We start from the raw sequence: 57,671 nt of genomic DNA on the forward strand, positions 1-57,671 counted from the left end.
ACGATCGCCGCCGCGGCGATCCCGATCCATTGCCATTGCGTCGCGCGGGGCAGGACGGTCGCGGGGGGCAGGGATTCGGGAACATCATGCATATGCATCGGCAGGCCTCGACGAACAGGCTGGAGCCGATATGGACCTTCGCTTACAGCCGGCTTACGGATGCTGCGCTGCGGGAGATGACGTGCGGATTTTGCTGGTCGAGGACGACGCCGCACTGGCGGAAGCACTCGTCGCGGCACTGCTGCGCCGCGGCTTCGCGATCGACCATGCGCGCAATGCCGACGAGGCGGAGGCGTATCTGTCGGCGCTGCGCCACGCGATCGTCCTGCTGGACCTGGGCCTGCCCGACGACGACGGCCTTGCAGTGCTCGGCCGGCTGCGGCGCGCGGGCAACGCCTGCCCGGTCATCGTCCTCACCGCCCGCGGCACGGTCGATGCCCGCATCGCCGGGTTGCATGCGGGTGCCGACGACTATCTGGTCAAGCCGTTCGACGTCGACGAGCTGCACGCGCGCATCCTCGCCGTGCTGCGGCGACAGGCCGGCTATATCGGCCGGTCGATGCGGTGCGGTGCGCTGGCGTTCGACAGCGAGACGCGGGTCGCCCATGTCGGCGACGATCGCCTGACGCTCTCCGCACGCGAAACCGAGCTGCTCGAACTGCTGCTCCGTCGCGCGGGCAACGTCGTCGCCAAGCGGCTGGTCGAGGACCAGCTGTTCGGCGTCGACGGCGAGCTGGGTTCGAACGCGGTCGAGGTCTATGTCCACCGACTGCGCAAGCGGCTGGACGACGGCGGCAGCGGGGTGCGGATCGAAACGGTCCGCGGGGTGGGTTACCTGTTGAGGGCGGCGTGAGACTGCGCGCGCCGCGCTCGCTCGCCGGCCAGTTCGCGCTGCTGCACGTCGGCGTCGCGCTGGTCGCCGCGGTCGTGCTGGCGTTCGGCACCGGGGCGCTGCTCCACCACGCCGCGCGTCACTACCAGCGCGAGGTGCTGCGCCGGCAGGCGCGCGGTGTCGCCGTCGCGATGCGAACGCGTCCGGCGGCGGAGGCGCTGGGCGAGGTGGACATCCTCGCGGGCGGGCTGACCCTCAGCGTCGTCGACCGCCGACGGCGGGTGGAAGCCCAGCGCGGCCCGCAGCGGCCGGAGATCCTCGCCACCATCCCGCTGGTGCGCGTCGGGCGGCTGTACCGGCGCGGGCCGCTCGCCGCGGTCAGCCTGCCGGTCGGCGACCGCTGGATCGTGGTGGCGCAGGACGATGCCGCGCCGGAGGTGGTGACCGACGACATCGTCCGCGCGTTCCTGAAGCGGTTCGCGCTGCTGCTGCTGCCGGTCGCGATGCTGGCGCCGCTCGCCGGCGCGTGGCTGACCCGGCGGCTGACGCGGCGGATGAGCCGCGCGTCGGGCATCGCGGCGGCGATCGGGCCCGACACGCTCGACCGGCGATTGCCGCGCGGCACGCTGCCGATGGAGGTCGAGCCGCTGGCGGTCGCGACCAACGCCGCGCTCGACCGGCTCGAACAGGCGTTCGCGCGACAGGCGGCGTTCGCCGCCGACGTCGCGCACGAATTGCGTACCCCGCTCGCGGTGATCCGCGTGCGTGCCGACACGGTCGGGGACGCGGCGTTGCGCGACACGCTCGTGGCGCAGGTGGACCGCGCGGCGCGGGTGATCGGCCAGCTGATGGAACTGGCTGGGCTGGAGCGTCCGTTCGCCGACGCGGGCGAGGCGGTCGACCTGTCGGCGCTGGCGCGCGGCGTCGTCGCCCAGCGGGCGCCGGCTATCCTCGAGGGCGGCCGTACGATCATGCTCGACGACCGGCACCCGCATTCGATCGCGGCGCATCCCGGCGCGCTTCTGCTCGCGCTCGACAACCTCGTCGACAATGCGATGCGCCATACCCCACCGGGCACGACCATCGTGGTGACGGCGGGGCCCGGCCCGCGGATCGCGGTGTGCGACGACGGCCCCGTCGTGCCGGCTGCGCAGTTCGAACATATGGCCACCCGCTTCTGGCGGCGGCCCGACACGATCGTCGAGGGGTCGGGGCTCGGCCTGTCGATCGTCACCCGTGTCGTCGAGGCGCATCATGGCCGTCTGGACGTCGCGCCCGGCCCCGGGGGGCGCGGCGTGCAGGTCGTCATGACGTTCGTCGACGCGGCACCGGGCGTTCCGCAGCATTGATCCGCACCGGCGGGGCGGCGTCGCACGATCGAAAGACGAGCCGCAACATACACATGACAATGGATTTATCAGACCTGGCGCAGGACCGGAAACAGACGGTCCGCCATCCTTCGCCTCGGCCACGATACCTGACAGACGGATGAATTAATCGTCACGTTTGCGGCAGGGACTTGCCTCGACTCAGGCCGGCATGCACTCGGCGTCGGGCAGGGGGTGTTACAGTGTATCATGAGGTGCCGCCGATGCGTTCCCTGTCGTTCCTGAGCTTCAGCCTCCTGGCCTTCGCCGTGGCGACCGCCGCCCGCGCGCAGGAGGCACCGGTCGCGGCCGACGCGGCGACCCCGACGCCGACACCGCCTGCGACCAACGGCAACGACATCGTCGTCACCGGCAAGCGCCTCGACGATGCGCGGGCGCACATCCAGCCGAGCCTCGGCGCGACCAGCTACGACATGACGAGCGCCACGATCCAGGCGCTGCCCGGCGGCGAGAACCAGCAGCTCAACCAGATCCTGCTCCAGCTGCCCGGCGTCGTGCAGGACGGCTTCGGCCAGTTCCACGTCCGCGACGACCACAACGGGCTGCAATACCGGATCAACGGCACCGTCCTTCCCGAAGGGCTCGCGGTGTTCGGCCAGACGCTGTCGCCGCGGCTGGTGAGCCGGATCGACCTTCTGACCGGGGCGCTCCCCGCACAATATGGCCTGCGCAGCGCGGGGATCATCGACATCACGACCAAAAGCGGCCTGTTCCAGGACGGCGGCACGGTGTCGCTCTACGGCGGCAGCCACGACACGATCGAGCCGAGCTTCACCTATGGTGGCTCGAGCGGGCGAAGCAATTACTTCGTGTCGGGCGACTATCGCCACGATTCGCTCGGCATCGAAAGCGTCGACGGCCGGTCCGACCCGGTCCACGACGACACCGACCAGTATCAGGGCTTCGCCTATGTCGATCACATCCTGAACGACAGCAACCGCATCTCGTTCGTCGGCGGCTATTCGAACCAGTGGTTCCAGATCCCGAACCCCGTCGGGTTGCAGCCGGACGGCAGCTGGTCGGTCGGCGGCCAGACCGCCTTCCCCAGCGAGGCGCTCGACCAGCGCCAGCTCGAACGCACCGGTTTCGGGCAGCTGAGCATCCTCCACGACGACGAGCCCCTGACGATCCAGGCGTCGCTCTTCGCGCGCTATTCGTCGCTGCGCTATCGGCCCGACGTGCTCGGCGAGCTGCTGTTCAACGGCCAGGCGCAGGCGGCGTTCAAGCAGGACTTCACGATCGGCGGGCAGGCCGACGGCGTCTATCACCTCGGCGACGCGCACACGCTGCGCGGCGGCATGCTGCTGACGCGCGACCGCAGCGACAGCGATACGTCGACCAGCGTCTTTCCGGTCGATGCAAGCGGCGCGCAGGCGGGCGAGCCGCTGTCGATCGCCGATCGCGACGCCAAAACGGCGTTCACGGCGAGCGTGTACCTTCAGGACGAATGGACGCTCGCCCCGACGCTGACGCTGAACTACGGCGCGCGCTTCGATCGTTATGCCGGCTACCGGACCGAAAACCAGCTGTCGCCGCGCGCCAACCTCGTCTGGCAGCCCGACGCACGCTTCACCGGCCACATCGGCTATGCCCGCTATTTCGTGCCGCCGCCGTTCGAGAACGTCGCGGTGACCAGCGTCGCCTCGCTCGTCGGGACCAGCGCCTATCCCGCCGTCACCACCGACACGACGCCTTTCGCGGAGCGCCAGCATTATTTCGACGCGGGCTTCCAGATGAAGCCGGGTGCGCATCTGACATGGGGCATCGACGCTTATTACCGCATCTCGAAGAACCTGATCGACGAGGGCCAGTTCGGTGCGCCGATCATCCTGACGCCGTTCAACTATGCGCAGGGCCGGATCGGCGGGATCGAGGCGAACGCGAGCTACACCCGCGGGCCATGGACCGCCTATGCCAATTTCGCCGCGGCGAAGGCCAAGGGCCGCGACATCGTGTCGAGCCAGTTCAGTTTCGCCGCCGACGACCTCGCCACCATCGCGACCCGCTACATCTACCTCGACCACGACCAGAGTTTCACCGGTTCGGGCGGACTGTCCTATGCACCGCGATCGGGCGTGCTGGCCGGAACCAGCCTCGGCGGCACGATGCTGTACGGGTCGGGCCTGCGTACCGACGGTGCGATCCCGAACGGTGCCAAGCTGTCGCCCTATGCCGAGGTCAACCTGACCGCGAGCCACCATTTCGCCGCATCGGGCGTCGACCTGCGGCTCGACGTCATCAACCTCGCCGACCATCGCTACGAAATCCGCGACGGCAACGGCGTCGGCGTCGGCGCGCCGCAATACGGGCCGCGCCGCGGCGTCTTCGTCGGTATCGCCAAGGCGTTCGGGTGACGGAAAAAACGCGCGGGCATCGATTGACGCTGCCCGCGTCCCGCGCAATGATCGGTGTGTGAGGCGAGCAAGGCGCTTGCCTCGCGCATCGGAAAGGGACGCCGCGGCATCGTGCCGACGGCATCAATCCGGGGGGATGAGAGCCTTGCACAGACGGGATTTCCTGGCCGCGACCGGCCTGGCGCTCGGAGGCGGCGTGCTGCCGACCTTCCTCGGCCGCGCGATCGCGGCGGAAGAATTGCAATCGACGATCGACGTCGCGCTGAAGAAGCGGCTGGCGGACGCGGCGCTGAACGCGGCCAAATCGGCGGGTGCGACCTATTGCGACGTCCGGGTCGGGCGCTACCTGCGCCAGTTCGTCATCACGCGCGAGGCGAACGTCCAGAACGTCGTCAACACCGAATCGCTGGGCACCGGCATCCGCGTGATCGCGGACGGCGCCTGGGGCTTTGCCGCCACGAACGAGATGACGCCCGACGCGGTCGCGAAGGCCGCGCAGCTCGCCACCGCGATCGCAAAGGCGAATGCGAGGACGCAGACCGCGCCGGTGCAGCTCGCACCGACGCCGGGGTTGGGCGAGGTGTCGTGGAAGACGCCGATCGTCAAGAACGCCATGGCGGTGCCGATCAAGGACAAGGTCGACCTGTTGCTCGGCGTCAACGCCGCCGCGCAGGGGGCTGGCGCGAACTTCGTCAATTCGATGCTGTTCCTCGTCAACGAACAGAAGTATTTTGCCAGCACCGACGGGTCGTACATCGACCAGGACGTGCATCGCATCTGGGCGCCGATGAGCGTCACCGCGATCGACAAGGCGACGGGCAAATTCCGCACCCGCGGCGGCCTGTCGGCGCCGATGGGCATGGGCTTCGAATATCTCGACGGCAACGCCAAGGACCGGTTCGTCTCGCCCAACGGCGTCGTCAACTACGGCATGTCGTACGACATGAAGGAAGACGCGATCGCCGCCGCGAAACAGGCACAGGCGAAGCTGAAGGCGCCGTCGGTCAAGCCGGGCAAATACGACCTCGTGCTCGACCCCTCGCACACGTGGCTGACGATCCACGAGAGCGTCGGCCATCCGCTCGAACTCGACCGCGTGCTGGGATACGAGGCGAACTACGCCGGCACCAGCTTCGCGACGATGGACAAGCTGAAGGCGCATTTCCAGTACGGCAGCCCCAACGTCAACATCGTCGCCGACAAGGTGCAGCCGGGCAGCCTCGGCGCGGTCGGCTATGACGACGAAGGCGTCAAGACCAAGAAGTGGGACCTGATCCGCGACGGCAAGCTGGTCGATTACCAGGCGATCCGCGACCAGGCGCATATCCTCGGCAAGACCGCGTCGGACGGCTGCTGCTATGCCGACAATTGGGCGAGCGTGCAGTTCCAGCGGATGGCCAACGTCAGCCTCGAACCCGGCAAGAAGAAGCAGAGCGTCGCGGACATGATCGCCGGGGTGGAGAACGGCATCTACATCATCGGCGACGGCAGCTTCTCGATCGACCAGCAGCGCTACAATGCGCAGTTCGGCGGCGAACTGTTCTACGAGATCAAGAACGGCAAGATCACGCAGCAGATCGAGGACGTCGCCTACCAGATCCGGACGCCCGAATTCTGGAACGCCTGCGTTGGCGTCTGCGACGCGAGCGACTACCGGATGGGCGGCAGCTTCTTCGACGGCAAGGGCCAGCCGCCGCAGGTGTCGACGGTCAGCCACGGATCGTCGACCGCGCGCTTCAACGGCATCAACGTCATCAACACCGCCCGGTCGCTCGGCTGAGCAGGAGACACACGTCATGGGAATCTTCACCGAAGAACAGGCGCGCGCGATCCTGAACAAGTGCGTCGCGCTGTCTAAGGCGGACGAATGCACCGCGCAGCTGTCGGGATCGATCGACGGCAACATCCGCTTCGCGCTGAACAACATCTCGACCAGCGGCATCGTGTCGAACACCGACCTCGAAGTGCAGGTGGCGTTCGGCAAGCGCGTCGGCACCGCGACGATCAACGCGTTCGACGACGCCTCGCTCGAGCGGGTCGTGCGCCGTGCCGAGGATCTTGCGCGGCTCGCGCCGGAAAATCCGGAGTTCGTGCCCGCGGTCGGCAAGCAGGTCTACAAGGCGACGCCGACGTTCAGCCAGTCGACCGCCGACATCACGCCGGACTATCGGGCGAGGGTGGCCGGCGATTCGATCGCCGCGTGCAAGGCGCAGAAGCTGATCGCGGCCGGGTTCCTGCAGGACGGCCAGAGCTTCGTCGCCTTCGCCAACTCGCGCGGCAATTTCGGTTACCAGCGCGCGTCGGGCGTCGATTACACCTGCACCGTGCGCAGCGAGGACGGGCGCGGATCGGGCTGGGTCGGCCGCAACGTGCAGGACGTCGCGACCTTCGCGCCGGCGACCGACATCCGTACCGCCGCGCGCAAGGCGGCGGGATCGGTCGACGCGCGCGCGCTGGAACCGGGCAAGTATACCGTGATCCTCGAACCCGCCGCAGCGGCGGGGCTGATCGGCTTCATGTTCAACTTCTTCGGCGCGCGCGAGGCGGACGAGGGGCGCAGCTTCCTGTCGAAGAAGGGCGGCGGCAACAAGATCGGCGAGCAGGTGTTCGACCCGCGCGTCAACTTCTACGCCGATCCGAACCACCCCGATGCGCCGGCGATGCCATGGGACGGCAACGGCCTGCCGCGAACGCGGCTCCAGATCGTGCGCGATGGCAAGATCGCCAACCTCGACTATTCCCGCTACTGGGCGCAGAAGCAGGGCAAGCCGGCGACGGCCGAGCCCGGCAACATCATCATGGAGGGCGGCACCAAATCGACCGCCGACCTGGTCCGCGGTACGCAGAAAGGCATTCTGGTCACGCGCACATGGTACATCCGGATGGTCGATCCACAAACGGTGCTGTTGACCGGACTGACCCGCGACGGCACGTTCTACATCGAGAACGGCGAGATCAAATATCCGCTCAAGAACTTCCGGTTCAACGAGAGCCCGGTCATCATGCTCAACAACATCGACGAGCTGGGCAAGCCGGTACGGGTCAAGGCGGACGAGGGTGACACGATCATGATGCTGCCGCCGATGCGGCTGCGCGACTTCACCTTCACCTCGCTGTCGGACGCGGTGTAATTGTCGGTATTCACCCTCACCCTGCGTCGCCTCCGGCGGCTTTTCCCTCTCCCGATGGGAGCGGGAGGGAGCGGCGCAGCCGCGGCAGGGTGAGGGTGACCCGGCAGGAGTTCCTGCGGGCGGGCATCGCGACGCTCGCCGCCGCCCTCGTCCCCGCGGCCGCGGCTGCGGCGGGCGCCTATGACTTCTGGTTCACGCGGCTGCGCTACGACAGCGGCGACTGGGACGTCGACCAGCGCATGCCGTCCAACCTGCTGACCTCGCTCGTCGATTACACCAACCTGCGGATCGACCCCAAGGAGCGCGTCGTCGCGCTCGCCGATCCGAAGATGCTGACCGCGCCGTTCTGCTACCTGGCGGGGCACCGGCTGGTCGAATTCTCGGCCGCCGAACGCCGCAATTTCGAACGCTACGTGCGCAACGGCGGCTTCGTCTGGGTCGACGATTGCAACCACGACATCGACGGGCTGTTCGCGCAGAGCTTCGAGCGGCAGATGCGCGCGATCTTCGGGCCGCGCGCGCTCGCCAAGCTGCCGCCGCGGCATCCCATCTTCACCAGCTTCTTCAAGTTCGACGGTCCGCCCAACACGGGGTTCGAACTGAACGGCTGGGGCGACGACCTCGTCCACGACTATCTGAAGGGCATCACGATCGATGGCCGGCTCGGCCTCCTCTACAGCAACAAGGATTACGGGTGCGAATGGGACTACGATTGGCGCAACAAGCGCTTTCTGGCGCAGGACAACACCAAATTCGGGGTCAATATCGTGATGTATGCGCTCAATGCCTGACGGGCCGGCCGTGACCGAAGGCGAGATCGAGCGCCGTATCGCCGGCCTCGCCGACCTGCGCGCCGCGATCGGGCAGGCGATCGTCGGGCAGGAGGCGGTGGTCGAGCAATTGCTGATCGGCCTGATCGCCGGCGGCCATTGCCTGCTGGAAGGGGTGCCGGGCCTCGGCAAGACGCTGCTCGTCCGGTCGCTGGGCGAGGCCCTGCACCTCGACTTCCGCCGCGTCCAGTTCACGCCCGACCTGATGCCGAGCGATATCCTCGGCACCGAATTGCTCGAGGAGGATCACGGCACCGGCAAGCGCCATTTCCGCTTCCAGCAGGGGCCGGTGTTCACCAACCTGCTCCTCGCCGACGAGCTGAACCGCACGCCCCCCAAGACGCAGGCGGCGTTGCTGGAGGCGATGCAGGAACGGACCGTCAGCTACGGCGGCACCACCTACACGCTGCCGCGGCCGTTCTTCGTGCTCGCGACGCAGAATCCGATCGAACAGGCCGGCACCTATCCGCTGCCCGAGGCGCAGCTCGACCGGTTCCTGTTGCACGTCCGCCTCGATTATCCGACCGAGGCGGAGGAGCGCGACATCCTCGCCGCGACCACGGGCAGCGGGTTCGCACAGGTTCCGCGCGTGATGGCGGGGGAGGACGTGGTGGCGCTGCAAGGGCTGGTCCGCGACGTCCATCTGAGCCCGGACCTGCTAGACTGGATCACCCGGCTGGTGCGCGCCACCCGGCCCGGCGGGACGATGCCCGAGGCGCTGCGCAATTACGTCCGCTGGGGCGCAGGTCCGCGCGCCGGCCAGTCGCTCGTCCTTGCGGCCAAGGCGCGCGCGCTGCTGCATGGCCGGCTGGCGGCGACGCGCGACGACGTTGCCGCGCTCGCCGCGCCGGTGCTGCGCCATCGCCTGATCCTGGCGTTCGCCGCGGAGGCGGAGGGGATCGCGCCCGATGCGATCGTCGCGCGGCTGCTGGCGGCGGTGCGCGGGCCCGGTGCCTGACGACCTGCTGCCGGCCGACGTCCGCCACCGGCTGAAGGGCCTCGGCATCGTCGCGCGCCGGGCGATCGGCGAACGCGGGCTCGGCCTGCATGCCAGCCGGTCGCGCGGCAGCGGCCTCGAATTCGCGCAATACCGGCCCTACGAGCCGGGCGACGAGCCGCGCCAGATCGACTGGAAGCTGTACGGCCGGTCGGATCGCTTCTTCGTCCGCGAAGCCGAACGCGAAAGCCCGATCGCGATCTGGATCCTGCTCGACGCCAGCGCGTCGATGGCGCAGGCGGATACGCCCGGCTCCAGCCGGTTCGACGCGGCGAAGGGACTGGCGACGGCGCTTGCGGAGATCGCGCTGGCGCAGGGTGACCGGTTCGGGCTGGCGACGCTGGCGGAGCGCGGGCTCGACCTGGTGCCTGCCGCCGGTGGCGCCCGCCAGCGCGACCGATTGCGGCTCGCGCTGCGCGCCGCAACCGCGGGCGGGCGATTTCCGGGTGAGGCGGCGCTCGCGCCCTTGTGGGATCGCATCGCGACCCGCGATTTCGTCGTCATTCTGTCCGACTGGTTCGACCCGGCGACGCTCGACCTCGCGCGCAGGCTCGCCGCCGCGGGGCGCGAGGTGGTGGCGTTGCAGATCCTGACCGTGAGCGAGCGCGACTTCGACCTGTCCGGCGGCTACCGGTTCCGCGATCCCGAAACCGGCGAGGAACTGCTCGGCGATGCCGGCGCGTTGCGTGGCGAGTTTCTCGCCCGGTTCGGCGAAGCGCAGGCGGCGCTAAAGGCCGCATTCGCCGCGGCGGGGATCGCGCACGCGACGCTGGTCCTCGACGAACCGCTCGACACCCCGCTCCAGGCGCTCTTCGGGCGGCGCCGGCGATGACGCTGCTGTTTCCGCTCGGGCTCGCGGCGCTGGCCAGCCTGCTGCTGCCGCTGCTGATCCACCTCGCCCGCCGCACCGAACAGCGCCCGACCGACTTCGCCGCGTTGCGCTGGTTGCGGCAGAAGCCACGCCCCCGCCACCGGCCGCGGTTCGACGAACTGCCGTTGCTGGCGATCCGCCTCCTGCTGCTCGCGGCGATCGCCCTCGTGCTGGCGCAACCGGTGCGGATGGCTGTGGGCGAGACGCAGGCCGTGGTCGCGGTGCTGCCCGGCGCGCGCATACCGGCCGATACCGGTGCGCGGCGCATCTGGCTCGCGCCCGGATTCCCGCCGATCTCCGCCCGTGTCCCGGACGGGCCGCTGCCGACCGGGAGCCTGATCCGTCAGCTCGACGCCGAATTGCCGCCGCGCGCGACCCTCACGATCGTCGTCCCGCGCATTCTCGACGGCGCCGACGCCGAGCGCCCGCGGGTGTCGCGACCCGTCGTCTGGCGGATCGCGGGCGAGGGGCGGGCACCGGGGCGGCCGATCCCGCCGCCGCTCCCTCGGGTGCAGGGCGATCCCGCCGCGCCGGGGATGCGGTACGTCGTCGCGGCGCTGCGCGCGGCGGGCGGTTCGCGCCCGTCGACGGGCGGTCCGGTGATCCGGCTCGCGCCCGGGCCGCTCCCCGCGGCGCTGGTTCGCGAGGTCGAGGCAGGACGCACGGTGCTCGTCGCCGCGACCGCCACGGTCCCCGCCGCGCCGACATCGGTCGTCTGGCGCGATGACGAGGGCGCGCCGCTGGTCGAGGCGCAGTCGCTGGGGCGCGGGCGGCTGCTGCGGTTCGTCCGGCCGCTGACGCCGCGGGCGATGCCGCAACTGCTCGAACCGGGGTTTCCCGACCGTCTGCTCGCACTGTTCGCGGCACCCGCGGAACCGACCCGCGCACTGGCCGACGCCTATCGCCCGCAGCCCGGCGCCGCCGCACCTGCGCCGCCCGCCCGCCCGGTCTGGCCGTGGCTGGCCGTGGCGGTGGCGATCGTGTTCCTCGTCGAGCGCTGGCTGGCGACGCGTCCGACGCGCGTCGGCGCCCGATGAGCCGCGACGCCCGCGTCGCGCGCTGGACCCGCCCGAGCCGGCTGCGCGTGTGGCGCGAGGACATCGCGCTGGGGGGACCGCTGGCGCTGGTGCCGGCGGCGGTTGCCGGGCGCGTCGGCGGGGCCGTCGCCGCGGTCGGCGTGCTGCTCGTGGGGCTCGCCATCGTCTTGGGTGTCGCGCGCTGGCGGGCGCGGCGGTTCGATCGAAGCTGGCTGATCGCGGCGCTGGATGCAGCGCGCGGCGACCTGGAGGACAGCAGCGACCTGCTGTTCGCCGACCCCGCGACGCTCGGCCCGTTGCAGGCGCTCCAGCGCCGCCGCATCGTCGATCGCGCGGAGGCGGGGCCGATCCCCGTGCTGTCACCGCCGCGCGACCGGCGGCTGCTGGCGGCGGTCGCGGGGGTGGCGGTGCTGGCCGGCGCCGCCATCCTGCTGTGGCCGCGGGCGCAGGGCGTCGCGCTCGCGCCGGCGCAGGAGGGACTGGCGGCGGCACCCGGCGTACCGCGGCTGACCGCGCAGGCGCTGGAGATCATGCCGCCGGCCTATACCGGCCTGCCCCCGCGCGTGTCGCGGGTGCTCGATGCCCGCGTGCCGCAGGGATCGCGGCTGCGCTGGACGTTGCGCTTCGACCCCGCGCCTCGCCGGGCGATGCTCGCCACCGTCGGGCGGGCGGGGATCGCCTTGGGTCGCGAGGGCGAGGACTGGCACGCCGGTTATGCCGCCACGCAGCCGCTCCTGTATCGGGTGACGGCGGCGGGGGCGGAGCGCGCCGGCGTGCCGCCGTTGCACCGGATCGACCTCGCACCCGATCGGCCGCCGCAGGTCCGGCTGGTGGCGCCGGTCGCGCCGCTGACGCTGCTGACGCCGGGCCAGCGGTCGGCCGCGGTCGCCTTCGTCGCCACCGACGATTACGGGGTTCGCGCCACCGCGACGTTGCGCGTAATCGTCGCGCAGGGCGAGGGCGAGAACGTCCGCTTTTCCGAACGGCTGCTGACGCTGTCCGGCAGCGGTCCGCCGCGCGCGCGGCACTTCGCCGCCCGGCTCGATTTCGCGTCGCTCGGCTTTACCGAACCCGGCGACGTGGTGGCGCAGCTGATCGTCGCCGACATGCGCGAGCCCGCGGCCCAGTCGGTGCGCGGCCCCAGCGCGATCCTGCGGCGCCCGCCCGCGGCCGCCGCGCAGGGCGGCGGGCTGGAGGCGATGACCCGCCGCGTCATGCCCGCCTATTTCCGCAGCCAGCGCCAGATCGTCATCGATGCCGAGGCGCTGCTCGCGGAACGGCCGCGCCCCGCCGCGGACCGGTTCCTGTCGCGTTCCGATGCGATCGGCGCCGACCAGCGCCTGCTGCGCATGCGCTATGGCCAGTTCATGGGCGAAGAGGCGGGCGGCGGCGCGACCAGCGCGATGCCGACCAACGACGAAGAGGAGGGTACCACGCCCGCGGCTCCGACGGCCCCCACCACCGACGCGCACGATCACCCGCCCGCTCCGCCGCCGACGTTCGGCGCCGCGGAGGACGTCACCGCCGAATATGGCCACACCCATGACGAATCGGAGGCCGCGACGCTGCTCGATCCGTCGACCCGCGCGACGCTGCGCCAGGCGCTGGATGCGATGTTCCAGTCGGAGCGCGAGCTGCGGCAGGGCGATCCGGCGCGGGCCTTGCCCTTCGCCTACAAGGCGCTGCGCTTCATCAAGCAGGTCCAGCAGGCGACGCGTATCTTCCTGGCGCGGACGGGCTCGGACCTGCCTGCGGTCGACATGCAGCGGCGCCTGACCGGCGCGCGCGGTGCGATGGGATCGCGCACGCTCGTCGCCGCGGCGGCGGACCCGGTCGATCCGACCCCTGCGGCGATCTGGCGCGCGCTCGATACGCCGCGGCACGGCGCCGCGCTCGATGCCCTGTCGCGCTGGCTGACCGTCCATGCCGCGCGGGTGCCCGATCCGCTCGCGCTGGCCGCCGCGATCGATACCTTGCGTCGCCGCCCGGGTTGTGCGGCCTGCCGCGAGACGGTGCGCGGCGCGCTTTGGCAGGCGCTGCCGCGTCCGGTCGCCGGCCTGCGCCGTCGCGACGGCGGCGATGCGATCGGGCGGCGCTATCTGGACGCGCTGCCATGACGCCCGAACGGATCGTCGCGCTGCTGCTCGGGCTCGCCGTGCTGCTCGGCTGGCTGCGTCTGGTCCGCGGCGGGGTGCTGGGGCAGGCGCCGTGGCGCGCCGCGGCGCTGCTGCTCCTGCAACCGATCGTCGCGACTTTGCTTTACGCGACGCTGTTCGGCGGATCGGTGCAGCGCGGGCATCCGGCACTGGTCGTCGCGACCGGGGGCACCGGGCGGCTCGTCACCGCTGCGCCGGACGAGACGCTGGTCGCGCTGCCCGAGGCGCGAGGGGTCGCCGGCGCGACGCCGGTCCCGGACCTCGCCACCGCATTGCGGCGGTGGCCGGCGGTGTCCCGCCTGCGGATCGTCGGCGACGGACTGCCGGCGCGCGATCGCCCGGCGGCACGCATGCGCACGGTGGCTTATGATCCGCCGTCGCCGCCCACGGGGATCATCGACATCGTGCCGCCGAAGTTGCTCGCGCCCGGCGATACGTTCGCCGTCGCCATGCGCGTCGGCGGGGGCGGGCGGGTCGCGCTGGTCGATCCGGCGGGGCGCCCGGTCGATGCGGGGGCGCCCGACCGCGACGGCCGGCTCGTGCTGCACGGCGTCGCGCGCGATGCGGGCACCGTGCTGTTCGGGCTGCGCATCGGCGATGCCGACGTCGCCGCGGTCCCGGTCGTGACCGCCGCCGCCGCGCCGGCGCGGGTGCTGATCCTTGCCGCCGCGCCGGGTCCCGAGGTCAAATTCCTGCGGCGCTGGGCGAGCGATGCCGGCCTCGCGCCGGCGACGCGGCTGGCGGTGGGTGGCGGGCTGACGCTGGGCGACCCGGACTCGACGATCACCCCCGCGACCCTCGCCCGAACCGACCTCGCCATTCTGGACGACCGGAGCTGGGCGGGCTTGGGCGGCGCGGCGCGCGCCGCGATCGCCGCAGCGGTGCGCGGGGGCATGGGACTGGTCGTGCGGCTCACCGGCCCGGTGCCGCGCGGGTGGCAGGTGCTCGGCCTGCCAGTATCCGGCAGCCGTGACGCTCCGTTACGCCTCGCTCCCGCGGCACCGACCGACGCCATGCTGGCGGCGCGGCGGGGGCCGGGCAGTCGCGACGCCCCCGTCTCCAGCGCGGCGCCGCTGGGCGAGACGCCGGTGCTGACGCGGATCGATGCCCCGCTGGACGCCGGGATACCGTTGCTGCGCGATGCGCGGGGCACGCCCTTCGCGGCCTGGCGTGGCGTGGGTCGCGGCCGCGTGGCGGCGACCACGATTCTCGACAGCTTCGCGCTGGCGACCAGCGGCAATGGCGACGCTTATGCTTTCCTATGGAGCACGATCGCCTCCACCGTCGGGCGCGGTGCCGCGGCGGGGGCGGCGCCGCCGGCGCGGGTCGATCCGCTGGCGTTCGTCGGCGACCGGGTCACGGTCTGCGGCGTCCGCGACGGCGCCCGTATCGTCGCACCCGATGGGGGTGTGGTGGCACTGGTCCGCGATCCGGTCGCCGGCGACTGTGCGGGCTATTGGCCGCGGGCGGCGGGCTGGCATCGCATCGCCGGGCAGGGGGGAGCCGCCTTCTACGTGCAGCCCGCGGCCGCGCTGGCATCGCTGCGCCGCGCGCGCGACCAGGCCGCGACCGTGCTGCTGGTGAGCGAGCGGGCGCCGGTCGCCGCCGCGCCCCTTCCCGGCGAACCGCAGCCGGGCTGGCGCTGGCTCGTGCCGTTCCTGCTCGCGGCTGGGCTGACGTGGTGGCTGGAGCGGTCGAGGCTGGGCGTGTCGCGCCGCCGATGAGTTGCCGGACGGGCGATCGCGACACAATTCAACACGTTCCGGATTGATCGTGCCGATCCGTTCTGGGAAGGCGGGGGAACGCGTTGATCTGCGTACCGATTCCGTTCTGGAGATAATGCCGATGAGCAGCATCGTTGTCCGCACGCTGTCCGAACGGGTGTTCGAGATCGTGCGCGAACAGATCGTCATCGGACGGCTGGGGACCGACGCACCGATCCGTCAGGATGCGCTCGCCGCCGAACTGGGGGTCAGCAAGATCCCCCTGCGCGAGGCGCTCGCCCGGCTGGAACAGGAAGGCTTGCTGGTCAGCCAGGCCAACCGCGGCTATTTCGTCCAGCCGATGTCCGCCGCGCAGGCGGAGGAAATCTACGCGCTGCGGCTGCTCATCGAACCGGCCGCCGCGGCGCATGGGGCGATCGTCGCCGACGACGCCGCCCGCGCCGCGACGCTGTCGGCGTTCGAACGGCTCGATACCGCGACGCAGGGCGACCTTGCCACGGTGGCGGTCCACAACCGGCATTTCCACACCGCGCTGGTCCGTGCCGGCGGGCGCCTGCTGACCACGCAGCTCGTCGAACGGCTGTCGATCCTGTCGGAACGCTACGCCGTCGCGCATCTCCAGCCGGCGGGTCGCGAATCGCGTGCGCACCGCGAGCACCGCGGTCTGCTCGATGCGTGGATGGCGCGCGACGCGGCAGCGCTGGAAAGGCTGCTGGCGCAGCATATCGGCGCGACGCTCGACGACCTGAAGCAGCAGTTCGCCGCGGACCACGGCTGATGCCGTCGGGCAGGGCGATCAGACTAACATATTGAAGATGCGGGCGTAACGACTGGAACGGCGGGCGCCGTGCACGGGTTGGGTGGTTTCTCGAAGGGACACCATCATGACGCAACCCGATGACGACGCGCCGGCGGCCACGGCCAAGCGGGGCGATTCCGCCGCCGCCGTGACGGCGGGGCTGGTCGACGGCCACGGTTCGTCCGCGGTGGGACGATCGGTCACGATCAACCGCTCGCCGGCCGATCTCTACCGCTATTTCCGAGACTTCGCGAACCTGCCGAGCTTCATGGAGAACATCGCCTCGATCGTCGTGACGGATGACGTGCGCTCGCATTGGGTGGTGAAGGCGCCCGCGGGCGCCACCGTCGAATGGGACGCCCGGGTGACCGAGGACGAGCCCGATCGCCTGATCGCGTGGACGACGGAGCCCGGCGCGGACGTGCCCAATTCCGGCCGGATCGAATTCCGTCCCGCCGGGGATCGCGGCACCGTCGTGACCGCCACGATCGCCTACGATCCCCCCGCCGGCATCGTCGGCAAGGTGATCGCCAAGCTGTTCCAGCGCGAGCCCGCGATCCAGGCGCGCCGCGACCTGCGCCGCTTCAAACAGCTGATGGAAACCGGCGAGGTCGCCACACCGGCGATGAATCCCAAGCAATTCGAGGAGATGGGGCTGTGAAAGCACTCGCCTGGCACGGCAAGCACGACGTACGCATCGACAACGTCCCCGATCCCGAGATCGTCAATCCGCGCGACTGCATCATCAAGGTGACGTCGACCGCGATCTGCGGTTCCGACCTGCACCTGTACGACGGCTACATCCCGACGATGCAGAAGGGCGACATCCTGGGCCATGAATTCATGGGCGAGGTGATCGAGGTGGGTGCGAAATCGACGCTCAAGAAGGGGCAGCGCGTGGTCGTGCCGTTCACGATCGCGTGCGGCAGCTGCTATCATTGCGGCAAGCATCAATATTCCGCCTGTCCCAACGGCCTGCCCGCCGACAATCAGGACATCGCGCAGGAATTGTACGGTCACGAGATGTCGGGCCTGTTCGGCTACAGCCATATGACCGGCGGCTATGCCGGCGGCCAGGCCGAATATGTCCGAGTGCCGTTCAGCGACGTCGGGCCGATCGTGATCCCCGACGGCGTTCCCGACGACAAGGTGCTGTTCCTGTCCGACATCCTGCCGACCGGCTGGCAGGCGGCGGAATATGCCCAGATCGAGCCCGGCGACACGGTGGCGGTCTGGGGCTGCGGCCCGGTCGGGCTGTTCGCGGTGCAGTCGGCGTTCCTGATGGGGGCCGAGCGGGTGATCGCGATCGATCATTTCCCGCACCGGCTGGAGCTCGCGAAGCGCTTCGGCGCGGAGACGATCAACTTCGAGGAAAGCGCGACTTACGAAGCGCTGATGGAGATGACCGGTGGCATCGGTCCCGACGCGGTGATCGATGCGGTCGGGCTGGAGGCGCACGGCCTGTTCGTCGACAACGTCATCGACCAGATCAAGGCGTCGACCTTCCTCGGCACCGATCGGCCGCATTCGATCCGCCAGGCGATCATCGCCTGTCGCAAGGGCGGCCGCGTGTCGATGCCGGCGGTCTACGGCGGCTTCGTCGACAAGTTTCCGCTCGGCGCCTTCATGGAAAAGGGGCTGACGCTGAAGACCGGCCAGACCCACGTCCAGCATTACATGCCCGCGCTGCTCAACGCGATCATGGAGGACAAGATCGACACCGAATTCCTCATCTCGCACCGCATGCCGCTCGAACAGGCGCCCAAGGGGTATGAGATGTTCAAGAACAACCAGAACGAAGTGACCAAGGTCGTGCTGAAACCCGGCATGACCACGGCCGCCTGACCCCTTTTCGGAAGAGACATCATGGCTGACAAATTCGCGATCATCACCGGCGCCTCGACCGGTATCGGCTTCGAACTCGCAACGCTCGCGGCGAAGAACGGCTACGACATCCTCGTCGTCGCCGACGAAGCGCTCATCAATGCCGCCGCGAACGACTTCGAGCAATTCGGGACGCACGTGACCGCTGTGGAGGCGGACCTGTCGACGATCGACGGCGTCGACGCGCTGCTCGCGGCGGCGGGTGGACGCCAGATCGACCTCCTCTGCGCCAACGCCGGTCACGGGCTGGGGCACGCCTTCCTCGACCAGGACGTGCAGGCGTGGCGCGGCGTCGTCGACACCAACATCACCGGCACCGCCTATCTGCTCCAGAAGGTGCTGAAGCCGATGGTGGCGCGCAACGCGGGCCGGGTGCTGGTGACCGGATCGATCGCCGGCTACATCCCCGGCAGCTTCCAGGCGGTCTACAACGGCACCAAGGCGTTCGTGGACAGCTTCGTCGCGGCGCTCCAGAACGAGATCAAGAAGGCCGACGGCGTGACGCTGACCAACCTGATGCCGGGGCCGGTCGACACCGAATTCTTCGCGCGCGGCGACATGCTCGACACCGAGGTCGGCAGCAACCCCAACAAGAGCGACCCGGCCGACGTCGCCAGGGACGGCTGGGATGCGGTCATGGCCGGCAAGGCGTCGGTCGTCTCGGGCTGGAAGAACAAAATCCAGTCTGCGGTCGCGAACATCACGCCCAACGCGGTGCTCGCCGAACAGCATCGCAAGATGGCGGAACCGGGCACGGCCAAGTCCTGATCGGGCGTGCGCGGTGGCGGGGGCCGATCCCGCGCCACCGCGTCGTTCGACGAAAGCGCCTTGACCCCCGGCGGCGAGCGACGATATGCGCTGTCCCGCCGGCGGCGCCATCGTCGCGGCGTCATGCGGGTATAGCACAATGGTAGTGCAGCAGCCTTCCAAGCTGAATACACGGGTTCGATTCCCGTTACCCGCTCCATTCTCCCTTCCGGCTTGATCCGCGCGCGACGGCGCCGCGGCATGGTTCACGACTTGCTTACCGTTGCCGGACTAGGGGTCGGGGATGTATCACGACACAAGGCTCGCCGTGCCGACCGGCGTCGAACGGCGGCCGCCATCGGCCGTCAGCGCCGGCGTGGGCCTCGCCGGACTCGCGGGACTGGGTCTGTGGATCGTCGCCGCGGTCTCGCTGGGCATGGATGGTCCCTATGCCGCGCTCGTCGGGCTGTTGGCGTGCGGGGTGCCGATGGTGGGCTGGTCGCTTATGGTCGACGCGGTGCATCGGAACCCGGGCACCGGGATCGACTGGCACGCCCCGCGGCCCGCCGCCCAAACGCGCGACACCAGCCTCACGAAGCTCGCGGGCCTGTATGCGACATGGTGCGGCATCGCCTGCGTATACGGGATCGGGCGGTTCTACTGGGACGGCAATTTCGCCTTCGCCATGTGGTGCTTCGGCTGGGCGATGCCGGTCGTGGCCATCGTCGCGGTGCCCTATGTGCTGTGGCTCGACCGCTATCTGGTCGCGCCGCGAGACGGCGCGTGGCACGTCGGCGCGTGGCTGACCGGGCAGGAGGGCGTCGACCCCGCCGTGCTCCAGAGCCATGCGCGCAGCTGGGCGGTGAAGGCGTTCTTCCTCGCGTTCATGCTCGCCGTCGTGCCGGGCAACTTCGCCGGGTTCGTCCGCACCGACCTCGCGACGCTGCGCGATCCGGTGGGGCTGGTGCAATGGCTGATCGCGCTGATGTTCGTGATCGACGTCGCCTTCGCGACGGTCGGCTATGTGCTGACGCTGCGGCCGCTTGACGCGCACATCCGCAGCGCCAATCCGTTCGCCGCGGCCTGGACCGCCGCGCTGATGTGCTATCCGCCGTTCATCCTGATGGAGGCGGGCGGGCCGCTCGACTATCATCCCGGGACGCAGGACTGGACCGCGTGGTTTGCCGGCCACCCGTGGCTGCTCGGCCTGTGGGGGGCGATGCTGGTCGGGCTGACCGCGATCTACGCCAGCGCGACCGTGGCATTCGGGCTGCGCTTTTCGAACCTGACGAACCGCGGCATCCTGACCCACGGCCCCTATGCCTGGTCGCGGCATCCCGCCTATCTGTCCAAGAACCTGTTCTGGTGGCTGTCGACGCTGCCGGTTCTGACGACGGGCAATATCGTCGATGCGGTGCGCGCGACCGCCTTGATGGCAGTGGTCAGCGGCATTTATTACTGGCGGGCAGGGACGGAGGAGCGGCACCTCGCGCTCGATCCCGCCTATCGCGCCTACAGCGACTGGATGGCCCGCCGCGGCGCGATCCCGCGTCTGCTGCGCTGGATGGTCGCGTCCTAGTCCGTCAGGCTGCGGGCCGGTCGCGCCGCCACAGCGCATCGATCCGCGCCTGATTGCCGCCGGTTTCGCGCAGGCGCAGGTCGAGCAGCTCGACCTTGCGCCCCTTGAGCCACTGGCCCCTGGTTTGCCAGACAATGTCGTAGATCGCCTGCCGCGTCGTCGGCTGGTCGTCGGTGAAATAGGTGTAGCGGATCAGCACGGGCAGCCGGCCGGTCCGTTCGTCGGCGCCGCCGTCGGTCGCCTTGCGCAGCGCGGCGTCGAATGCGTCCGCGTCGATCGTCTGCGTCACCGAATCCTGCGGCGATACGCCGAGCGCGGTGGGGAAGGTCACGCGGATGTCGCCGAGCGGATGGGCTTCCTCGCGCGCCAGCACGATCGACCGCCGATCCTTCGCCGGGGTGCCGCGCAGCACGAAGCGCGTCCGGTCGCGGCTCGCGCTCGCCTGTTCGACCTGCCGTGCGGCGACCGCCTCGCGACGGTCCTGCCAGTTGCTGTAGAGCGTCAGCGCGGCGATGACGACGCCGGCGACCGCGACCACTTCGGCGAGCGTGATCCACCGCCGGCGCGTCTGCGCCTGATCGGACGTCTCGTTGCCGCTCATCGCCCGCCCGCCTCGAGCAGCCGGTCGGGCGCGGCAAGTTCCCAGCTGCGCGCGATCCGATCCTCGACCAGCGCCCAGTCGGGGTCGCCCGCGAGCGATACGCCGACCCACCCCGACGGCCCGAGATAGGCCGGCCGGCTATAGGTGTCCGGTGCCGCCTCGATCAGCATCGCCTGTTCGTCGGCGCCGCTGGTCCGCACGCAGACGACCGACAGGCCGTCGCCGTGATGGTCCTCGCGCACCTGCGCGAACTGGCGGTCCGCGACGAAGAAGGTCGGCTGGCCATGGCTCGGCCGCTCCTCCACCTCGGGCAGCAACAGGGCGATGGCGCGAACGCGTGCGAGGGCGTCGGAGGGGGCGGTATCGGTCATCGGCTGACGAACTCCTTGAGGATCCGGGGGTACAGGCGATGCTCCGCCGCCAGTACCCGGGCGGCCAGCGTATCGGGCGTGTCGTCGGGCAGCACCGGCACCTCGGCCTGCCCGAGCAGCGCACCCGCATCCAGCTCCTCGGTCACGACGTGCACCGAGCAGCCCGCCACCCGGTCCCCGGCGTGAATCGCGCGCGCATGCGTGTCGAGCCCCTTGTACAGCGGGAGCAGCGAGGGGTGGATGTTGACGATTTGGTCCCGCCAGCGTGCGACGAAATCGTCGGACAGCAGCCGCATGTAACCGGCGAGCGCGATCACCGTGCACCCCGCCGCGCGCAGTGCCGCATCGACCTCCGCCTCATAGGCCGCCTTGCCGATCCCCTTCGGCGACAGCGCGAAGGTCGCGATGCCGCGGTCCCGCGCCCAGGCGAGGCCGGGTGCATCGGGCCGGTCGGATGCGACGAGCGCCACCGGGATACCCGCCTCGACCAGTGCCATCATGTTCGATCCGCGCCCGGAGATCAGGATGCCGACCGTCTTCATGCCGCGGTATCCGCCTGCACCTCAGCCATGGTCGTGCGTCGCGGTCCAGTTGGCGCGCGCGCTCCACGTCTCGGTCGAGCCGCGCGCCGTGCAGCCGCGCGTGCCCGCCTCGACCCGGCCGATGGTATGAACGGTTTCGCCCGCCGCGGTCAGCGCCGCGGCGACGCCATCGGCCTCGTGCTCCGCGACGACCAGCGCCATGCCGATGCCGCAGTTGAACGTCCGCGCCATCTCCTCGGGCTCGATCGCCCCCTGCGCCTGCAGGAACGCCATCAGACGCGACTGTTCCCAGGCATCGGCATCCACCGTCGCATGCGCGCCGTCGGGCAGCACGCGCGGGATGTTTTCGAGCAGTCCGCCGCCGGTGATGTGCGCCAGCCCCTTGATCCGCCGCTCGCGCAGCAACGGCAGCAGGCTGGCGACGTAGATCCGCGTCGGTGCCATCAGAATGTCGATCAGCAGCCGGTCCGCGTCGAACAGCGCCGGGCGGTCGAGCCTCCACCCTCGGTCCGCGGCGAGGCGCCGGACCAGCGAGAAACCGTTGGAATGCACGCCCGACGACGCGAGGCCGAGGATCACGTCGCCCGCCGCGATGTCGCGGCCGGTCACCACGCGGTCGCGCTCAACCGCCCCGACGCAGAAGCCGGCGAGGTCGTAGTCGCCATCGGCATACATGCCCGGCATCTCCGCCGTCTCGCCGCCGATCAGCGCGCAGCCCGCCTGCCGGCACCCCTCCGCGATCGAGGCGACGACGCGCTCGGCGACGGCCGCGTCGAGCTTGGCGGTCGCGTAATAATCCAGGAAGAACAACGGCTCGGCGCCCTGTACGACCAAGTCGTTGGCGCACATCGCGACCAGGTCGACACCGACGCCGTCGTGCCGGTCCCAGTCGATCGCGAGCTTCAGCTTGGTGCCGACGCCATCGTTCGCCGCGACCAGCAGGGGATCGACGAACCCGGCCGCCTTCAGGTCGAACATGCCGCCGAAGCCCCCGAGTTCGGCATCCGCACCCGGCCGCCGCGTCGCCCGCGCCAGCGGCCCGATCGCGCGGACCAGCGCGTTGCCCGCGGCGATCGACACGCCGGCATCGGCATAGGTGTAGGACTGGTCGGCGGGGGTGGGCGCATTGCTCATGCGGCCAGCCTGCTACGGTTTGCGGAGGGGACTGGCAATGGGGTCCACGACGACCTCGCGACGCCGCGACGCGGGTGCGTGCACACATCCCGCTTGGCTTCGCCCGCCCTCTTCGTCAAAAGGCGCGGTCTATGCGCATCCGTTCCCTCATCCCGACGCTCGGCGGCGCGATCCTGTTGGTCGCCGCCGGCGCCTATGCGCAGATCGAGGGCGGCCGCGGCGCGGCGCCCGTCGACAGCTCGGGCGATTTCGAGGTGAGCGGCGTCGCGGTCGACGTCGCGGCAAAGACGGCCGACGCCGCCCGGCTCGGCGGCTGGCGGCTGGCGCAGCGCAAGGCCTGGGTGCAGCTGTCGCGCCGGCTGGGGGCGGGCGGGGCGCTCGTCTCGGACGGTACGCTCGACCAGATGGTGTCGGGGATCGTCGTCGAGAACGAACAGATCGGCCCGTCGCGCTACATCGCGCGGCTCGGCGTGCTGTTCGACCGTGGACGCGCCGCATCGGTTCTGGGGATCAGCGCCTATTCCGACCGGTCGCGCCCGATGCTGCTCGTGCCGCTTCAGATTTCCGCAGGCGTCGGCACGGTCTTCGAACAGCGCAACGACTGGCAGGAGGCGTGGGCCCGCTTCCGCACCGGCAACAGCGCGATCGATTACGTGCGCCCGTCGGGAACCGGCGCCGATTCGCTCCTGCTCAACGCCGGCCAGATCGGCCGGCCGGGGCGTGGCTGGTGGCGGACGATCATCGACCAATATGGTGCGTCCGACATCCTGATCCCGGTGGTGCGGCTGTATCGCAGCTATCCCGGCGGTCCGGTGATCGGCGTGTTCCAGGCGCGCCACGGCCCCGACAACGCGCTGATCGGCAGCTTCACGTTGCGCGTCGGCAGCGCCGCGGGCCTGCCGCGCCTGCTCGATACCGGCGTGGTGCGGATGGACGGACTGTTCCAGCAGGCGTTGCGCGGCGGGGCGCTGGGCCTCGATCCGACGCTGTCGCCGCCGCCCGAGCCCGAACCGGTGATCGATCCCGACGCGATCGACGACGCGGCGAGCGGCGAGACGCTGGCCGAGATCGTCGGCGATACCGGCGTCGCGGGCACGGGCATCGCGATCACGCTGCAATACGACACGCCCGGCGCCACCGCGGTCGCCAATACCGAGGGGCTGGTCCGCGGCATCGCCGGGGTGCGCGCCGCGAGCACCACCAGCCTGGCGCTCGGCGGCCTGTCGCTGATGCGCGTCACCTATGACGGCGATCCGGAAGCGCTGCGCAAGGCATTGGAGTTGCGTGGCTATCAGGTGACGGGATCGGGCCAGACGCTGCGCATCCGGCGCGCGCCGCAATTGCTGCCGACCAATCTGCCGGCCGACGCCAATCCGCCGGGCTGACGCATGACCAATCAGCTCGCACTGCCGCTCGGGTGGCCGGCGGACCCGAAGGACGATGCCTTCCTCGTGACCAATTCCAACCTGCGCGCCGCGCAGGCGCTGGAGCATTGGGCGACGTGGCCGGTGATGGCCGCGGTGCTGACCGGGCCGCGCAAATCGGGGCGCAGCCTGCTCGCGCGGATCTTTGCGGCGAAGAGCCACGGCAGCATCATCGACGATGCCGAGACGGTGCCGGAGGTGCAGATCTTCCACGCCTGGAACCAGGCGCAGGCGGAGCGGCGCCCGCTGGTGATCGTCGCCGACGCGGTGCCGCCGATCTGGGGCGTGCGCCTGCCCGACTTGCGCTCGCGCCTTGCCGCCAGCCCGCATGCGGCGATCGGGGCGCCCGACGACGAACTGATCGCGGTGTTGCTCGATCACCTGTTCCAGCGACGCGGCCTCGACGCGCGGCCCGACCTGATCGCCTGGCTCAGCACGCGGATCGAACGCAGCCACATCGTCGTCCAGCGCGTCGTCGATGCCCTCGACCAAGAGGTGCTGGAAAGCCGCAAGCGCCTGTCGATCCCGCTCGCGCGCACCGTTTTGACCGCGGCAGGGATCGTCACGCAACCGCAACCGTTGCTGCCTATGACCTGATTATGACACGCCCAGCCCATCTTTCGCATTTGTCGGCGGCCGACGACGATCCCTTCGTTCCGGAGGTCAACGACCGCTATTTCAACCGCGAACTGTCGTGGCTGGCGTTCAACCGGCGGGTGCTGGAGGAAGCGTGCAATGCCGCGCATCCCTTGCTCGAGCGGCTGCGGTTCCTGTCGATCTCGGGCAGCAACCTCGACGAATTCTTCATGGTGCGCGTCGCCGGGCTGAAGGGCCAGCAGATGAAGGACGTCGACCGGCGTTCGTCCGACGGGCTGACGCCGGGGCAGCAGCTGGCCGCGATCACCGCGGAAGCCGACGCGCTGATGGCGAGGCAGCAGGCGGTGTGGGGCGACCTGCGCACCCTGCTCGACGAGGCGGGGCTGCACGTCCTGCGCCGCGACGAGGTGGATGCCGAAGCCGCGGTGTGGCTCGAAACGCATTTCCGCGAACAGATCTTCCCGATCCTGACCCCGCAGGCGCTCGACCCGGCGCATCCCTTTCCGTTCATCCCCAACAAGGGGCTGTCGGTGATGTTCGACGTCGTCCGCGATTCGGACGGCGAGCCGGTGCGCGAGCTGGTGATGATCCCGGCAAGCGCGCCGCGCTTCGTCCGGCTGCCCAGCGAGCCGGCCCGCTACGTCTCGATCGAGGCGCTGCTGAAGCGGTTCGCGCCGGTCCTGTTCCCCGGCTACACGCTGGTCGGCGCCGCGGCATTCCGGGTGCTGCGCGACAGCGACATCGAGATCGACGAGGAGGCGGAGGACCTCGTCCGCTACTTCGCCAATGCGATCAAGCGCCGGCGCCGCGGCCGGGTGATCCGGCTGGAGCTGGAGACGGGGATGCCCGATGCGCTGGCGGAGGTGCTGCGCGAGGAACTGGGCGGCGCCGACGCGACGATCACGGAAAGCGGCAACCTGCTCAGCATCGGCGATCTGGATGCGGTGATCGACGAGGATCGCCCCGATCTCAAGTTCCTGCCGTTCGTGCCGCGCTTTCCCGAACGCATCCGCGAATTCGGCGGCGACTGCTTTGCGGCAATCCGCGCCAAGGACATCGTCGTCCACCATCCCTATGAGACGTTCGACGTCGTCCTCGCCTTCCTGAAGCAGGCCGCGCAGGATCCGGACGTCATCGCGATCAAGCAGACCCTGTACCGCGCCGGCAAGCAGCCCGCGGTTATCAACGCGCTGATCGCCGCGGCGGAGGCGGGCAAGTCGGTGACGGCGGTAGTCGAGCTGCGCGCCCGCTTCGACGAGGAACAGAACATCCTGTGGGCGAGCGCACTGGAGCGCGCCGGGGTGCAGGTCGTCTACGGCTTCCTCGAATGGAAGACGCATGCGAAGGTGTCGATGGTCGTCCGCCGCGAAGGGGGGCAGTTCCGCACCTATTGCCACTTCGGCACCGGCAATTATCACCCGGTCACCGCGCGTATCTATACCGACCTGTCGTTCTTTACCGCCGATCCGCGCATGGGCCGCGACGCGGCGCAGATGTTCAACTACGTCACCGGGTATGTCGAACCCACCGACATCACCAAGCTCAGCCTGTCGCCGCGCGACCTTCGCCGGACGCTGCTGGAGCTGATCGACGTCGAGATCGCGAACGCGCGTGCCGGGCGCGCGGGCGCGGTCTGGGCCAAGATGAACAGCCTCGTCGACCCGGCGATCATCGACAAATTGTACGAGGCAAGTGGTGCGGGGGTAGAGATCGAGCTCGTCATCCGCGGCATCTGCTGCCTGCGACCCGGCGTGCCGGGCATGTCGGAGAATATCCGCGTCAAGTCGATCGTCGGGCGCTTTCTGGAACACAGCCGCATCTTCTGCTTCGGCAACGGCGCCGCGCTGCCCAACGACGGCGCGCGCGTCTTCATCTCCTCCGCCGACTGGATGCCGCGCAACTTCGACCGGCGCGTCGAATATATGCTGCCGATCGAGAACCCGACAGTCCACGACCAGATCTTGGACCAGGTGATGGTCGCCAACCTGATCGACAGCGAACAGAGCTGGGAACTGGAGCCCGACGGCCGCTACGTCCGCGACCACCCCGGCGACAAGCCGTTCAACCTCCACCGCTATTTCATGACCAACCCGTCGCTGTCGGGACGCGGCGCGGCATCCGCAGAACGCCGCGCGGTGCCGACGCTGGCGTTGCGGCGGCGGCGATAGCGGGTTGTTGCGGGGGGCGGGAGGGGCCACAACGCGGCGATGACCGCCGCCCCGATTCCACGCCCCGTCACCCGGGCTTGACCATGTCCATCGTCCCTGGCCGGCCGTCGATACTCCCCCCTGCGCCTGTCGCGGCCGCCGCGGCAAGCGTTCCATCATGAGCGACTTTCCGCGCACCGGCATCATCGACATCGGCTCCAATTCGGTCCGGCTGGTCGTCTATCAGGGTCATCCCCGCATCCCCGTGACGCTGTTCAACGAAAAGGTCATGGCCGGACTGGGCCGCAGCCTCGCCGCGACCGGGGCGATCGATTCGGACAGCATGGCGCTGGCGGTCGGCGCGCTGCGCCGCTTCGCCGCGGTCGCGCGCGAGATGGAGGCCACCGTCCGCACCGTCGCCACCGCGGCGGTGCGCGATGCCAGCAACGGCCACCGGCTGATCGAGGCGGCACGCGACCTGGGCCTCGTCGTCGAGGTGCTGACCGGGGAGCAGGAGGCGACGGCATCGGGCATGGGCGTTCTGTCGGCAATTCCCGATGCCGACGGCATCGTCGGCGACCTGGGCGGCGGCAGCCTCGAGCTCGTGCGCGTGGTCGCGGGGACGGTGACCGACCGCATCTCGTTCCCGCTCGGCGTGCTGCGCATCGCGGGGCTGCGCCAGCGACGCGGCCCCGGCTTCGACCGCCACGTCACCCGGCTGATCCGCGACGCGGGCTGGGCGGGGCGGGGGCGGGGGCTGCCGCTCTACATGGTGGGCGGATCGTGGCGCGCGCTCGCCCGGCTCGACATGAGCCTGACGCATTATCCGTTGCCGATCATCCACGGCTATGCGCTGGCGCCGGAAACGGTCGGTCGGCTGGGGCGCAGCATCGCGCATCTGTCGAAACAGCGGTTGCGCACGGTGCCGGGCATGTCGTCGGCGCGCGCGGGTCAGCTGGGCGATGCCACCGCGCTGCTATCGGTGGTGATGCGCGAGCTGGGCTCGACCAGTGCGATCGCGTCGAGTTCCGGGCTGCGCGAGGGGCTGCTCTATGCCGCGCTCGACACGCCCGCGCGCGCGCTCGATCCCCTGATCGTCGCCACGCGAGAGGAGGGGCGGCTGCTCGGCCGCTTCCCCGAACATGGCGACCTGCTCGCCGCATGGGTCGCGCCGCTGTTCGCGGACAGCGCGCCGCACCTTGCGCGCATCCTTCAGGCGGCCTGCCAGCTTGCCGACACCGGCTGGCGCGCAAACCCCGAATTTCGCGACGAACGCGGCTTCGAGATCGCGCTGCATGGCAATTGGGTCGCGATCGACGCGGCGGAGCGGGCGATGCTGGCGCAGGCGCTGCACACCAGCCTCGGCGGCAGCGCGACGCCGCATCCGCTGCTGAGCGGCCTCGCCAATGCGGGCCAGATCCAGCTCGCGATCCTGTGGGGCCTCGCGATCCGGCTGGGCCAGCGGTTCAGCGGCGGCCTCGCCGGTCCGCTGCAGCGCGCCAGCCTCGCGGTGACGCCGCGCGACGTGGTCCTGCGCCTCGATCCGGGCGATGCGGCGCTCTACGCGGAGACGGTCGAGCGCCGGCATGCGGCGCTGGCCCTGGCGCTCAGGCGCAAGGCGGTCGTGATCGTCGGGTAGGGGCGTCAGCCGCAGCGCAGCCCCTCGACCTGCTTGAGGTCGTCGAGCAGGATGTTGAGCCGATCGGGCCGGAAATCCATCGTCGCCGCATCACCCGGATTGAGGACGCGCGAGGTCGCCGCCTGCGCCTGGCGCTCGATATCCGTGCGCAGCCGCTCGTGGAACTTGACCCCGACGAAGCGCATGCGCAGCCGTTCGTCGACGACGCAGGGTCCGCGCGGCGGCGCCGGCCGCTCGGCCATCGTCGTGCATCCCGCCGCCAGCACCGGCAACAGCATCGCCCAGGTCCGGATCATCCCTCGTCCTCCGTCCGCGTCATCTTCAGCTTGCCGCCCTTGACCGCGAAGGCCAGCCGTCCCTCGACCAGATCGACCGCATCGCGCCCGAACTGGTCGAATCGCCAGCCCTCCAGCATCGGCAGCCCGGTGCGCACACCGGCGGCCAGCGCCTCCAGCTCGTCGGACCGCGCCAGCAGCTTCGATGCGACGTCGATGTCGCGCGAGCGGATCTTGAGCAGCAGCTTGAGCAGGTCCGCCACCAGCGACCCGTCCTTGCCGAGGCCCGGCTTGCGATCGTCGCGCGGCGGCAATTCGTCGGCGGAGAGCGGCGCGGCGGCGTCGAGCGCCGCCATCAACCGCGCGCCGATCTCGTTCGACGCCCAGGTCGCGGAGAGGCCGCGGACCTTGGCGAGGTCGGCCTGCTTGCGCGGCGGATGGCCGGCAAGGTCGCCCAGCGTTTCGTCCTTGACGATACGCCCGCGGGGCAGGTCCTTGCCCTGCGCCTCCAGCTCGCGCCAGCGGGCGAGCGCCTTCAGCCGGCCGAGCACGTCGGGCTTGCGGCCCGAGACGCGGACGCGCTTCCACGCCTGATCGGGATCGTTGGCGTAATTGGCGGGATCGGCGAGCCGCTCCATCTCCTGGTCCAGCCAGACGCCGCGGCCGGTCTTGCGCAGCCGCTCCAGCATCTTGGGGAAGATCGCGGCGAGGTGCGTCACGTCGCCGATCGCATATTCGATCTGGCGCGCATCGAGCGGGCGGCGCGCCCAGTCGGTAAAGCGGGCGCCCTTGTCGACCTGGATCCCGAGCCAGCTGTCGACGAGGTTCGAATAGCCGATCTGTTCGCCCTGGCCGAGCGCCATCGCCGCGACCTGCGTATCGAACAGCGGATGCGGCGTCTTGCCGGTCAGGTTGTAGATGATCTCGATATCCTGCCCGCCGGCATGGACGACCTTCAGCACCTCCTGATTCGTAGTCAGCAGATCGAGCAGCGGCGTCATGTCGAGTCCCGGCGCCATCGGGTCGATCGCCGCCGCCTCGTTCACGTCGGCGATCTGGATCAGGCATAATTCGGGGTAATAGGTGCTCTCGCGCATGAATTCGGTATCGACGGTGATGAAGTCGGCGTCGGCGAGGCGGGCACACAGATTGGCGAGGGTCGCGCTGTCTGTAATCAACGGGTGGATATGCATCGCCTGTCCATAGCCACAGCCGCGCGGGTTGACAAAGAGGGGATGGGGAGGGAAGCGCCGGCCCATCATACAGCCCGCATCTTGCCGGAAGAAAACGACCATGCACGCCTATCGTACCCACACCTGCGCCGCGCTCGCCGCGAGCAACGTCGGCGACACCGTCCGCCTTTCGGGCTGGGTGCATCGCAAGCGCGACCATGGCGGCGTGCTGTTCGTCGATCTGCGCGACCATTACGGGATCACCCAGATCGTCGCCAAGGCGGGGACCGAGACGATGGAGCTGCTCGAGCGGCTGCGCGTCGAATCGGTCGTCACGGTGACGGGCGAGGTCGTGTCGCGGGGCCCCGAGGCGACCAACCCGAACCTGCCCACCGGCGAGATCGAGGTCGTGGCGGATACGATCACGGTCCAGAGCCATGCGCAGGAACTGCCGATGCCGGTCGCCGGCGACGCGGAATATCCCGAGGATATCCGCCTGCGCTATCGCTTCCTCGACCTGCGTCGCGAGCGGCTGCACCAGAACGTCATGCTGCGGTCCAGGGTCATCTCCTCGATCCGCAACCGCATGGTCGGGCAGGGCTTCACCGAATTCCAGACGCCGATCCTGACCGCGTCGAGCCCCGAGGGCGCGCGCGACTATCTCGTCCCCAGCCGCGTCCATCCGGGCAAGTTCTATGCGCTGCCGCAGGCGCCGCAGATGTTCAAGCAGCTGCTGATGGTCGCCGGTTTCGACCGCTATTTCCAGATCGCGCCGTGCTTCCGCGACGAGGACGCGCGCGCCGACCGCAGCCCGGGCGAATTCTACCAGCTCGATTTCGAGATGAGCTACGTCACGCAGGACGACGTGTTCCAGGCGATCGAGCCCGTCCTGCACGGTGTGTTCGAGGAATTCGCCGACTGGCAGGGCAAGGGCCGCACCGTCAGCGCGCTGCCGTTCAAGCGCATCCCCTATCGCGAATCGATGCTGAAGTATGGCAACGACAAGCCGGACCTGCGCAACCCGATTCTTATCAGCGACGTCAGCGAGCATTTCGTCGGCTCGGGGTTCGGCCGCTTCGCCTCGATCGTCGAGGGTGGCGACGTCGTCCGCGCGATCCCGGCCCCGGGGACGGCGGACCGGAGCCGCAAGTTCTTCGACGACATGAACGGCTGGGCGCAGTCCGAAGGGTTCGCGGGCCTTGGCTATGCGACCCGCAAGGGCGGCGAATGGGGCGGCCCGATCGCCAAGAACCATGGCGAGGACAAGATGTCCGCGATGGCCGATGCGCTCGGCCTCGGTCCCGACGACGGGCTGTTCTTCGCCGCGGGCAAGGAAGCGCAGGCGGCCAAGCTCGCCGGGCTCGCGCGGACGCGCGTCGGCGAGACGCTGGGCCTGATCGACCAGAGCCGCTTCGAATTCTGCTGGATCGTCGATTTCCCGATGTTCGAATATGACGAGGACGCGAAGAAGGTCGACTTCAGCCACAACCCCTTCTCTATGCCGCAGGGCGAGATGGCGGCGCTGGAGACGATGGATCCGCTCGACATCCTCGCCTATCAGTATGACATCGTCTGCAACGGCATCGAGCTGTCGTCGGGCGCGATCCGGAACCACCGTGCGGAGATCATGTACAAGGCGTTCGAGATCGCCGGCTATACGCAGGCGGACGTCGATACGAACTTCGCCGGGATGATAAACGCCTTCAAGTTCGGGGCGCCGCCGCATGGCGGTTCGGCGCCGGGCATCGACCGCATCGTCATGCTGCTGGCCGACGAACCCAACATCCGCGAGGTCATCGTCTTCCCGATGACGCAGAAGGCGGAGGATCTGATGATGGGCGCACCCAATTTCGCGACGCCCAAGCAGCTGAAGGAGCTGAACCTGCGCGTCGCGCCGCAGGCCGGCGATACCGGCAAGACGGTGACCTCGACCGGCGGATGATCCGCCGGCGGGTTTGCCTCGGCCGGCCCTGCACCATCGGGCCGGCTGGCGCGTTCAGGCCGGACCGATGAGGAGCCCGCGATGATCCAGCTTGCCGAATATGAGAAGACCAGGCCCTACAAGGGCCATTACAAGCGGGATCTCGCCGCCTTGCAGGCGCGGCTGGAACGCATCCTCGTCGCCCATATCGTCCACGGGCGCCGCGCGGTCGTGATGCTGGAAGGCTGGGACGCCGCGGGCAAGGGCGGCATCATCCAGCGACTGACCGCGGACTGGGACCCCCGCCATTTCGAGGTTTACCCGATCTCCGCCCCGACCGCGGTGGAGAAGGCGCACGACTTCCTCTGGCGGTTCCGGACCCGCCTGCCGCAGCCGGGCAACATCACCGTGTTCGATCGCAGCTGGTACGGCCGCGTGCTCGTCGAGCGCGTCGAGGGCTATGCGAACGAGGACGAATGGCGGCGCGCCTACGACGAGATCAATGCCTTCGAGGCGGAGACGATGGAACAGGGCGTCACGCTGGTGAAGCTGTTCGTCCACGTCTCGCAGGCCGAGCAGGACAAGCGGCTGGAGGACCGGCTCGACGATCCGTGGAAGCACTGGAAGACCGGGCTCGACGATTATCGCAACCGCGCGCGCCGGGCGGACTATCTGGAGGCGATGCACGACATGTTCGCGCGGACCGACACCGGCGGCGCGCCGTGGACCGTCGTCAACGGCAACGACAAGAAGGCGGCGCGCATCCACGCGCTGACCGCGGTGGCCGACGCGCTGGAGGCGCGCGTCGACATGACCCCGCCGTCGCTCGATCCGGAACTGAAGCGGGTCGCACGGACGGCGCTGGGGCTGGACTAGGCGGTCAGAAGCTCGCCTCGTCGTAGACGCGGCTGAGGTCGCCCGCCCATGGCCCGTGGTAGCGGTCGAGCAGCACCTGCGCGGGCACCTTGCCCGACCGGACAACCTCGCGCAGCGGATCGAGGAAGCCGGTTTCGTTGTCGCCCGCGAAATTGCCGCGGGCGCGGGCGGCGAGGCCCGCGTGGGCGATGTCGAGCACCGCGCCGGCGATGTCGCGCAGGCGGCCGCCGCCCGGGAGCGGCGCATCGAGCGCGAGCTTCGGGACCGCATCGCGCAGCGTCTGGCGATCCTCCAGGCTCCAGTCCTTGACGAGGTCCCATGCCGCATCGAGCGCGCCGTCGTCGTAGAGCAGCCCGACCCAGAAGGCGGGCAGCGCGCAGATCTTGTTCCATGGCCCGCCATCGGCGCCGCGCATCTCGAGGAAGGTCTTGAGCCGCACTTCGGGGAAGGCGGTGGACAGATGGTCGGTCCAGTCGTCGAGCGTCGGCTTCTCGCCCGGCAGGACGGACAATTCGCCCTTCAGGAAGTCGCGGAAGCTGAGGCCGGCGGCATCGATGTAGCGCCCGTCCCGGTAGACGAAGTACATCGGCACATCGAGCATGTAGTCGGCATAGCGTTCGTAGCCGAAGCCGTCCTCGAACACGAACGGCAGCATGCCGGTGCGCGCGGGGTCGGTGTCCGACCAGATATGGCTGCGATACGACAGGAAGCCGTTGGGCCTGCCCTCGGTAAACGGGGAATTGGCGAACAAGGCGGTCGCCAGCGGTTGCAGGGCCAGCCCGACGCGGAACTTCTTCACCATGTCCGCCTCCGACGCATAGTCGAGGTTGACCTGGATCGTGCAGGTGCGCAGCATCATGTCGAGGCCCATGCTGCCGACGCGCGGCATGTGGCGCAGCATGATCGCATAGCGGCCCTTGGGCATGATCGGCAATTCGGCGCGCGCCTTGTCGGGCCACATGCCCAGCCCGAGAAAGCCGATGCCGAGCTTTTCGCCCGCGGCCTTCACCTGTTCCAGATGCCGCCCGGTTTCGGCACAGGTCTGGTGCAGGTTGTCGAGCGGCGCGCCCGACAGTTCGAACTGGCCGGCCGGTTCCAGGCTGACGCTGCCGTCCGCACCATTCAGCGCGATCAGGTTTCCGTTTTCTTCAACGGGTTGCCAGCCGTATTGCTGAAGTTCCATCAACAGCGCGCGGATGCCGCCGGGCTCGTCCCAGCTCGGTGCAGCGTGATCGCTGGTCCGGTAGACGAATTTCTCGTGCTCGGTACCGATCCGCCAGCGATCGCGGGGCTTTTCGCCGCGCGCGAAGCTGGCGATCAGCTGGTCGCGCGACTCGATGATGGGGGAGCGCGCGGCGCTCTCGGTCTTGGTCGTCATGGTCGCGCCCTTACGCTGCGATGAACGGTCACGCCAGCCGGCTTTCCTGCCAGTCGCCCGCCGCCGCCATCCATAGCGAAACCGCTGCCGCAGCAGCCGTATCCGCGCGCAGGATGCGCGGCCCGAGACCGATGCCGACCGACTGCGGCAGCGCCCGGATCGCGTCGCGTTCGTCGGGAGTGAACCCGCCCTCCGGCCCGATCAGGATCGCGGCGGGGCCGGATCGCGCACGCATCGCGTCGAGTGCGGGCAGGCCGCCGGTCTCGTCGGCGAAGAACAGCACCCGGTCCGCCGGCCAGTCGCGCAGCAACGCGGCCAGCTTCACCGCCTCGGCGAGCGCGGGCAGTGCGGTGCGGTCGCATTGCTCCGCCGCCTCGATCATGTGGCTGCGCAGCCGGTCGGACTTGACCCGGTCGACGACGGTACGCTGCGTGACGACCGGCACCAGCCGGTCGACACCCAACTCGCACGCCTTTTCGGCGAGCCAGTCGACGCGCCCCTTCTTCAGCGGCGCGGCGCACAGCCAGAGGTCGGGCACCGGCTCGCGCGGTCGTAGACATGTCGACACGTCGACGACGAGGTCGCGCTTGCCGACCTGTGCCGCGATGGCGAGCCATTCGCCGGTCGCATCGTCGAACAGCTTGACCGGATCGCCCGGCGCGATCCGCATGACCGACACGAGATAATGCGCGGCCGGGCCGTCGATCCGCAGCGGACCGGCACCGAGCGTCTGCTCGACGAACAGCCGAGGCGTCGACTGCGGCGGCCAGGCGGGGGTCGCGGTCATCGGCCCGCCCGCCGGCGCTTCTGCCGCGCCCAGATCTTGCGGGTGACGATCCACGCGAGGAGCGCCGCCGCCGCGACGGCCACGACCGCGACGGTCACCACGCCGGCGACACGCAGGATCGCCCAGAACAAAGCCTCGACGAAGCGGCCCACCGCCACCGACAATCCGATCATGCTCCCGATCCGTCCATCGGGGCGGATTGCCGCAACATAGCGGCGATAGCGAGGCAAAAGGCGGTTGCGCCGACCCGCTTCGGCACGGCAAAGGCGCAGGCATGGCAGCAGAGATCGTCCCCGACAGCGAACATCGCGGCCTAGTCGCCCGCCTGCCGGGTACCGCCCGCGGCCTTGCGTTGCTGGCGCGGTTCGACCGGCCGATCGGCTGGTGGCTGCTGTTCTGGCCGGGGGCCTGGGCGATCGCGCTCGCCGGCGGCGCCTTCGACCGCTGGCCGCTGCTGCTCTGGTTCCTGGCGGGCAGCATCGCGATGCGCGGCGCGGGCTGCGTCTACAACGACATCGTCGATCGCGATCTCGACGCGCAGGTCGCGCGCACGCGGGCGCGGCCGATCCCCAGCGGCCTCGTGTCGATCCGGCTGGCGTGGATCTGGCTGATCGGCCTGTGCCTCGTCGGCCTCGCCGTGCTCGTCCAGCTCAACCTGCGCGCGGCGATCGTCGCGCTCGCCAGCCTCGCGCCCGTCGCCGCCTATCCGTTCATGAAACGGATCACCTGGTGGCCGCAGGCGTGGCTGGGGCTGGTCTTTTCGTGGGCGGCGCTGGTCGGGTGGACCGCGGTGGCGGACGCATTGCCGATGGCGATGTGGCTGCTGTACGCGGGCTGCATCGCCTGGGTGATCGGCTACGACACGATCTACGCCCTGCAGGATCGCGAGGACGACGCGCTGATCGGCGTGCGCTCCTCGGCGTTGCGGATGGGACGGCACGTCCGCGGCGGCACCGCCGTCTTTTACACGCTCGCCCTCGTGCTGTGGGGGGCCGCCGTCTGGGAGGTGCGGCCGGATCGGCTCGCGCTGGCGGCGCTGCTGCCGGTCGCGCTGCACCTCGCATGGCAGGTGGCGACGCTGGTCCCCGACGACGGCGGCAATGCGCTCGCCCGCTTCCGTAGCAACCGTTTTGCCGGGATGCTGATGTTCCTCGCCTGCGTCGTCGTCGGTACGGGCGCCGGGTGATCCGCCTCTAGCATCGCCGGCGGCCTGCCCCTAAGTCGGGCGGATGCTGACCCCCGATCAGGCGCGCGACCGCGCCGCCGACATCGTCGCCCGCGCCGCCCGAGCCGGGGCCGATGCGGCCGACGCCGTCTTCGCCGCCGATGCCGCCATCGACCTGTCCATCCGTCTCGGCGCGCTGGAGGATGTCGGCCGCTCGGAAAGCGAGGAACTGGGCCTGCGGGTGTTCGTCGGCCGGCGGTCGGCGAGCGTCTCCACTTCCGACCTGTCGGAGGGCGCGGTGACCGCGCTGGTCGAGCGCGCGGTGGCGATGGCGCGCGAGGCGCCCGAGGACCGCTGGGCGGGCCTCGCGCCGCAGGAGCGACTGATGCACGGCGCGCCGCCGCTGCTCGACCTCGACGACGGCGGCACGCTGACGCCCGCCGAATTGCGCGAACTCGCCGCAGCGGCGGAGGATGCGGCGCGCGCCGTGCCCGGCGTCACCAACAGCGAGGGCGGCGGCGCCAGCGCGTCGCGGTCGATCTGGGCGCTCGCGACCAGCCACGGGTTCGCCGGCGCCTATGCCGCCACCGCCTATAGCGTGTCCGCCAGCGTGCTCGCTGGCGATGCGGGCAACGGCATGGAGCGCGATTATGCCCACCACGCCGCGCGCAGGCGCGCGCATCTGGAGGATCCGGAAGAGATCGGCCGGCGGGCCGGCGAACGCGCGGTCGCCCGCGCCAATCCCGGTCGCGCCACCGCCGGCGCCATCCCCGTCATATTCGATCCGCGCGTCGGCGGCTCGCTCCTCGGTCACCTGACCGGCGCGATCGCGGGCCAGTCGATCGCGCGCAAGACCAGCTTCCTGCTCGATGCGCTCGGCACGCAGGTGTTTTCCGCGGGCGTCACGATCCGCGACGACCCGCATCGGCCGCACGGCCTGCGGTCGCGCCCGTTCGACGGCGAGGGGCTGCCGGTGTCGCCGGTGGCGCTGGTCGAGAACGGCATGCTCGAAACCTGGCTGCTCGACAGCGGCTCGGCCCGCCAGCTCGGACTGGAGCCGACCGGCCATGCCGCGCGCGGCGTCGGCGGCGGGCCGGGGGTGTCGCCGAGCAACCTGTTCATGGAGGCGGGCGACGTGCCGGTCGCGACGCTGATCGCCGACATCGCCGACGGCGTCTACGTGACCGAATTGATCGGTCAGGGCGTGAATGGCGTCACCGGCGATTACAGTCGCGGTGCGGCGGGCTTCCGGATCGTCGGCGGGGTGATCGCCGGACCCGTCGCGGAATTCACGATCGCGGGCAATCTTAAGCAGATGTTCCGCGAACTTACCCCGGCGAACGACCTCGAATTCCGCTATGGGACCAACGTGCCGACGATACGGATCGAGGGGATGACGGTCGCGAGTGGCTGATCGCCGCACCGCGCTGACCGATGCGGTCGCACAGGTCGCGCACGAGGCGGGACAGATGGCGCTCGCACGCTGGCGGACCGATTTCGACCGCTGGGAAAAGACGCCCGGAAGCCCGGTGTGCGAGGTCGACCTCGACGTCGACCGCATGCTGCGGGCCCGGCTGGAAGGGCTGCTGCCCGATGCCGGCTGGCTGTCGGAGGAAACCGTCGACAGCCCCGAACGGCTGGTCCAGCCGCGCGTCTGGGTGGTCGATCCGATCGACGGCACCCGCGACTATATCCGCGGACGCGAGGGCTGGGCGGTCTCGATCGCGCTGGTCGAACATGGCCACGTCACGATCGGCGTGCTCGATGCGCCCGCCCGTGGCGAGCGCTGGACCGCGACCGCCGGGCGGGGGGCAGCGCGCAACGGCATCGCACTGGCGGCGGGGGATCGGACCGACCTCGTCGGCGCGCGGGTGCCGACCGATGCGCTGCCCAAGCGCGACCGGCATCTGGTGATGGTGCACAAGCCCAACTCCATCGCGCTGCGGATGGCGATGGTCGCCGCCGACGAGGCGGACCTCGTCGCGACGCTGCGCTGGGGCAACGAATGGGACATCGCCGCCGCCGCGCTGATCGCGCAGGAGGCGGGCGCCGGCGTCAGCGATGCGCTCGGCGCGCCGTTGCGCTACAACAAGCCCGATCCGACCGCCTTCGGCGTCATGGTCGCCGCGCCGGGCATCCATCGTGCCGCGGTGGACTGGCTGGGCGACCGCGCCCGGGCGACGATCGGGCGCTAGCGGACGTTCGGGTCGGCACGGGCGGGACGCGCCCGGAGACGGCGCCGGTGGCGATCGGTGTTCGCTTACCCGCGCCGCCGCAGCCTGCCACGGAACAGGCCGCGATGCGTCGTCGCCTCGAACATCTCGCCGGGGCCTTCGGGATCGAGCACCTCGTTGTCGGCGAGCCATTTCTCCACCCCGTCGAGATCGGGCACCTCATAGGGACGCAGCGACCGGCCGGGACCGCGCAGCCGCTCGATCGTCTCGATCAGCGAGCCGGTCTGTTCCATCAGCTGTGCGACGCGTTCGGGCGCGACGTCGAGATGTTCGGCCATCAGATCGTCCCGCGTCGCCCGGATCCTGTCCTCCAGCCCCGCCCCCGGATGGCGCGTCGCGTCGATCACCACGTCGCATTCGGTGTCGAGCCGCAGCGACCGGTTGTTGATGTTCGCCGAACCGACGCGCAGCTGGGTGTCGTCGATGATCGTGATCTTGGCATGGCAATAGATGGAGGTGCCGCCGCGGGTATAGGGATGATACAGCCGCAGCCGGCCGTTCGGGTCGCGCCGCCGCAATGCCTCGACCAGCCGCGCGCGGGCGGTGTCCATCGCCAGCGGCTCCAGCCAGCCCTGTGCGGTCTGCGGATTGACGATGACGATCTCCGGACCGTCGGGCTCCTCCAGCCGCGCCGCGATCGCCTCCGCGATCCGGCGCGAGGCGAAATACTGGCTTTCGCAATAGACGTGGCGCCGTGCCGCCCTGATCTGGTCGACGAACAGCGCCTCGACCTCGGTCACGGCGGGCTCGCCCGGCATTTCGGGCTGGCTGCGTGCGATGCCGAGGTCGACCTGCTCGAACGTCGGCTCCAGCGAGGGCGGCCAGCAGCCGGTCTCGCCGACGATCGGATACAGCGTGTGGCCCGCGGCGACATGCCAGCGTTCGCGGCACAGGTCGCCCAGCGCCGCGGCCGCCGGGCCGGTGATCGCGGTGGTCGCATCGTGCCACGGCTTGTACGGCTTGCCGCCGCCCGGCGACCGGCGGCCGGGATCGTCGTCGCGGTGCGCGCGCGTGTCCCACCGCTCGGCGGTCATGTCGATGCCGCCGCAAAAGGCGAGGCAGTCGTCGATCGACACGATCTTCTGGTGGTGCGACGAGGCGGCGGGGTGATGCCCGTCGAGCTTCACATGGATGCGCGGGTGTCGCATCCACTTCAGCACCGTGAACACGGTGCTGCCGCGGAACGCCGTCTTCAACGCGCCGACGTCCCAGCGCAACAGGTACAGCTCAAGCTCGGGATTGCGTTCGACCAGCCAGTACAGGAAGTCGCCGACCGTCTCCGGCCCCTCGGTCACCCCCGTGCTGCCGACCAGGCGGATGCGCGCGTCGAAATCCCATCCGACGAGCATGATGCGCTTGCGCGCCTGCAGGAACGCTTCGCGCGCGACCCCGAAATAGCGGTCGGCATCGACGATCACCGACAGGCGATCGGCGCGTTCGATACGCCAGACGTTACGGGATGGGTCGAGCATCGCGGGCGTTCTGTCCTTCCTGTAGACCGGGATGCGACGCGGCATCCCGGCATGATGTACGGCCCCATACCGCAGAGGCGTCGAAACGGGGCGGGCGGGCAAGCCGTTCCACAGCGAACGGCCCTGGGACGGTGCGTACCGGCGAAACGCGGCGCCGTGAAGTCACGCAGCGCGCGCGACGAACGGCGCCCGCCGGGCGGGGCGGGGGCGAGACGGACAGGGAACGTTACGCCCCCGATCCGTGTTGATACGGGCGATGAGAGACGATCCCGCACCGCCGACCGCCGACCGCGCGCTGCTCACGGCCGAACTCGCCCGATTCCCGCTGACCGGGCGCTTCCTGCTCGGCCGTGGCCGACAGCGGATGTCGGCGGATGAGCGACGCGTGCTGGAGGAGGCGTCGTGCGCCGTGAAGGACTATCCCGCGCGACACCATCTCGTCCGTCGCGGCGAGCCGATCGTCATGAGCATGATGCTCGTCGAGGGCTATGTCACGCGGTACATGGACGATCGGGAGGGGTATCGACAGCTCGTCTCGGTGCACGTGCCCGGCGATTTCGTCGACCTGCACGGCTTCCCGACGGGCCGTCTGGACCACGACATCGGGACGCTCGGCCCGGTACGGATGGCGTTGTTCGACCACCAGACGCTGGTCGGCATCACCGAGCGCTATCCCGAGCTCACCCGGTTCCTGTGGTTCGCGACCCTGACCGACGCCGCGATGCACCGCGAATGGATCTTCCGGCTCGGCCGGCTGGGAGCGGACGGGCGGCTCGCGCACTTCTTCTGCGAATTGTACGCGCGGCTGGCGATGGTCGGCCTTGCCGCGGACGGCGCGTTCGACCTGCCGCTGACGCAGCCCGACCTGGCGGAGGCGTGCGGGCTGACCGGCGTCCACGTCAACCGCACGCTGCGCAGCCTGCGCGAGGAGGGCCTGCTGGTCTTCCGCAACGGCCGGGTCGAGATCCTCGACCATGGCGGGCTGTGCGCGCGCGCCGAGTTCGAAAGCGACTATCTCTACGCCGACGACGGCAAGTGGAAGCCGCAATGACCGGGCGCCGTTGCGGGAGGCGCAACCGGATGGGGTGACGGCGGCGGATCGGAGGCTATGATCGGGCGATCATGATCCGGAGATCGTCTTGCGTTATTTGCTCCTCGCCGTCGGCGCTGCCGCTTCCTCGGGCGCCGTGACGGCCGGTCCGGGACCCGTCCAGTCCGCCGTGACGGCACCGACGTCCAATCCGCTGCTCGCCGACTGGTCCGGCCCCTATGGCGGGGTGCCGCCATGGGACAAGGTCCGGCCCGAACTGTTCCCCGCGGCGTTCGAGGCGTCCCTGAAGGAGCGCGCGGCCGAATATGCCCGCATCGCCGCCGATCCCGCCGCGCCGACCTTCGCCAATACATTCGTGCCCATGCAGCTGGCCGGGCAACGCTATGGACGCGTGATGACGATGTTCGGCGTCATGACCGGCAACATGAACACCCCCGCCTATCAGGCGCTCGATCGGGAATGGTCGCCGAAGTTCGCCGCCGCGTCGGATGCCATCACGTTCGACCCCGGATTGTTCGCGCGGATCGAGGCGGTCTATGCCGCCCGCGCGACGCTCGACCCGCAGCAGCAGCGGCTGGTGATGCGCACCTACGACAGCTACGTCCGCCAGGGTGCGCGGCTGACGCCGGCGCAGAAGACGCAGCTGTCGGCGTACAACCAGCAACTGGCGAGCGCGTTCAGCGACTTCTCGCGCCGGCTGCTCGCGGACGAGGGCAGCGCGATCACCGTGACCGATCCCGCCCGGCTCGCCGGCATTCCCGACAGCGTGCGCGCGGTCGCGAAGGCCGCCGCCGTCGAACGCGGGCAGACGGGCTGGGCGATCGTCAACACCCGCTCCGCAGTCGATCCCGTCCTCACCTTCGCCACCGACCGTGCGCTGCGCGAACAGGTGTGGCGGGCCTTCGTCAACCGCGGCGACAACGGCGATGCGAACGACACGAATGCGACGATCGCGCGCATCGTCAAGCTGCGCGCCGACCGCGCCCACCTGCTCGGCTTCCGGACGCATGCCGACTGGCGGATGCAGGACACGATGGCGCGGACGCCGGCCGCGGCGATGGACCTGATGATGCGCGTCTGGCCCGCGGCAAAGGCCCGCGTCGCCGAAGAGGTTCGCGACATGCAGGCGATCGCGGACAAGAGCGGCGCCCGGATCACGATCGCGCCCTGGGACTATCGCTTCTATCAGGAACAGGTGCGCAAGGCGCGCTACGACCTCGACCAGGCGCAGCTGAAGCCCTATTTCGAACTCAACAACATCATCCAGGGATCGCTCTACGCCGCCAACCGGCTGTACGGACTGAATTTCAGGGAAATCACCGGCACCGTTCCGGTGTTCGAACCGAACATGCGCGTGTGGCACGTCACCGATCGCGCCGGCCGCGAGGTCGGGCTGTTCTATCGCGACGATTTCGCGCGGAGCGGCAAGCGGTCGGGCGCCTGGGCGAACACGTATCGCAGCCAGCGCAGGCTGGCCCCGGCGCAGACGGTGCTGTCGTCGAACAACAACAATTTCGCCCGCGGTGCGAAGGGTGAGCCGATCCTCATCAGCCTCGATGACGCGCAGACGCTGTTCCACGAATTCGGCCACGCGATCCACGCGATGCTCCAGGACGTCACCTATCCCGGCCTCGCCGGCACGCCGCGCGACTTCGTCGAATATCCCAGCCAGGTGAACGAGCATTGGCTGCTCACCCGCGACGTGCTCGACAAATATGCGCGGCACTATCAGACGGGGGCGGCGATGCCGCAGGCGTTGCTCGACAAGATCGAGGCGTCGAAGACGTTCAATCAGGGCTTCGCCACCACCGAATATCTCTCGTCGGCGATCGTCGACATGAGGCTGCACACGCTGCCCGACGGCGTCGTCGACCCCGACTCGTTCGAGCGGACGACGCTGGCGCAGATCGGCATGCCGCGCGAGATCGTGATGCGGCACCGCCTGCCGCAGTTCAATCACCTGTTCTCGTCGGAAAGTTATTCGGCGGGCTATTACAGCTATCTGTGGTCGGAGACGATGGACGCGGACACCTTTGCCGCATTCGAGGAGGCGGGCAGCCCGTGGGACAAGGCGACCGCGGATCGCTTCGCCCGCATCCTGCTGTCGACCGGCAACGAAACCGATCGCGCCGTCGCCTATCGCGCCTTCCGCGGGCGCGACCCGGACGTCAATGCGCTGCTGCGCAAGCGTGGTTTCCCGGCCGCGCCGGCGCGCAAATGACGGCGGGGGGGACGGCGGCGCCGGCGGGGCGGCTCAAATCGATCCTCGGCGGGTCGGCGGGGAACCTCGTCGAATGGTTCGACTGGTACGTCTATTCGGCGTTCGGCCTGTATTTCGCGCCGCATTTCTTTCCGAAGGGCGATCCCACCGCGCAATTGCTCAGCACCGCCGCAGTCTTTGCGGTGGGTTTCGTGATGCGTCCGATCGGCGCCTGGATCATGGGCATCTACGCCGACCGGCACGGGCGCAAGGCGGGGCTGACGCTGTCGGTGACACTGATGTGCGCGGGCGCGTTCCTGATCGCGATCTGTCCGGGCTATGCGTCGATCGGCTGGGCGGCCCCAGCGCTGCTGGTGTTCGCGCGGCTGATGCAGGGCCTTTCGGTCGGCGGCGAATATGGCGCCAGCGCGGTCTACCTGTCGGAAATGGCGGGGCGGAACCGGCGCGGCTTCTTCTCGTCGTTTCAATATGTCACGCTGATCGCGGGGCAGTTGCTCGCCTTATTCACGCTGTTGCTGCTCCAGGCGGCGCTGAGCGAGGCGCAGATCGAGCAATGGGGCTGGCGCCTGCCGTTCGCCCTCGGCGGCCTCCTCGCCATCGTGGTGTTCCGCATCCGGCGCGGGCTGATGGAGACGCAGGCGTTCGAGAATGCGCGGGACCAGCCGAAATCGAGCGGCTGGCTGCTCTTTTCGCAGCATCCGCGTCAGGCGCTGACCGTGGTGCTGCTGACCGCGGGCGGTACGCTCGCCTTCTACGCCTACACCACCTACATGCAGAAGTTCCTGGTCAACACCAGCGGCTTCAGCCGCGAAAGCGCGACCTGGATCATGACGCTGGCGCTCGCGCTCTATGCCGCGCTCCAGCCGCTCGCGGGCGCGCTGTCCGACCGGATCGGGCGCAAGCCCCTGATGATCGGGTTCGGCGTCGCCGGCCTCGTCGCGACGGTGCCGATCTTCACGTTGCTGGAGACGATGAAGAGCCCGGTGCTCGCCTGGGCGCTGGTGATGGCGGCACTGGTGATCGTCACCGGCTACACCGCGATCAACGCGGTGGTGAAGGCAGAGCTGTTTCCCGCGCACATCCGCGCACTGGGCGTCGCCTTGCCCTATGCGCTGGCGAACACCGCGTTCGGCGGCACCGCCGAATATGCCGCGCTCTGGCTCAAGCAGGCGCATATGGAGCGCGCCTTCTACTGGTACGTGACGGCGATGATCGGCGTATCGCTCGTCACCTATTGGCGGATGCGCGACACGCGCGCGCACAGCCAGATCGCGGAGGACTGAACCGGTCCGGCGGGCGCTAGCGCGGCAGCTCGATCGTCGCGCACAGGCCGCCGCCGTCGCGGTTCGCCAGCCGGACGTCGCCGCCCGCCTCGCGCACGATGCTGCGCGCCAGCGCCAGCCCCAGGCCGATGCCGCCGGTGTCGCGGTTGCGCGAGGTTTCGAGGCGGGTGAAGGCGTCGAACACGTCGGCCAGCCGCGCCTCCGGAATCCCCGGGCCGCGGTCGCCCACCTCGATCAGGACCACGGTCGTGCCCGGCACCAGCCGCACCGTGGCGCTGCCGCCGTATTTCACCGCATTCTCGATCAGGTTGCGGATCGCCCGACGGATCAGCGACGGCCGCAACCGCATCCGCAACCGCTCGGCCTCGTCGAAACTGACGTCCTGTCCGAGGTCGCGGAAATCCTCCACGACGGCGTCGATCAGCGCGGACAGGTCGACGTCGGTCAGCGGCTCGCTCGGCCGGCCCATCCGCGCGAGCGACAGGATGTCGTCCAGCGTCCGGTTCATCTCTGCGATCGTCTCGGTCATCCGCACCCGGTCGGTCTCGTCCTCCACCGACTCGACGCGAACGCGCAGCGCGGCGAGCGGCGTGCGCAGGTCGTGGCCGATCGCGCCCAGCATCCGGTCCTTTTCGTCGAGCATCGCGGTGACGCGCAGCTGGAGCGCGTTGAACGACTGGACGAGGCTCGCGATATCGGCGGGCCCGCGCACCTCCACTGCCGCGGGCGCGTCGCCGCCACGGCCGAAGCGCTGCGCGGCACCGGTCAGCTCGCGCAGCGGCCGCGAGATGCGGCGCACGATCCACAGCACCGGTAGCAGCACCACGCCGTAGAGGATCAGCGTCTGCGCGAACAATCGCCAGAACAGGCGGACGGTCCCGCCGTCGCCCCACGGCACGATCACCGCGAGCCAGCCGCGGCCGGGTTGCTCGATCGCGATCAGCAGCGCCTGGTCGGGGCGGTCGGCGGCGCGCCGCTGGCGGCTGGGTCGCGGGAAGTTTCGCGACAGGACGGCATCGTCCATCGCCGTCCAGCCGCGCACGCCGGTGTCGATCCGGCCGACCTCGACGCCCTGTTCGTGCAATTGCGTCCGCAGCTCCGCCGCGATCTGGGGCATGCGCGGCAGTCCCGCTGGGATGCCATCGCGGTCGGCGCGGCGGATCCGGCCGCGGTCGCGGGGGATCGGACGGATGCCCTGCGCCTCGCGGTCGATCGCGTCGGCGACGCGGATCGCGACCGGGCGCGTCGCCTGCGCCAGCCGGAAATCGGCGCGATCGCGCAGCATCAGCGCGAGATTCACCGCCTGCGCCACGAACAGCGCCAGTGCGATCAGCACCGCCATCTGCCCCGCCAGATTGCGCGGCCACAGGCGGATCGCGCTCACAGCCGCGTCACTTCCGCCGCCAGCGTATAGCCGCCGCCCCAGACGGTCTTGATGATCTCGGGCGCCTTGGCGTCCGCCTCGATCTTGCGGCGCAGGCGGCTGACCTGATTGTCGATCGCGCGATCGAACGCCGCCGCCTCGCGCCCCTGCGTCAGGTCGAGCAGCTGGTCGCGCGTCAACACCTGGCGCGGCCGCGTCACCAGCGCCAGCAGCAGATTGTATTCGCCGGTCGACAGCGGCACCGACACGCCCTCGCGATCGACCAGCGCGCGTTCGCCCGTCTTCAGCACCCAGCCGGCAAAGGCATAGGAGCCGCTTTCGGGCGCATGCTGGCGCGCGCCGCCCGCGGTCAGCCGGCGCAGCACCACCCGGGCACGCGTCGCCAGCTCGCGCGGCGAAAAGGGCTTCACGACATAATCGTCCGCGCCCATCTCCAGCCCGACGATCCGGTCGGTTTCCTCCGCCCGCGCGGTCAGCAGGATCACCGGCGTGTCGCTGGTCGCCGCGATGTGGCGGCAGAGCGACAGGCCGTCCTCGCCCGGCATCATCACGTCGAGCACGACGATGTCGATCGCATAGGCGGCGAGCCGCGTCCGCGCGCTTTCCGCATCCGCTGCCTGGGTCACGCGAAAACCCTGCTTGGTCAGATATTGCGCCAGCGGCTCGCGGATCGAGCGCTCGTCGTCGACGAGCAACAGGTGCGGCATGTCTCCCATCGGTTCGGCATTAGCCATGCACGACGCCTCCTGCAAAGCCGGAGGGGCACGCCCGCCCGTCCGGCCGATCGCTCAACGCGCGGGTGGGGATGCCGGCGGCATGGCGCCGGCATCGCCGCGGGGACCGCGCATCGGCCGTCCGGCGGCGATCTCGGCCGCGTCCAGCCGGCCGTCGTGATTGGTGTCGAGCCGGTCGAAGCGCGCGCCGGCACGCTGCACCGTCTCCTCGCGCGTCACGACCCGATCGGGGTCGCCGCGCATGCCGCCGCCGCCCGCGCGCCCCGCCTGGCCGCCGCGCCATTGCGCGCGGCGCGCGTCCCGCGCGGCGTCGCGTTCGGTCGCGGTGACCTTGCCGTCCTTGTCGGTGTCCATCGCGGCGAAGCGCGCCTCGGCCTCGGCGATCATCTCGGCCCGGGTGATCGTGCCGTCGCCGTTCGCATCCGCGCGCATCATCCCGCCACCGGGCGCGGGAGGGGGTGGCGGTGCCGTCATCGTCTGGGCGAGCGCGCCCGTCGCCAGCACGCCGCTCGCCGCCATCACGAGCCCAAGGGGAATACGCATCGTCGAACCTCCCGTCGGCGGGGACCGTCCCTCACCGTCGACGATCGTATGCGCGCCCGGTGTCGCGCCCGTGTGTCCACGCCCGAAAAGATTGTCGCAGAATGTCGCACGCGCCCCGGTCAGGCGAAGACGGCGACGCTCTGCATCTGGTCCGCCACGGGCGTGCCATCGGCGGCCCAGATGCCCATCCGCTGGCTCGAATTTCCCGCCCGCGCATAGTCGCTGGTCGCCTGCAACAGCCACCAGCCGTCGGTGGTTTCGGGGGCGTCCCCCAGCACGTTCAGCTGCCACGTCATCGAACTCACCGGCGCCGGCCGGCCGAGCAGCCGCAGCGCGACCGGCGGCAGGCAGTCCGCCACCGCCATCAGCTCGACCATTGGGTGCAGGCCGGTGCGATCCTTCAGTCGCACCCATCGCAGCCATTCCGCCGCATCCGGGGCGGCGCGCTCGACCAGTTCGAAATTCTGCGAGAAGGCGACCGCCGGGTGCCCGCGCAGGATCCTGTCGTCCGCGTCCGGCGGCGCGGCGGGCGGCGACCGGCCGGTGCGATGGTCGACGGTCGATTCGACCGCGCCCATGAAGACGAAGGTCGCGCGCAGGCCCAGTCCCGCCGCGCTCTCCACGTCCGCCTCGACGAAGGCGGCATTGCGGCCGCGCCGCAGCCGGCGGGCGCGGATCGTGACGTCGCCGCTCAACGGGCCGACGAACGCCACCAGCGCCGACCGCAGCGGGGGCAAATCGGCATCCGACGCCATCGCCGCATGCAGCGCCAGCGCCGCCGACAGGCCGCCATAGGCGGTCCGCCCCTGCAACCAGCCATCGGGCACCGATCCGCGCCAGCCGCCGTCGACCGGCTCCAGCCCGGCGATTACGTCGCGCAGCGGGGTCATGCCATCGCCTCCAGTCGCGCGCGCAGGTCGCGCTTGAGCACCTTGCCGATCGCGCTGCGCGGCAACGCGTCGACGCGGTGCAGTGCCGCCAGTCGCTGCGTCCTGCCGAGCCGCGCATTGGTCCAGTCCAGGATCGCCGCCGTATCGGGGGCATCGGCATCCACCGCCGCGACGTAGACGCCGACCGGCGTCTCGCCCCATGCCTCCGACGGCATGCCGACGACGCTCGCTTCCGCGACGTCCGGATGCGCCGCGAGCACCGCCTCCAGATCGCTGGGGTAGATGTTGAAGCCCCCCGAAATGATGAGGTCCTTCTTGCGACCCATCAGGATGAGGAAGCCGTCCGCGTCGAACCGGCCGAGATCGCCGTGCCGGATGTAGCGGTTGCCGGCGGCATCGTGCCATTCGGCGTCGCGCGTCGCCGCCTCGCGGCCGTGATAGCCCGTCATCATCGTCGGCGACCGCCCGACGACCTCGCCCATGGTCCCGGGCGGCACCTCGTGCCCGTCGTCGTCGATCAGGCGGATTTCGTGCCCGGGCAGCGGCTGGCCCACGGTGTGGAGCTTGTCGGGATGCGCGGTGGCGTTCAGTCCGCACGACGCGCCGCCCTCCGTCATGCCGTAATATTCGACGAGCAGACCCGGCCAGCGCGCGAGCACGTCGGCCTTCAGCGATGCGGCGAACGGCGCGCTGGTGCTCGTCTTGAAGCGGAAGCTCGACAGGTCGAACCGGTCGAAGTCGGGCAGGGCCATGATCCGCTGATACTGGACGGGCACCAGCATCGCATGCGTCGCGCGATGCCGCTCGGCGAGCGTCAGGAAGGCATGCGCATCGAATTTCCCCATCAGCACCGCGGTGCCGCCCCAGCCGAGCGTCGGCAGGACACTGACCAGCGTGGTGTTCGAATAGAGCGGCGTCGCGACCATCGTCACCGCATCGCCGAAGCCCGCCGCCGCGTTGCGGGCGATATGCGCCCAGCGCATCGCATGGCTCTGCACGATGCCCTTGGGGGTGCCCGTCGTGCCGGAGGAATAGATGATGTTGAACGCGTCGCCGGGCCGGATCGCGACCGGCGACGGCGGTCCGTCCGCCAGCCAGTCGCGATACCGGGGTCCGAATGCGACGGTCCGGGCGGCGATCGGCTGGCCAGCGAGCGCCGCGGCGTTGGCGGCGTCGACGAAGACGATCGGCGCGGCGCAGTCGGCGATCATCGCCGCGATCGCCGCGGGCGTCGCCGACGGCGCGAGCGGGGTCGCCACGCATCCCGCCCGCAACGCGCCGAGGAACACCGTCGCATAGTCGACGCTTGCGGTGGCGACGATCGCCACCGCGCGTCCGGGCGCGACGCCGTCGCGTTGCAGCGCGGCCGCGACGGCATCGACCGCACGGTTCAGCGCGGCATAGTCGATTGCTCCGTCGGCGTCGGCGAGCGCGGCCCGGCCGCCCCGCTCGCGGGCGTGCGCGGCGATCAGATCGGGGAGCGTGGCGAAGTCCGAGGCGAGCATGTCGGCGGCAGTCTGCATCGCGTCAGGCTATGGGAAGCGAGGCCGGAGCGCCATACGCAATCTTCGAAACCGGCATGACGACGATCGCGCGCCGGGCTGACGCGGGAAGGCCAAGCGCGGTTCGCGCAGTGATGCAAGGGTGTCGCGCCCTGCGAAAGGCGCCGTTTGCGGCAGGTAAGACGTGGGTGCCGACGCGGCGAGCCAAGCCCCGGTCGCACGCTCCATCCTGTCGCCTATGGCCGCGCGGCTTCGGGCAGCGTTCGCACCCGCGTGACGACGATCGCCGCGGCCATCAGCCCGAGCGCGCCCGCGATCACGAACGCCGCGCCCGGCAGGCCATGGTCGATGCCCCAGGCGAGGACCTGCGTCAGCAGGAACGGCGCGACGATCGCCGAGACGCTGCCCATCGATCCCAGCCCGCCCTGCAACTGCCCCTGCCGCGTCGCATCGACCATGCGCGACAGCAGGCCCTGCATCGCCGGCATCGCGAACCCGGACAGCGCGCTGGTGCAGAACAGCACATAGACCTGCCAGCTCGCACTCACCGCGCCGAACGCCAGGAACGACGATCCGCCCGCCACCAGCCCGATCAGCAGCGCGCGCCGCTCGCCGAACCGGGCGATCGCGCGTCCGGTCAGCCCGCCCTGCACGATCGTCGAGACGAGGCCGACGAAGGCGAGGCTCCAGCCGATCGCCTTTGCGTCCCAGCCGAAGCGCGCGGTCGCCCAGAAGCTCCACGTCGCGGGATAGACCATGTGCGCCAGCTGCCACAGGAAGATCGCGACCAGCAGCGGGGCGGCGTTGCCCGCGCGGAACAGCGGCCGGAACGCGCCGACGACATGCGCGTCGCGCAGGCGGAACGGGCGGCGGTTGCCGGGCGCCAGCGTCTCGGGCATCGCCACCAGCATCACGCCTGCGTTCACCAGCGCGAGCACCGCCGCGGCGACGAACGGCGCGCGCGGCCCCCACAGCGAAAACAGCCCGCCGAGCGCGGGGCCGATGATGAAGCCCAGACCGAACGCCGCGCCGATCAGCGCGAAGGTCGCGCCGCGCCGCTCGGGCGGCGTCACGTCGGCAATGACCGATCCCGCCGGGCCATAGACCGCGCCCGCCACGCCCGCGACCGCGCGGCCCAGGAACAGCCAGGCGACCGTGGGCGCCAGCGCCATCACCGCATAATCGATCCCGAAGCTCAGCATCGACGCGATCAGCACCGGCCGCCGGCCGAACCGGTCGGACAGGTTGCCCAGCACCGGCCCCGCGACGAACTGCGCCGCGGCGTAGACGACCAGCATGTATCCGGCGGTGCGCGTCGCATGCTCGATATCGGTCTGCCCGAGGCTCTTCAGCAAGGCCGGGAACACCGGCGCGACGATGCCGAAACCGATCGTGTCGATGAGCACCGCCGCCAGCGCCATCGGCACCGCTTTGTGTTCGAACCGCATGCCGCTTTTCCCCCGTCGCCACCGTTCTGCCGCATCCGGGCGCACAAGCCAATGGCAGGGCTTTGCAGCGCCGCGCTTTCATGTCATGGCGGCGGCGACATACCCGATCTTCAGAATCGGGTCCGCAGGAGATTCCCGATGGCTTCCGTCGCCCCCGTCGATCCGACCGCCGCGTTTCGCGAGGAGGCGCGCGCCTGGCTCGCTGCCCATTTCCCCAAAAGCCTCGCGCATCGCGATGCCGGCCTCTCCGCGCTCGAGGGGCCGAGCGATCCCGACGCCGATGAGGCCGCCTGGACGAAGGCGATGGGCGACACGGGGTGGGGCGTCCCCACCTGGCCCAAGGCCTATGGCGGCGGCGGCCTGAGCCGGGCCGAGGCGCGGGTGTTGCAGGAGGAGATGGCGCGCATCGGCGCGTGGAACCCGATCGGCGGCATGGGCGTGATGATGTTCGGCCCCACCCTGCTCGAATATGGCACCGAGGAGCAGAAGCAGGAGCATATCCCGGCGATCGCGCGCAATGCGGTGCGCTGGTGCCAGGGCTATTCCGAACCGGGCGCCGGATCCGACCTCGCCGCGCTCCAGATGTCCGCCGAGGACAAGGGCGACCATTATCTGGTCAACGGCCAGAAGACGTGGACGAGCGGCGGGCAATGGGCGGACAAATGCTTCGCGCTGGTCCGGACCGACCGGACGAAGAAGCACGAAGGGATCAGCTTCCTGCTGATCGACATGGATTCGCCCGGCGTCGAGGTGAAGCCGATCCGGCTGATCTCCGGCGCGTCGCCGTTCTGCGAGACGTTCTTCACCGACGTGAAGGTGCCCAAGCGCAACCTCGTCGGCCGCGAGGGCGAGGGCTGGACGATCGGCAAGCGGCTGCTCCAGCACGAACGGTCCAGCCTGTCCGGCGGCGGCGGGTCGGCGGGGCGTCTGCTGGCGGGCAAGCCGTTGAGCCAGGTCGCGAAGGAGTATCGCGGCACCGACGGCGAGGGGCGGCTGTCCGATGCCGATCTGCGCATGCGCCTCGTCCGGCACGAAATGGACACGCGCGCCTTCATGCTGACGCTGCGCCGTGCCGCGCTCGAGGCGAAGTCGAACCAGGGACCGTCCGCCGCGACGTCGATCATGAAGAACGTCGGCGCGCGCGTGACGCAGGACCGCGCCGAACTCGGTATCGAGATCATGGGCATGAACGGCCTCGGCTGGGAGGGCGAAGGCTTCACCGACGCCGAACTCGCGCAGACCCGCACCTGGCTGTGGGGCAAGGCGGTGTCGATCTACGGCGGCAGTTCGGAAATCCAGAACAACATCGTCGCCAAGCGCATCCTCGGCATGCTCGACCACCAGTAAATTCCGTTTGGAGAGGAGCGGGAGGGCGGCTTCGGCCGACCCTCCCGCCATAATATTTCAGGAACATAGCGATGGCCGCTCTCACCGACGAACAGACGATGCTCCGCGACATGGCGCGCGAATGGGCGGACAACGAATCCCCCGTCACCGCCTTTCGCGCGCTGCGCAATGCCGCCCGGCCCGAAGGCTACGATCCCGCCGTCTGGGCGGAGATCGGGCAGATGGGGTGGGGCGGCATCGTCATTCCGGAAGCGCAGGGTGGTTCGGCGATGGGCTATCTGTCGCTGGGCATGGTCGTCGAGCAGCTGGGGCGCAACCTTGCCGCCACGCCGCTTGCCGCGACCGGTCCCGCCGCCAGCGCGATCGTGCTGGGCGAGAGCGACGCGGCGAAATCCGACTGGCTTGCCCGCATCGCGAGCGGCGAGGCGATCGCGACGCTCGCCATCGACGAGGGACCGCTGCACGGCGGACCGATCGCGACCACCGTCGCGGGCGATCGCCTGACCGGCACCAAGGCGTTCGTCGCGGAAGGCGACACCGCGCAGGTGTTCGTCGTCGCCGCGACCGACGGCCTCTATCTCGTCGCCGGCGACCCCGGCGTGACGCGGTCGCCGCGGCACATGGCCGACGCGCGCAGCCATGCGGAGGTCCGGTTCGACGCCGCGCCGGCGATCCGCCTCGGCGGTCCCGAACTGACCGCCAGGGTCACCGATTATGCCACCGCGCTCGTCACAGCGGAGATGCTCGGCCTCGCCGAACAGGCGTTCGCCGTCACCAACGACTATCTCAAGACCCGCGTGCAGTTCGGCCAGCCGCTGAGCACCTTCCAGGCGCTTCAGCATCGCATGGCGCGGATGCTCACCGAGCTCGAGCTGATGCGGTCGGTGGTCGAGGGCGCGCTGGAGGCGATCGATTCGGGGCGTTCGGACCTCGATCAGGCGGTGAGCCTCGCCAAGGCGGTCGCGGGAGACACGCTGAAGCTGGTCAGCCGCGAGATGATCCAGCTGCACGGCGGCATCGGCATGACCGACGAGCACGACGCGGGGTTCTACATGAAGCGCGCCGCGGTACTCGAGGCCATGTGGGGCAATGCGGCGTTCCATCGCGAACGGTTCGCGCGGCTGAACGGCTATTGATAGCGCGACCGGGGTGACGGGATAGGCGGCCGATCCGGGCTCGTTAGGGGCCGTGTGGAGCGCTGCAAGCCGGCCGGATCGTCATCCCGATGCCTGTCGTTCAGGAGGCTGCGTTGCCCCCGCTGGCGCGCTGACGGCCTCGGGGCGGCAGTGCACGTCCGGGGTGACGGGTTTTCGATCCAGACGGTCATTCGCCCCGAAGGCTCCGTCACCCCCTGCTGCGTTCCGGGGGTCAACGGCGGGACAGGTGCCATCGCCGGGGCTTCCGCCGGTGGCCCCGAGCCAGTTCGGGGGGGCATCCCACGACCGCGCGCCGTCAGCCGGCGCGCAACGCCCGGTCGTCGAACAGCCCGAACAGCAACGTCGATGCGTACATCGCCACCGCACGCTCGCGCGGCATGGCGGCGGCCCATTTGCGCATGTCGAACGCCGCATTCTGCAACGCCATCAGCGCCTGCGCCGCGACGAGCGCATCGACCGCACGGATCGATCCTTCCGCGATGCCGTCCATCATCGTGCCCGCGAAGCGGCGCGCGATCCGGTTCGAGCGGTCGACCATCGCGGTCCGCACGACGCCGGGCAGCCCCGACAGCGCGGTCGTCCGCAGCAATGGCGCGCGCTCGGCGAACTGGACGTCGAGCAGGCAGGCGATCGTGCTCGACAGCCGGTCCCAATAGGATCCGCCGGCGTCGTCCGCCAGCCGCTGCGCATCGGTGATCGTATCGAAACTGCGCCGGTAGCAGGCGATGACGAGGTCGTCCTTGGCGTCGAGGTGGTGGTAGAAACTGCCCTTGGTGACGTTCAGTTCGGCGGCGATCTTCTGCACCGAGGCGCCGCGATAGCCGAGTTCGTTGATGAGCCGCGTCGCCGCGAGCAGGAAGGCCGCGCGGCCGGGCTCGGTTTCCTCGTGGTCGAGGTCGATCGGCGTCGGCGCCCAGCGCGAGGCCGGGCCGGCGACGCCATGTTCGAACACGTCCATCAGCCGCGCCTCGACCCGCGCATATTGATCCGGCTCGTAGCGGTTGAGCCAGGCGGGCAGCCAGAAGGTGTTTTCGAGCAGGACGTGCGCGCGTGCGCCGAACAGGTCGGTTTCGCTGCGGTTGGCCGCGTGGCCCCACAGCGCGCGCGTCCGGCGGAACACCTCGCGCCAGCGATTCATCAAACGGGTACGGTTGGGCTCCTCCGTCGCGCGCAGGTCGGACAGCACCGCCATCGCGCGATCCTCGCCGCGCTGCACGCGTTCCAGCCGTTCCATGTTGAGCGCGAGGTAGCGGCGCACGCGTTCGCGCGGGGTCGCCCCTGCCAGCGCCTCGTCGATCATCGCCAGCAGCTGGTCGAGCGTATGCTCAAACGCCGCGGCGGCTAGATCCTCCTTGCGCTTGAAATAATAGGTGACGCTGGTGGTGTTCAGCCCTACCCGTCGCGCCACGTCGGCGAAGGTCATGCCCTTCGCGCTCTGTTCGTTGATCGCCTCCGCGGCGGCGGACAGGATCGCGTCACGTTTCGCGCGGAAGCGCTTCGTGCCCTGTTCGCCGTCCCCGCTCGTGTCGCCGGCGTCCGTCCCCGTTGGTTCCATCCATCCAGTCTATCAATCGCGGTTTCGAAGAAACAGTGTTTTCTCGCCGCCGCGGCGATCAGGCGTGAAAAAGCGCCATGAGGGCACCCGGGACCACTTTACCGAATGTCCGGTACGGCCTAGACCCTGGGTCAAAGACGTTTGGAGAGAGCCCCATGGACTTCACCCTCAGCGAGCGCGAGACCTATTTCCGCGACCGGGTGCGCAGCTTCATCGATCAGGAGATCCGCCCGCGCGTTCCCGACCACGATCGCGAGGAGCACGAGGGCGAGCGGTGGAAGGTGATCCCGACGATCGAGGCGTGCAAGGAAAAGGCGAAGGCGGCGGGGCTCTGGAATTTCTTCATGCCGCCGAATTCGGGCCAGTCGCACGTCGACGACAGTTTCGAATTCGAGGGCACGCAGCTCACCAACCTCGAATATGCGCTGTGTGCCGAGGAGATGGGGCGGATCGGCTGGGCGTCGGAGGTGTTCAACTGCTCCGCGCCCGACACCGGCAACATGGAGGTGTTCCACCGCTACGGCACGCGCGAGCAGAAGGAGCGCTGGCTGCGTCCGCTGATGCATGGCGAGATCCGCTCGGCTTTCCTGATGACCGAACCCGCGGTGGCATCGTCGGACGCGACCAACATCGAAACCGCGATGGTCCGCGACGGCGATCATTACGTCATCAACGGGCGCAAATGGTGGTCGAGCGGGGTCGGCGATCCGCGCTGCAGGGTCGCGATCGTGATGGGCAAGACCGACACCTCCGCCAAGCGCCACGCGCAGCAGAGCATGATCCTGATGCCGATGGACGCGCCCGGCGTCACGATCGAGCGGATGCTGACCGTCTATGGCTACGACCATGCGCCGCACGGCCATGGCGAGGTGGTGATGAAGGACGTCCGCGTGCCGGTCGAAAACGTGCTGCTGGGCGAGGGCCGCGGCTTCGAGATCGCGCAGGGGCGGCTGGGGCCGGGGCGCATCCACCATTGCATGCGCACGATCGGCGTCGCCGAGACGGGGATCGAGGCGATGGCCAAACGGCTGCTGTCGCGCGTCGCCTTCGGCAAGCGGATCGCGGATCATTCGGTTTGGGAGCAACGCATCGCAAAGGCCCGGATCGACATCGAAATGACGCGCCTGCTCTGCCTCAAGGCGGCGGACATGATGGACAAGGCCGGCAACAAGTCGGCGCAGCTGGAGATCGCGATGGTCAAGGTCGCGGCACCGACGATGGCGCTCCAGATCCTCGACGACGCGATCCAGGCGCATGGCGGCGGGGGCGTGTCGCAGGATTTCCACCTCGCGCACGCCTGGGCCGCGTTGCGCACGCTGCGCTTCGCCGACGGCCCGGACGAGGTCCACAACCGCGCCATCGCCCGCGCCGAATTCGGGAAATACGGCGACCATGCCGCGGAGCGCCCGGTTCGCTGACGGATCGGCCTCACCCTTCGCCGCCTTCGGCACCTATCCCCTCTCCCGGCGGGAGAGGGAGGGGGCCCGCCGGCGCAGGCGATGGGAAGGGCGAGGTCGATCATTCCCTCGTGCGTGACAGGATAATTCCATGAAAGCCGCCATCCTCTTCGAACCCAAGCAGCCGCTCAGCATCGAGGACGTCGCCGTCGCCGATCCCGGGCCGCATGAGGTGCTGATCCGCACCGTCGCGGTCGGGGTGTGCCGCTCCGACCTGCATTTCGTCGACGGCATCTATCCGCACGCATTGCCCACCATCCCCGGACACGAGGCCGCGGGCGTGGTCGAGGCGATCGGCGGCGAGGTGCGGACGGTGAAGGTCGGCGACCATGTCGTCACCTGTCTGTCCGCCTTCTGCGGCCAGTGCGAATTCTGCGTCACCGGGCGGATGTTCCTGTGCGTCGATGCCGGCGTCCGCCGGCCCAAGGGTGCCGCCCCGCGGCTGATGCTCGGCGACCGCCCGGTCGCGCAGATGCTCAACCTGTCCGCCTATGCCGAGATGATGCTGGTCCACGAACATGCCTGCGTCGCGATCGATCGCGAGATGCCGATGGACCGCGCCGCGCTGATCGGCTGCGCGGTGACGACGGGTGCGGGCGCGGTATTCAACACGACCGACGTGACGCCGGGAGAGACGGTCTGCGTCGTCGGCTGCGGCGGGATCGGGCTCGCCGCGGTCAACGCCGCCAGGATCGCCGGCGCGGGCAAGATCGTCGCGATCGATCCCGTTGCCGAAAAGCGCGCGCTCGCCGAGAAACTGGGCGCGACGCACAGCATCGACGCCATGTCCCCGACCGCGGCGGACGAGGTCGTCGAGATCACCCGCGGCGGCGTCCACCATGCGATCGAGGCGGTCGGGCGGCCGCAGAGCGCCGCGATGGCGGTCAAGGTGCTGCGCCGCGGTGGCACTGCGACGATCCTCGGCATGCTGCCACCGAGGGAGACGGTCGGGCTGTCCGCGATCGACCTGCTGTCGGGCAAGACGCTGCAGGGCGGGTTGATGGGCAGCAACCGCTTTCCGGTCGATATCCCCCG

49 protein-coding genes and 1 tRNA gene (1 of these 50 running past the window's edge) are annotated in these 57,671 nt (G+C 69.9%); 33 read left to right on the top strand and 17 right to left on the bottom strand.

Features of this window, described 5'->3' with window-relative positions; all coding sequences use genetic code 11:
* Positions 1-181 precede the first annotated feature (181 nt).
* From LPN01_RS00005 to LPN01_RS00085, 17 genes are all read left to right on the top strand, one after another.
* A complete protein-coding gene (locus LPN01_RS00005; RefSeq protein WP_262826312.1) occupies positions 182-853 on the top strand; it encodes a response regulator in 672 nt (223 codons plus the stop codon).
* Positions 850-2,181, top strand: coding sequence for a sensor histidine kinase (locus LPN01_RS00010; protein ID WP_262826313.1), 1,332 nt, complete (start codon positions 850-852; stop codon positions 2,179-2,181). The genes LPN01_RS00005 and LPN01_RS00010 overlap by 4 nt, the downstream gene beginning before the upstream one ends.
* Positions 2,182-2,423: 242 nt before the next feature.
* Complete coding sequence (locus LPN01_RS00015; protein WP_262826314.1) at positions 2,424-4,574, top strand: TonB-dependent receptor; 2,151 nt, start codon at positions 2,424-2,426, stop codon at positions 4,572-4,574.
* Between the two features lie 136 nt (positions 4,575-4,710).
* Positions 4,711-6,354, top strand: a complete 1,644-nt coding sequence (locus LPN01_RS00020; protein WP_262826315.1) for a TldD/PmbA family protein — start codon at positions 4,711-4,713, stop codon at positions 6,352-6,354.
* Between the two features lie 16 nt (positions 6,355-6,370).
* On the top strand, positions 6,371-7,705 hold the full coding sequence (locus tag LPN01_RS00025; protein ID WP_262826316.1) for a TldD/PmbA family protein: 1,335 nt from the start codon (positions 6,371-6,373) through the stop codon (positions 7,703-7,705).
* Between the two features lie 89 nt (positions 7,706-7,794).
* A complete protein-coding gene (locus LPN01_RS00030) occupies positions 7,795-8,496 on the top strand; it encodes a DUF4159 domain-containing protein (protein WP_262826317.1) in 702 nt (233 codons plus the stop codon).
* Positions 8,489-9,493, top strand: a complete 1,005-nt coding sequence (locus LPN01_RS00035) for an AAA family ATPase (RefSeq protein WP_262826318.1) — start codon at positions 8,489-8,491, stop codon at positions 9,491-9,493. The genes LPN01_RS00030 and LPN01_RS00035 overlap by 8 nt, the downstream gene beginning before the upstream one ends.
* Positions 9,486-10,364, top strand: coding sequence for a DUF58 domain-containing protein (locus tag LPN01_RS00040; protein WP_262826319.1), 879 nt, complete (start codon positions 9,486-9,488; stop codon positions 10,362-10,364). The genes LPN01_RS00035 and LPN01_RS00040 overlap by 8 nt, the downstream gene beginning before the upstream one ends.
* Entirely contained in the window at positions 10,361-11,440 is a 1,080-nt protein-coding gene (locus tag LPN01_RS00045) for a BatA domain-containing protein (protein ID WP_262826320.1), read from the top strand. The genes LPN01_RS00040 and LPN01_RS00045 overlap by 4 nt, the downstream gene beginning before the upstream one ends.
* Positions 11,437-13,557 (top strand): DUF4175 domain-containing protein, encoded by a 2,121-nt coding sequence (locus tag LPN01_RS00050; protein WP_262826321.1) that lies wholly within the window; start codon positions 11,437-11,439, stop codon positions 13,555-13,557. The genes LPN01_RS00045 and LPN01_RS00050 overlap by 4 nt, the downstream gene beginning before the upstream one ends.
* Complete coding sequence (locus LPN01_RS00055) at positions 13,554-15,320, top strand: carboxypeptidase regulatory-like domain-containing protein (protein ID WP_262826322.1); 1,767 nt, start codon at positions 13,554-13,556, stop codon at positions 15,318-15,320. Before LPN01_RS00050 ends, LPN01_RS00055 begins: the two co-directional genes overlap by 4 nt.
* Positions 15,321-15,441: 121 nt before the next feature.
* Entirely contained in the window at positions 15,442-16,098 is a 657-nt protein-coding gene (locus tag LPN01_RS00060) for a GntR family transcriptional regulator (RefSeq protein ID WP_262826323.1), read from the top strand.
* Positions 16,099-16,204: 106 nt separating this feature from the next.
* Entirely contained in the window at positions 16,205-16,780 is a 576-nt protein-coding gene (locus LPN01_RS00065; protein WP_262826324.1) for an SRPBCC family protein, read from the top strand.
* On the top strand, positions 16,777-17,964 hold the full coding sequence (locus LPN01_RS00070) for a zinc-dependent alcohol dehydrogenase (protein ID WP_262826325.1): 1,188 nt from the start codon (positions 16,777-16,779) through the stop codon (positions 17,962-17,964). Before LPN01_RS00065 ends, LPN01_RS00070 begins: the two co-directional genes overlap by 4 nt.
* Before the next feature lie 21 nt (positions 17,965-17,985).
* Positions 17,986-18,771, top strand: a complete 786-nt coding sequence (locus LPN01_RS00075; RefSeq protein WP_262826326.1) for an SDR family NAD(P)-dependent oxidoreductase — start codon at positions 17,986-17,988, stop codon at positions 18,769-18,771.
* Between the two features lie 125 nt (positions 18,772-18,896).
* Positions 18,897-18,970: transfer RNA gene (locus tag LPN01_RS00080), tRNA-Gly, on the top strand.
* A gap of 84 nt (positions 18,971-19,054) precedes the next feature.
* Positions 19,055-20,329, top strand: coding sequence for a methyltransferase family protein (locus LPN01_RS00085; protein ID WP_262826327.1), 1,275 nt, complete (start codon positions 19,055-19,057; stop codon positions 20,327-20,329).
* Positions 20,330-20,333: 4 nt separating this feature from the next.
* Here LPN01_RS00085 and LPN01_RS00090 read toward each other — a convergent pair whose 3' ends face one another.
* The 4 genes from LPN01_RS00090 to purM are packed head-to-tail and all read right to left on the bottom strand — an operon-like array spanning position 20,334 to position 22,977.
* A complete protein-coding gene (locus tag LPN01_RS00090) occupies positions 20,334-20,930 on the bottom strand; it encodes a hypothetical protein (RefSeq protein ID WP_262826328.1) in 597 nt (198 codons plus the stop codon).
* Positions 20,927-21,301, bottom strand: coding sequence for an MmcQ/YjbR family DNA-binding protein (locus LPN01_RS00095; protein WP_262826329.1), 375 nt, complete (start codon positions 21,299-21,301; stop codon positions 20,927-20,929). Before LPN01_RS00095 ends, LPN01_RS00090 begins: the two co-directional genes overlap by 4 nt.
* The gene (purN, locus tag LPN01_RS00100; protein ID WP_262826330.1) at positions 21,298-21,843 is read right to left on the bottom strand and encodes a phosphoribosylglycinamide formyltransferase; all 546 of its coding nucleotides are present in this window, start codon (positions 21,841-21,843) and stop codon (positions 21,298-21,300) included. Before purN ends, LPN01_RS00095 begins: the two co-directional genes overlap by 4 nt.
* A 21-nt stretch (positions 21,844-21,864) precedes the next feature.
* Positions 21,865-22,977, bottom strand: a complete 1,113-nt coding sequence (gene purM / locus LPN01_RS00105) for a phosphoribosylformylglycinamidine cyclo-ligase (protein WP_262826331.1) — start codon at positions 22,975-22,977, stop codon at positions 21,865-21,867.
* Between the two features lie 131 nt (positions 22,978-23,108).
* Here purM and LPN01_RS00110 point away from each other — a divergent pair, with 131 nt between their 5' ends.
* The 4 genes from LPN01_RS00110 to LPN01_RS00125 all read left to right on the top strand — a co-directional run bounded on the left by LPN01_RS00110 (position 23,109) and on the right by LPN01_RS00125 (position 28,784).
* A complete protein-coding gene (locus LPN01_RS00110) occupies positions 23,109-24,362 on the top strand; it encodes a heavy-metal-associated domain-containing protein (RefSeq protein ID WP_262826332.1) in 1,254 nt (417 codons plus the stop codon).
* 3 nt (positions 24,363-24,365) lie between these two features.
* The gene (locus LPN01_RS00115) at positions 24,366-24,998 is read left to right on the top strand and encodes an HdaA/DnaA family protein (RefSeq protein ID WP_262826333.1); all 633 of its coding nucleotides are present in this window, start codon (positions 24,366-24,368) and stop codon (positions 24,996-24,998) included.
* A gap of 2 nt (positions 24,999-25,000) precedes the next feature.
* Positions 25,001-27,166 carry an RNA degradosome polyphosphate kinase gene (locus LPN01_RS00120; protein ID WP_262826334.1) on the top strand — a complete coding sequence of 722 codons (2,166 nt, stop codon included), beginning with the start codon at positions 25,001-25,003 and terminating at the stop codon, positions 27,164-27,166.
* A 157-nt stretch (positions 27,167-27,323) separates the two neighbouring features.
* The gene (locus LPN01_RS00125) at positions 27,324-28,784 is read left to right on the top strand and encodes a Ppx/GppA family phosphatase (RefSeq protein ID WP_262826335.1); all 1,461 of its coding nucleotides are present in this window, start codon (positions 27,324-27,326) and stop codon (positions 28,782-28,784) included.
* A 5-nt stretch (positions 28,785-28,789) separates the two neighbouring features.
* Here the strand turns inward: LPN01_RS00125 and LPN01_RS00130 are convergent, their stop codons facing one another.
* Positions 28,790-29,080 (bottom strand): I78 family peptidase inhibitor, encoded by a 291-nt coding sequence (locus LPN01_RS00130; protein ID WP_262826336.1) that lies wholly within the window; start codon positions 29,078-29,080, stop codon positions 28,790-28,792.
* A complete protein-coding gene (gene rnd / locus LPN01_RS00135) occupies positions 29,077-30,252 on the bottom strand; it encodes a ribonuclease D (protein WP_262826337.1) in 1,176 nt (391 codons plus the stop codon). The genes LPN01_RS00130 and rnd overlap by 4 nt, the downstream gene beginning before the upstream one ends.
* 100 nt (positions 30,253-30,352) lie before the next feature.
* Here rnd and aspS point away from each other — a divergent pair, with 100 nt between their 5' ends.
* Both aspS and LPN01_RS00145 read left to right on the top strand, forming a co-directional pair.
* Positions 30,353-32,173 (top strand): aspartate--tRNA ligase, encoded by a 1,821-nt coding sequence (aspS, locus tag LPN01_RS00140; protein ID WP_262826338.1) that lies wholly within the window; start codon positions 30,353-30,355, stop codon positions 32,171-32,173.
* 81 nt (positions 32,174-32,254) lie between these two features.
* Entirely contained in the window at positions 32,255-33,028 is a 774-nt protein-coding gene (locus LPN01_RS00145) for a polyphosphate kinase 2 family protein (RefSeq protein WP_262826339.1), read from the top strand.
* A 4-nt stretch (positions 33,029-33,032) separates the two neighbouring features.
* Here LPN01_RS00145 and LPN01_RS00150 read toward each other — a convergent pair whose 3' ends face one another.
* Genes LPN01_RS00150 through LPN01_RS00160 form a run of 3 tightly spaced genes read right to left on the bottom strand, consistent with a single transcriptional unit; the run spans position 33,033 to position 35,366 of the window.
* On the bottom strand, positions 33,033-34,406 hold the full coding sequence (locus LPN01_RS00150) for a glutamate--cysteine ligase (protein ID WP_262826340.1): 1,374 nt from the start codon (positions 34,404-34,406) through the stop codon (positions 33,033-33,035).
* 28 nt (positions 34,407-34,434) lie between these two features.
* The gene (locus LPN01_RS00155; RefSeq protein ID WP_262826341.1) at positions 34,435-35,193 is read right to left on the bottom strand and encodes a 16S rRNA (uracil(1498)-N(3))-methyltransferase; all 759 of its coding nucleotides are present in this window, start codon (positions 35,191-35,193) and stop codon (positions 34,435-34,437) included.
* Complete coding sequence (locus LPN01_RS00160) at positions 35,190-35,366, bottom strand: hypothetical protein (RefSeq protein WP_262826342.1); 177 nt, start codon at positions 35,364-35,366, stop codon at positions 35,190-35,192. The genes LPN01_RS00155 and LPN01_RS00160 overlap by 4 nt, the downstream gene beginning before the upstream one ends.
* Before the next feature lie 101 nt (positions 35,367-35,467).
* Here LPN01_RS00160 and ubiA point away from each other — a divergent pair, with 101 nt between their 5' ends.
* From ubiA to LPN01_RS00175, 3 genes are read left to right on the top strand one after another with little or no spacing between them, the layout of a single operon-like run.
* Complete coding sequence (gene ubiA, locus LPN01_RS00165; RefSeq protein WP_262826343.1) at positions 35,468-36,379, top strand: 4-hydroxybenzoate octaprenyltransferase; 912 nt, start codon at positions 35,468-35,470, stop codon at positions 36,377-36,379.
* 43 nt (positions 36,380-36,422) lie between these two features.
* Positions 36,423-37,772 (top strand): TldD/PmbA family protein, encoded by a 1,350-nt coding sequence (locus LPN01_RS00170; RefSeq protein ID WP_262826344.1) that lies wholly within the window; start codon positions 36,423-36,425, stop codon positions 37,770-37,772.
* Complete coding sequence (locus LPN01_RS00175; RefSeq protein ID WP_262826345.1) at positions 37,765-38,553, top strand: 3'(2'),5'-bisphosphate nucleotidase CysQ; 789 nt, start codon at positions 37,765-37,767, stop codon at positions 38,551-38,553. Before LPN01_RS00170 ends, LPN01_RS00175 begins: the two co-directional genes overlap by 8 nt.
* A 65-nt stretch (positions 38,554-38,618) precedes the next feature.
* Here the strand turns inward: LPN01_RS00175 and LPN01_RS00180 are convergent, their stop codons facing one another.
* The gene (locus LPN01_RS00180) at positions 38,619-40,064 is read right to left on the bottom strand and encodes a phospholipase D-like domain-containing protein (protein ID WP_262826346.1); all 1,446 of its coding nucleotides are present in this window, start codon (positions 40,062-40,064) and stop codon (positions 38,619-38,621) included.
* A 256-nt stretch (positions 40,065-40,320) separates the two neighbouring features.
* Here LPN01_RS00180 and LPN01_RS00185 point away from each other — a divergent pair, with 256 nt between their 5' ends.
* The 3 genes from LPN01_RS00185 (at position 40,321) to LPN01_RS00195 (ending at position 44,619) form a co-directional block, all read left to right on the top strand.
* Positions 40,321-41,115 (top strand): Crp/Fnr family transcriptional regulator, encoded by a 795-nt coding sequence (locus LPN01_RS00185; protein WP_262826347.1) that lies wholly within the window; start codon positions 40,321-40,323, stop codon positions 41,113-41,115.
* 88 nt (positions 41,116-41,203) lie between these two features.
* On the top strand, positions 41,204-43,336 hold the full coding sequence (locus LPN01_RS00190) for a M3 family metallopeptidase (protein ID WP_262826348.1): 2,133 nt from the start codon (positions 41,204-41,206) through the stop codon (positions 43,334-43,336).
* Complete coding sequence (locus tag LPN01_RS00195) at positions 43,333-44,619, top strand: MFS transporter (protein ID WP_262826349.1); 1,287 nt, start codon at positions 43,333-43,335, stop codon at positions 44,617-44,619. Before LPN01_RS00190 ends, LPN01_RS00195 begins: the two co-directional genes overlap by 4 nt.
* 16 nt (positions 44,620-44,635) lie before the next feature.
* Here LPN01_RS00195 and LPN01_RS00200 read toward each other — a convergent pair whose 3' ends face one another.
* The 6 genes from LPN01_RS00200 to LPN01_RS00225 all read right to left on the bottom strand — a co-directional run bounded on the left by LPN01_RS00200 (position 44,636) and on the right by LPN01_RS00225 (position 51,120).
* Positions 44,636-45,961, bottom strand: coding sequence for a sensor histidine kinase (locus tag LPN01_RS00200; protein ID WP_262827024.1), 1,326 nt, complete (start codon positions 45,959-45,961; stop codon positions 44,636-44,638).
* 38 nt (positions 45,962-45,999) lie between these two features.
* Entirely contained in the window at positions 46,000-46,719 is a 720-nt protein-coding gene (locus LPN01_RS00205) for a response regulator (RefSeq protein ID WP_262827025.1), read from the bottom strand.
* 72 nt (positions 46,720-46,791) lie between these two features.
* The gene (locus LPN01_RS00210; protein WP_262826350.1) at positions 46,792-47,280 is read right to left on the bottom strand and encodes a hypothetical protein; all 489 of its coding nucleotides are present in this window, start codon (positions 47,278-47,280) and stop codon (positions 46,792-46,794) included.
* Between the two features lie 119 nt (positions 47,281-47,399).
* Positions 47,400-48,170, bottom strand: coding sequence for a thioesterase family protein (locus LPN01_RS00215; RefSeq protein WP_262826351.1), 771 nt, complete (start codon positions 48,168-48,170; stop codon positions 47,400-47,402).
* Entirely contained in the window at positions 48,167-49,693 is a 1,527-nt protein-coding gene (locus LPN01_RS00220) for a class I adenylate-forming enzyme family protein (protein ID WP_262826352.1), read from the bottom strand. Before LPN01_RS00220 ends, LPN01_RS00215 begins: the two co-directional genes overlap by 4 nt.
* A 215-nt stretch (positions 49,694-49,908) precedes the next feature.
* Complete coding sequence (locus LPN01_RS00225) at positions 49,909-51,120, bottom strand: MFS transporter (RefSeq protein WP_262826353.1); 1,212 nt, start codon at positions 51,118-51,120, stop codon at positions 49,909-49,911.
* A 138-nt stretch (positions 51,121-51,258) separates the two neighbouring features.
* Here LPN01_RS00225 and LPN01_RS00230 point away from each other — a divergent pair, with 138 nt between their 5' ends.
* Both LPN01_RS00230 and LPN01_RS00235 read left to right on the top strand, forming a co-directional pair.
* A complete protein-coding gene (locus LPN01_RS00230) occupies positions 51,259-52,467 on the top strand; it encodes an acyl-CoA dehydrogenase family protein (RefSeq protein WP_262826354.1) in 1,209 nt (402 codons plus the stop codon).
* 71 nt (positions 52,468-52,538) lie between these two features.
* Complete coding sequence (locus LPN01_RS00235; protein ID WP_262826355.1) at positions 52,539-53,603, top strand: acyl-CoA dehydrogenase family protein; 1,065 nt, start codon at positions 52,539-52,541, stop codon at positions 53,601-53,603.
* Positions 53,604-53,919: 316 nt separating this feature from the next.
* On the opposite strand, the gene LPN01_RS00240 is transcribed toward LPN01_RS00235, so the two are convergent.
* Positions 53,920-55,179, bottom strand: a complete 1,260-nt coding sequence (locus LPN01_RS00240) for a TetR/AcrR family transcriptional regulator (protein WP_262826356.1) — start codon at positions 55,177-55,179, stop codon at positions 53,920-53,922.
* A 155-nt stretch (positions 55,180-55,334) separates the two neighbouring features.
* On the opposite strand from LPN01_RS00240, the gene LPN01_RS00245 reads away from it, so the two are divergent.
* Both LPN01_RS00245 and LPN01_RS00250 read left to right on the top strand, forming a co-directional pair.
* Entirely contained in the window at positions 55,335-56,597 is a 1,263-nt protein-coding gene (locus tag LPN01_RS00245; protein WP_262826357.1) for an acyl-CoA dehydrogenase family protein, read from the top strand.
* Between the two features lie 130 nt (positions 56,598-56,727).
* Positions 56,728-57,671, top strand: partial view of a Zn-dependent alcohol dehydrogenase gene (locus LPN01_RS00250; RefSeq protein WP_262826358.1) — the 5' portion only. Its footprint extends 139 nt past the window's final position; 944 of the gene's 1,083 nt are visible here — the first part of the coding sequence; the start codon lies at positions 56,728-56,730; its stop codon lies beyond the right edge, outside the window.

The sequence above is a fragment of the Sphingomonas sp. A2-49 genome (genome assembly GCF_025548555.1).
Taxonomy (GTDB): domain Bacteria; phylum Pseudomonadota; class Alphaproteobacteria; order Sphingomonadales; family Sphingomonadaceae; genus Sphingomonas.

Coding starts and splice junctions, on each gene's coding strand:
- LPN01_RS00235 (WP_262826355.1), top strand. CDS start 52,539: ATGGCCGCTCTCACCGACGAACAGACGATGCTCCGCGACATGGCGCGC.
- LPN01_RS00185 (WP_262826347.1), top strand. CDS start 40,321: ATGAGAGACGATCCCGCACCGCCGACCGCCGACCGCGCGCTGCTCACG.
- LPN01_RS00160 (WP_262826342.1), bottom strand. CDS start 35,366: ATGATCGGATTGTCGGTGGCGGTGGGCCGCTTCGTCGAGGCTTTGTTC.
- LPN01_RS00210 (WP_262826350.1), bottom strand. CDS start 47,280: ATGCGTATTCCCCTTGGGCTCGTGATGGCGGCGAGCGGCGTGCTGGCG.
- LPN01_RS00020 (WP_262826315.1), top strand. CDS start 4,711: ATGAGAGCCTTGCACAGACGGGATTTCCTGGCCGCGACCGGCCTGGCG.
- LPN01_RS00180 (WP_262826346.1), bottom strand. CDS start 40,064: ATGCTCGACCCATCCCGTAACGTCTGGCGTATCGAACGCGCCGATCGC.
- purM (WP_262826331.1), bottom strand. CDS start 22,977: ATGAGCAATGCGCCCACCCCCGCCGACCAGTCCTACACCTATGCCGAT.
- LPN01_RS00085 (WP_262826327.1), top strand. CDS start 19,055: ATGTATCACGACACAAGGCTCGCCGTGCCGACCGGCGTCGAACGGCGG.
- LPN01_RS00115 (WP_262826333.1), top strand. CDS start 24,366: ATGACCAATCAGCTCGCACTGCCGCTCGGGTGGCCGGCGGACCCGAAG.
- aspS (WP_262826338.1), top strand. CDS start 30,353: ATGCACGCCTATCGTACCCACACCTGCGCCGCGCTCGCCGCGAGCAAC.
- LPN01_RS00145 (WP_262826339.1), top strand. CDS start 32,255: ATGATCCAGCTTGCCGAATATGAGAAGACCAGGCCCTACAAGGGCCAT.
- LPN01_RS00045 (WP_262826320.1), top strand. CDS start 10,361: ATGACGCTGCTGTTTCCGCTCGGGCTCGCGGCGCTGGCCAGCCTGCTG.
- LPN01_RS00095 (WP_262826329.1), bottom strand. CDS start 21,301: ATGACCGATACCGCCCCCTCCGACGCCCTCGCACGCGTTCGCGCCATC.
- LPN01_RS00075 (WP_262826326.1), top strand. CDS start 17,986: ATGGCTGACAAATTCGCGATCATCACCGGCGCCTCGACCGGTATCGGC.
- LPN01_RS00035 (WP_262826318.1), top strand. CDS start 8,489: ATGCCTGACGGGCCGGCCGTGACCGAAGGCGAGATCGAGCGCCGTATC.
- LPN01_RS00150 (WP_262826340.1), bottom strand. CDS start 34,406: ATGACGACCAAGACCGAGAGCGCCGCGCGCTCCCCCATCATCGAGTCG.
- LPN01_RS00130 (WP_262826336.1), bottom strand. CDS start 29,080: ATGATCCGGACCTGGGCGATGCTGTTGCCGGTGCTGGCGGCGGGATGC.
- LPN01_RS00065 (WP_262826324.1), top strand. CDS start 16,205: ATGACGCAACCCGATGACGACGCGCCGGCGGCCACGGCCAAGCGGGGC.
- LPN01_RS00195 (WP_262826349.1), top strand. CDS start 43,333: ATGACGGCGGGGGGGACGGCGGCGCCGGCGGGGCGGCTCAAATCGATC.
- purN (WP_262826330.1), bottom strand. CDS start 21,843: ATGAAGACGGTCGGCATCCTGATCTCCGGGCGCGGATCGAACATGATG.
- LPN01_RS00205 (WP_262827025.1), bottom strand. CDS start 46,719: ATGGGAGACATGCCGCACCTGTTGCTCGTCGACGACGAGCGCTCGATC.
- LPN01_RS00240 (WP_262826356.1), bottom strand. CDS start 55,179: ATGGAACCAACGGGGACGGACGCCGGCGACACGAGCGGGGACGGCGAA.
- LPN01_RS00090 (WP_262826328.1), bottom strand. CDS start 20,930: ATGAGCGGCAACGAGACGTCCGATCAGGCGCAGACGCGCCGGCGGTGG.
- ubiA (WP_262826343.1), top strand. CDS start 35,468: ATGGCAGCAGAGATCGTCCCCGACAGCGAACATCGCGGCCTAGTCGCC.
- LPN01_RS00060 (WP_262826323.1), top strand. CDS start 15,442: ATGAGCAGCATCGTTGTCCGCACGCTGTCCGAACGGGTGTTCGAGATC.
- LPN01_RS00230 (WP_262826354.1), top strand. CDS start 51,259: ATGGCTTCCGTCGCCCCCGTCGATCCGACCGCCGCGTTTCGCGAGGAG.
- LPN01_RS00245 (WP_262826357.1), top strand. CDS start 55,335: ATGGACTTCACCCTCAGCGAGCGCGAGACCTATTTCCGCGACCGGGTG.
- LPN01_RS00110 (WP_262826332.1), top strand. CDS start 23,109: ATGCGCATCCGTTCCCTCATCCCGACGCTCGGCGGCGCGATCCTGTTG.
- LPN01_RS00155 (WP_262826341.1), bottom strand. CDS start 35,193: ATGACCGCGACCCCCGCCTGGCCGCCGCAGTCGACGCCTCGGCTGTTC.
- LPN01_RS00125 (WP_262826335.1), top strand. CDS start 27,324: ATGAGCGACTTTCCGCGCACCGGCATCATCGACATCGGCTCCAATTCG.
- LPN01_RS00120 (WP_262826334.1), top strand. CDS start 25,001: ATGACACGCCCAGCCCATCTTTCGCATTTGTCGGCGGCCGACGACGAT.
- LPN01_RS00015 (WP_262826314.1), top strand. CDS start 2,424: ATGCGTTCCCTGTCGTTCCTGAGCTTCAGCCTCCTGGCCTTCGCCGTG.
- LPN01_RS00220 (WP_262826352.1), bottom strand. CDS start 49,693: ATGCAGACTGCCGCCGACATGCTCGCCTCGGACTTCGCCACGCTCCCC.
- LPN01_RS00215 (WP_262826351.1), bottom strand. CDS start 48,170: ATGACCCCGCTGCGCGACGTAATCGCCGGGCTGGAGCCGGTCGACGGC.
- LPN01_RS00050 (WP_262826321.1), top strand. CDS start 11,437: ATGAGCCGCGACGCCCGCGTCGCGCGCTGGACCCGCCCGAGCCGGCTG.
- LPN01_RS00225 (WP_262826353.1), bottom strand. CDS start 51,120: ATGCGGTTCGAACACAAAGCGGTGCCGATGGCGCTGGCGGCGGTGCTC.
- LPN01_RS00200 (WP_262827024.1), bottom strand. CDS start 45,961: ATGGCGGTGCTGATCGCACTGGCGCTGTTCGTGGCGCAGGCGGTGAAT.
- rnd (WP_262826337.1), bottom strand. CDS start 30,252: ATGCATATCCACCCGTTGATTACAGACAGCGCGACCCTCGCCAATCTG.
- LPN01_RS00170 (WP_262826344.1), top strand. CDS start 36,423: ATGCTGACCCCCGATCAGGCGCGCGACCGCGCCGCCGACATCGTCGCC.
- LPN01_RS00025 (WP_262826316.1), top strand. CDS start 6,371: ATGGGAATCTTCACCGAAGAACAGGCGCGCGCGATCCTGAACAAGTGC.
- LPN01_RS00055 (WP_262826322.1), top strand. CDS start 13,554: ATGACGCCCGAACGGATCGTCGCGCTGCTGCTCGGGCTCGCCGTGCTG.